The following is a 57,671-nucleotide window of genomic DNA, read 5'->3' on the forward strand; positions in this document are numbered from 1 at the left end:
CGCAACGGTCGAGTCGTACGTGACCACCTTGATCCCGCGTTGCAGAGCCCGCTTGCAGGCCGGTACCAGCGCGTCCGGATCGTTGGCTGAAATCGCGATCGCATCGACATGCTGCGCGATCAGCGCGTTGATCACGTCGATCTGGTTCTCGGCCGCGGTGTTTGTCGGGCCGGTGAAGATGACCTCGATGCCGCCGATGGATTTCGCAGCCTCGTCGCCACCGACATGCACGGCATTGAAGAAGCCGATTCCCAGCGACTTCGCAACGATGGCAATCCGCAAGGGTGCCGCCGCGACGGCCGGCCGCCATAGGCCGGCACCCGAGACGGCGGTGGCTGCACCGAGGCCGGCAAGCAGGGTTCTTCTGTACATGATGGTTTCCTCCGTTGGTGGCCGCTCTTTGGCGGCTTCACAGAAACTGTATCGGATCAGGCGACGGCAGCGACTGGATGGGTGTCCTCCGCACGTGCGACGATCACGGTGATGCTGGCGGCGCGAAGCGGTTCGAGTTCCTCGGTCCGTGCACCGGAATCGGTGACGATCGTCGTGATGCGCGATAGCGGGATCACGATCATCGAGGATTGCTTGCGAAGCTTCGTGCTGTCGGCAAGGAGGATCACCTGCTCGGCGCGTGCCAGCAGCTTGTTCTGCGACTGCACGATGAGCGGGTCGTTCTCCATCATCCCGAACCGGTTCAGGCCGAAACAGGAGGTGAACAGCTTGGCGCCCCAGAAATGGTCGGTCACGTCGCACTCGAACGGCGACAGCACGATCGACTGTTCCCGGTAGATCGTGCCGCCCGGCAGGGTGACCCGGTTCCGGGTGTGATTGACGAGTTGTGCCGCTAGCGGGAACGAGTTCGTCATGATGTCGAGCTCGGCGTTCTCCAGGAACTTCGCCAGGCAGAAGGTCGTGCTGCCGCCACCGATGATGATGCTGTCGCCCGGCTCGATCAGGCCGGCCGCCAGCTGCGCGATCGCCTGCTTCTCGCCGACCTGGACATCCTGGCTGAGTGCCAGCGGCACGCCGACCAGATGCGGCTGGAAGCGCGGGTTGAGGGCCTCGACCCCACCACGCACCCGTCGCACCTCGTCGCGATCGCTCATCGCCACGATGTCGCGCCGGATCGTCGCCTCCGAAGCACCGAGCAGTTCGCATAGATCGATCACGCTGACGACCGCCCGTTCCTCGGCGATTTTCAGGATCAGCCGATGACGCTCACGCTCCAACACTCCATTGCTCCACCCACACGGTGCGATGATCTGGCAGCATAAACCAATCATGGTCAAGCACCGGCCGCCTTATATGAATGTTTATGATCGAACTTGATCCGAGTTGACCGTCATGCGATGACGATATGGCAATGGCCCGAGACGGCCTACGCCGGACCGGGAGGCCATCCATGGATTACGCCGAGACATCGACGGCCCTTCTGGAGGATCGCTGGGACGAGGTGCACGCCGCCGACCTGTCTCCCGAAGCGTTGCTGCTCTACCGGTCGAACCTGCTCGGCTCCGACAAGCGGGTGACCAACTACGGCGGCGGCAACACCTCGTCGAAACTCGCCGAGATCGACCCGCTCACCGGCGAGACGGTCGCCGTGCTGTGGGTGAAGGGATCGGGCGGCGATATCGGCACGATGAAGCTGGACGGCTTCTCGACCCTCTATTCCGACCGGCTCGTCGGCCTGCAGGCGCTGTACAAGGGGCCGGAGCATGAAGACGCGATGGTCGGGCTCTATCCCCACCTCACGTTCAACCTCAATCCCCGCGCCACCTCGATCGACACGCCGCTGCACGGGCTGATCTCGCATCCGCATGTCGATCACGTGCATCCCGACGCGATCATCGCCATTGCTGCGTCCGCCGACAGCGAGCGCCTGACGCGCGAGATATTTGGCGGCGAGATCGGCTGGGTGCCCTGGCGCCGTCCGGGTTTCGAGCTTGGACTATGGCTGAAGCGTTTCGTCGACGAGAACCCGGGCGCGAAAGGCGTCGTGCTCGAGGCGCACGGATTGTTCACCTGGGGCCAGACCCAGCGCGACTGCTACGGGACGACCATCCGAACCATCAACCGCGCCGTCGCCTGGCTCGCCGACCAGTCCCGCGGCCATGCGGCATTCGGTGGCGAAAAAGTCGCCGCACTCCCGGTAGCCGAACGCCGCGCGATTGCCGCGGCGCTGATGCCGCAGATCCGCGGCCTGATCGGCCTGCATGGCGTAGACGGCAAGATCGCCACCAAGATCGGCCATTTCGACGACAGCCCGGTCGTGCTCGAGTTCATCGGCAGCCACGCCCTGTCGACGCTGGCGCCGCTCGGGACGTCGTGCCCGGATCATTTCCTGCGCACCAAGATCGCGCCGCTGGTGATCGACTTCGTGCCCGGCCGCGAGACGCTGTACGACATCCTGCCGCGACTGGAACCGGCGATCGCCGCATATCGCGCCGGCTACGCCGCCTATTACGAGCGCTGCAAGCGTCCGGACTCGCCCGCCATGCGCGACGCCAACGCCGTGGTCTACCTGATCCCGGGCGTCGGCATGATCACCTTCGCCAGCGACAAGGCGACCGCGCGTATCGCAAGCGAATTCTACACCAACGCGATCAACGTGATGCGCGGCGCCTCCTCGGTCTCCACCTATCGCGGTCTGCCCGAGCAGGAGGCGTTCGACATCGAGTACTGGCTGCTCGAGGAAGCCAAGCTCAGCCGGATGCCCAGGCCGAAAACGCTTGCCGGCAAGGTGGTGCTGATTACCGGCGGTGCCGGCGGCATCGGCATGGCAACGGCACGACGGCTGGCCGACGAGGGCGCCTGCGTGGTGATCTGCGACATCGACCGGACCGTGCTGGACCAGTCCCAGACGATGCTCCGCCTGAAATACGGCGCCGACGCAGCCGTCGGCCTGTGGGTGGATGTCACCAGCGAAGACGCGGTCATTGCACTCTATGCCGAGGCGGCAATTGCGTTCGGCGGGGTCGACATCTGTGTGTCGAACGCCGGCATCGCGTCGGCGGCGCCGATCGAGGACACTACACTGGCGCTGTGGGACAGGAACATGTCGATCCTGGCCACCGGCTACTTCCTGGTCACCCGCGAGGCCTTCCGGATGATGAAGACACAGAAATCAGGCGGCTCGATCGTCGTGGTGGCCTCGAAGAACGCCATGGTCGCGTCGCCGGGCGCGTCGGCCTATTGCGTGGCGAAGGCCTCGGAAGTCCATCTCGCCCGCTGCCTGGCGCTCGAAGGGGCGGCACACGGCATCCGCGCCAACGTCGTCAACCCCGATGCCGTCCTGCGCGGCTCGCGTATCTGGGAAGGCGAATGGGGCGCCCAGCGAGCGGCGTCGAACAAGACCAATCGCCAGGATCTCGAGCGCGTCTATATCGAACGCTCGATGCTGAAGCGCGGCGTCTATCCCGAAGACATTGCCGAAGCGATCGCCTTCTTCGCCGCCGAGGACCGGTCTGGCAAGTCGACCGGCAACATCATCAACGTCGATGCCGGCCACGCACCGTCCTTCAGCCGCTAGAACAAACCGGGAGAAGATCAACATGAACGAGATCATCAAGATCCGACCAGCTGATCCCGATTTTCGCGCCGAGCAGAATGCCGCGCTGAACGCCGCTCTGCAGGAGGATTACGAGATCCTCGGCCGACGCATGGCGCGACGCGGCATCGACATCGAGACGGTGACCGAACTCGTGTCCCGCTTCGGGGTCGCGGTGCCATCCTGGGGCACCGGCACCGGCGGAACCCGGTTCGCGCGCTTCCCCGGCGGTGGCGAGCCGGCCAACGTGTTCGACAAGATCGCCGACTGCGCGGTGATCAACAGCCTGACCGGCGCGACGCCCGCGATCTCGCCGCATTTTCCGTGGGACGAGGTGGCCGATTTCGCCGAGCTTCGGCAGTACGCCGCAACCCTCGGCCTGGGCTTCGATGCGGTCAATTCCAACACCTTCCAGGATCACCCGAGCCACGGCGACCACCCGCTCTCCTACAAGTTCGGCAGCCTGAGCCACACCGACCCGGCGGTGCGGGCGCAGGCGATCCGGCACAATATCCGATGCATCGAGGCCGGCGAGCAGCTGGGCAGCAAGGCGCTGACGATCTGGATCGGCGACGGCTCGAATTTTCCGGGGCAGTCGCATTTCGGCCGGTCGTTCGATCGCTATATCGACAGCGTCAAGCAGATCGCGACCGCCCTGCCGCCGGACTGGTCGGTGTTTCTCGAGCACAAGATCTACGAGCCGGCGTTCTACTCGACGGTGATCCAGGATTGGGGTTCGTCGCTGCTGGCAGCGCAGGAGGTCGGACCGCAGGCAAGCTGCCTGGTCGATCTCGGCCACCATGCGCCGAACGTCAATATCGAGATGATCGTGTCGCGCCTGATCCATGCCGGCAAGCTGGCCGGGTTCCACTTCAACGATTCGAAATACGGCGATGACGACCTGGATGCCGGGGCGATCGATCCGTTCCGCCTGTTCCTGGTCTTCAACGAGCTGGTCGATGTCGAGGCCGGAAGCGGTTTTGCAAAGGCGCCGGCCTACATGATCGACCAGTCGCACAACGTGACCGACCCGATCGAGAGCCTGATTTCGTCCGCGATCGAGATCCAGCGCGCCTATGCACAGGCATTGCTGGTCGACCGGGCCGCCCTGGTCGGGTTCCAGGACACCAATGACCCGATGATGGCCAACCAGGAACTCAAGAGGGCCTTCACCACCGATGTCGCGCCGATCCTGGCGATGGCACGCGCACGCGAGGGTGCCGCGATCGAGCCGCTGGCCGCCTACCGTGCGAGTGGCTATCGTCAGGCCTGCATCGCCCGGCGGCCCGTGCGCACGGCCGGCGGCGGCGGTATCGTCTGAGGCCTGTCGCCACCGACGATGCGGCAGACCATGCCGCCGGAGAAGACGCCCATGCGGATCGGCCTGTTCATCCCGTGCTTCATCGACACCTTCTATCCCGATGTCGGCATTGCCACGCTTGAACTGCTGGAGCGGCTGGGTCTGGACGTCGCCTATCCATTCGACCAGACCTGCTGCGGGCAGCCGATGGGCAATAGCGGCTTCACGGCCGAGTGCCATGCGGTCGAGCGGCTGTTCGTCGAGAATTTTGCGGGTTTCGATGCGATCGTTTGTCCCTCGGCATCCTGCACCAACCAGGTGCGGAACAAGTTCAGCGTCGATGACGAGGCCGGACGGCTGGTCCGGGGCAAGACCTACGAGCTGGTCGAGTTCCTGCACGACGTCATCGGCCTGGACCGCCTGCCCCGCGCCGAGTTCCCATACCAGGTGACGCTGCATAATAGCTGCACCGCATTGCGCGCACTCGACCATGAGCCGGCGCCGGAGATGAACCTGCCGTTCCACTCGAAACCGCGCGCCCTGCTGGCAACGGTCGAGGGGCTGACCATCGTGGAGACCGATCGCGCCGGCGAGTGCTGCGGTTTCGGCGGCACCTACTCGGTGACCGAGGAAGCGGTTTCCGCGCGCATGGGGCTGGACAAGGTGACGCGGCAGCAGAACACCGGCGCTGCCTACGTGGTCTCCGCCGACATGTCCTGCCTGATGCACCAGCAGGGCTGCGCAGCCCGCGCAGGGATCGACCTGAACTATCTGCATATCGCGCAGATCCTGAACGGATATCGGCCATGAAGCGGATCGACATCGACCACGCCGAAGGGCGTTCACGCCGGATCGACACACCGGGACACCATCCGGAGCGCGAGGCACAGCCACGCGGGGCGATCAGGCGCGGCAAACGCCCGATCGATCATGCCGAGGCGGCCGAGCGGTTCCTCGCGGCGCCGGACCATCTGGCCTTCCACGATCAGCGCCTTTGGGACCTACGGCAGAAGCGTGACCGCGAGGCGTTCGCCATTCCGGAATGGGAAGAGCTGCGCGACCTCGCCTCGTCGATCAAGGACTACGCCCTCGCCAACCTCGACACGCTGCTGGAGGAGTTCGAGCGAAACGCCCAGGCCAACGGTATCACCGTGCATTGGGCCAGGGACGGCGCCGAGCATAACCGGATCGTGGTCGAGATCATGCGCCGCCACGACGCGCCACTCCTGGTCAAGAGCAAGTCGATGCTCACCGAGGAATGCGGCTTCCGCGACCATATGCAGGAACAGGGGCTGGCGGTCATCGAGACCGACCTCGGGGAACGGATCCAGCAGCTCGACAACGAGGATCCGAGCCATGTGGTGGTGCCCGCCGTGCATAAGCTGCGCGCGGACGTCGCCGCGGTATTTGCCAAGACGCTCGGCACCGACCCGGACAATCACGATCCCGCCTATCTGGCCGAGCAGCAGCGTGAGAGCAACCGGCCGTTGATCCTGGGAGCCGGCGTCGGCATGACCGGCGCCAACTTCCTGGTTGCCGAGACCGGGACGGTCGTGGTCTGCACCAACGAGGGCAATGCCGACCTCTCGGCGAACGTGCCGCCGGTTCATATCGTATCGGCCGGCATCGAGAAGATCATCCCGCGAGCGGGCGACCTCGGCGTCTTCATCAGGCTGTTGTCGCGCTCCGCACTCGGCTCGCCGATCACCCAATACACCTCGCATTTCCGCGGCCCCAGGCTTGGGGCGGAGATGCACGTGATCCTGGTCGATAACGGGCGATCGGCGCGGCTCGGCATGCAGCAGTTCCGCTCGGCGCTGAAATGCATCCGGTGCGGCGCATGCATGAACACCTGCCCGGTCTATCGGCGCTCGGGCGGCCTGTCCTACGGCGCCACCTACGCGGGACCGATCGGGCTGATCATCGATCCGACCATCGACCAGCGGAAATACTCCGCCCTGCCCTACGCCTCGACCCTGAACGGCTCCTGCACCGCCGTCTGCCCGGTCAAGATCGACATCCACCAGCAGATCCATGCCTGGCGCGGCATCATGGCGGAGCAGAAGGAGCCGTCGCGCACCAAACGCACCGCGATGAAGGCGGCGGCACTCCTGCTGGCGCACCCGTCGGCCTACCGCGTCGCGGTGCGCACGGTCGGCACGGTGCTGCCGCACATGCCGCGTTTCGCGGTCTACAACCCGCTCAACGCCTGGGGACGCGGGCGCGAGGTGCCGAACGCGCCGCGCCGGACCTTCCATGACTGGTACAAGGCGAACCGGACGTGAGCGCGCGCGACGCCATCCTGGCAGCCGTCCGTGGCAACAAACCGAGCCAGGCGGTGCCCCGGCCCGACGTGCCGTTCTTCGACCGGTTGGCCGACGACGCGCTGGTCGATGAATTCCGCCGGAGGCTGGAGCAGATGGGCGGACGCTGGCTCGATCCCGGCCCGGCCGAGGAGCCGCTGGCCCCGGCGCGGGCGCGGATCGCCCAGGCCGGGATCGTCTGCTCGAACGTGGCCAGGTTACCCGGCACCCGCACACTTGCAGCCGGGGATGCGCCGGCTTTGCTGCACGATGTCGACCTGGCGGTCGTTCGGGCGGCGTTCGGTATCGCCGAAACGGGTTCGGTCGCGTTCAGCGAGCGCGAACTGGTCGTCAACACGATCGGCTACCTGGCGCAGCACCTGCTGGTGATGCTCGATCCCGCAGATATCGTGGGCAATCTGCATCACGCCTACGCCCGGCCGGAGATGCATGCCGGCCACTACCTGGTGTTCCAGACCGGTCCTTCGGCAACGGCGGATATCGAGGGCGTGCTGATCCACGGTGCGCAAGGCGTGCGTTCGCTCACGGTCATGCTGGTAGCGCGCACGATCGCCTGAACGGAATCGACGAGCTTCACGGCACCTTACGGAACTTCAGCAGAAAATTGTCGGCTTCGCCGATCGCCTGATATTTCGCGTGATCGACATTGCCCAGGCGATAGGTCGGCGGCAACGTCCACACGCCCTGCGGCCAGTGCGTGGTGTCACGCGGGTTTTGTTCGATTTCAGATTCCGCGACCAGCTTGAACCCCGCCTTCTCGATCAGCGCGATCGCGTAGTCCTCGCGGACATAGCCGTCGAGCGCCTGTGGATCCTGCTTGCGGTCGGGCCGGGCACGATGGTCGTCGATCCCGAGGATGCCGCCCGGCTTCAGCGCACGGTAGAACGCCGCGAGCACCGGCTTCACGTCACTATCGCCCATCCAGGTATGGAGGTTCCGGAAGGTCAGCACCATCCCGACGCTGTTCGGCGGCAAAAAATTGAGGTGATGCACCCCCAGTGCGGCAGTCCGCATGTTGCCATATCTCGATGGAGCGGCCGCGAACTTCGCCTGCAGCGCCGGCGGGAACGTCGCGTAGTAGCGTTCGTTGTCGTTTCCGGCCGGGTCGCCCAACACGGCAACATAGCGCCCCTTGTCGTGCAGATAGGGCGCGAGGATCTCGGTCCAGTAGCCGGTCAGCGGGAAGATCTCGGCGACCGACGAGTCCGGCTTCACACCGAGGAACGAAAGGACATCATAGGGGTGGCGGGCACCGTCACGCGCGATCGAAGCCGGGTTTCGGTTGGGCGCCGCGATGGCGCTCCGGAGCGCATCGTCGGCAACGGCGGATGTCGTCGCAAGCATTCCGGCCAGGATAGAGCACGTCATCATCAGGCGCATGGATAGTCTCTCTAGGAACAGGCTGGCGACGGGTTCGGAACCGCTCTCGGGGTCTGCAGGTCGAACTGCAGGCCGAAGCTCGATGGGCAGGAACCTGCGAGGCGATGGACGATCGAGATGCCGAACCGCCATTTTCCATCGTTGGATGATGGGACATGGCACAGCATGATTACGGCCAGTGCCAGGACCGCCAGCACAAGCACGCATCGTGTCTCTCCGGCGTCCATCATCATCGTCGTGGTTCCTTGTCGCAGCGGTTCGGACGACGCGGTGATTGCAGCTTTCGACCGAAGCCGGAACACGGTCTCGACGAACTGCCGACGGTGATCGACGAACCCGATCCGGACGGCTGGTTGCGACGGCGGTCCGGCCATACAATCGCCGGAATGACAGCCGAGCAGAACGATACGGGACCGGGGAATACTCTGACAGCCGGCTGGTCGAGCGCACGGTTCGCCTTCGCAGCGGCCGCGGGCGCGTGGCTTCTGGATCTGTCGCTGATCGGGCTGCGGCTGCTGGAGTTCGGCTACCCGCATTACCGGTCGCTCATGGAGCGTCATCTCGTGACGACCATCGGCGGCATGGCGCTGACGGGCGTGCTTTACTTCGTCCTGCGCCGGATCGAGCCGAGATCGTTCGGGGTCAGGATTACCGCGGCGATCCTGCTCGCGGCGCCGGCGGCCATCCTGGTGTCGCTGTTGAGCTACAACGCCTTGTTCGTATTCGGGTCGTCGCCGTTCCGCAACGACGACGATCCGGCACCTGGACTGCTCGGGCAGATCGCGTTCACCATCCTGGAGAACTACTTCGTCTTCCTGTCCTGGACGATCGTCTACACGGCGTTCTCGTCGGCGATCGAAACACAGCGGGCCCTCCGCCGCGCCGCCTTGTCGGAAAGTTATGCCAGGGTAGCCGAATTGCGCGCACTCCGCTTTCAGCTCGATCCGCATTTCCTGTTCAACGCGCTCAACACCGTTTCAGCCCTGGTGGTCACCGGCGATGCCAAAGGTGCCGACCGGGCGATCGATGCCTTGTCGCGGTTCCTGCGGGCAACGCTGTCGAGCGATACCTCCGGCGACATCACGCTGGCCGACGAGATCGAGCTGCAGGCGCTCTACCTCGAGATCGAGAAAACCCGGTTCGGCAAACGCCTGTTCGTGGAGATCAGCCTGCCGGAGGGACTTTCGGGCGCACTGGTACCGGCGCTGCTGCTGCAACCACTCGTCGAGAACAGCATCAGGCACGGCGTGGCGAAAACCAGCACTCCGGTGCATGTGCGGGTCAGCGCATGGCGGGCCGATGATCGGCTTCACCTTGCGGTCGAGGACGATGCCACCGGTCCAGCCACCGACGCCGGTCATGGAGTCGGGCTGCGCAATGTCGCGACCCGGCTGACGCTGCGGTTCGGCGCGGCGGGTACGTGCGAATACGGGGTTCGACGCGGCGGTGGCTTCCGCACCGAGATCGCCATGCCGTTCTCCTCTACCGGCGCCGTCGGAGCGGCCCGCGTATGACGGAGCAGGCTCTCCGGACGCTGGTCGTCGACGACGAGGAACTCGCGGTGCGCAGGCTCGTCCTGCTGTGCGCCGAGATCCCCGGGATCGACATCGTCGGGACGGAATCCGACGGCAGGCGCGCGATCGAGGCGATCAGGCGGCACCGGCCGGCACTGGTGCTGCTCGACATCTCGATGCCGGAGCTCGATGGTCTCGCAGTTGCGCGCTCGGCCGACCTGTTGCCGATCCGTCCGGCCGTGGTGTTCTGCACCGCGTCCGAGCAGCACGCGCTGGCCGCCTTCGAGCTCGCCGCGGTCGACTACCTGCTCAAGCCAGTGTCGGTGGAGCGGCTATCGCGTGCCGTCGACCGGGCCCGGCTGCTCGGCCCGTCCGGACAAGGCCAGACATCGTCCCCAGGATCGCCCGTCGACTCGATCTGGGTGCCGCATCGGGGCGCGATGCTGCGCATCCGCACCGTCGACATCGACCGGATCGAGGCCGAACGCGACTACATGCGTATCCATGCAGGTGGTGCAAGCTACCTGTTGCTCGAGACGATCACACGCCTGGAAGGTCTCCTCGACCCGGACCGGTTCATCAGGCTGCGCCGGTCGGTCATCGTCCGGCGTGACCAATTGGCCGGGCTGCGGCATGTCGGCGCGGGACTATGGGAGGCCACCCTTCGAGACGGTACCGCGATCCGGATCGGGGGGACCTTTCTACGCAGCGTCAAGGCGATGGTGGAGCAACGGACGTAGAACACCAGCGGCGCCATCGCCTGGTGTCCGATACGGCAAGGTTACCGCCTTCGAAACAAGGACACGGAATGCCGCCCAGGCATCTGCGCCGCTACCGTGCCGAAGCGGCGGCTCCCACACCCACCGTCTGGCCAGACCGGTCATCGACCGCGGTAGCGCCACGCTTTGCCAAATTGCCGTTCCCAGGCGACTTCTCGCCATGGGCGATGGTCGGTGGTGACTGCGGTGCATTACCTGCGTTCCGTCATGGTGCCTGGAGCACGAGAACACCGAAGCTGCCGGGCGCCAGCCGCCGGCCAGCCCCCTGCCCGACGATCGTGCCATGCGGAACATAGAAGCGGCGCGTCGCCGCGTCGTAGCCCACCACCCGGCTCCCGTCATACGTCCGGTATCGCATCGCCAAACGCGGAACGGGCGACAAGCCGATCGCGCCGAGCATGCCGTCCTCGGTCGCGATCCAGGCCTGCCCTGCACCCGCGACGACGGGTCCCGGATGCGGCCCGACGGCGATCGTGCCGAGATCCGCCCCGTCGATATCGTTGAGGACCTTCGCGATACCGTTGCCGCAGGCGACGACCAGCCGGTGCAGGTCCGGAATGTCGGCGAGGCCCGAAGGCCGCTCGCACCCGGTCAGGCGATAATGGTCGGTTACGACGCCCCGCCGCAGGTCGATCGCAGCGACCTCGTCCTGTTCGCGCAGATTGACCCACGCATGTCCGGACGCGTCCGCCTGGACCATTTCCGGTTTCGGCCCGAGCGGGATGCTCCGTACCGTCGTGCCGTGTTGCAGGTCGATCTCGAGCAGCACGCCGCGATCCTCGTCGACGACGAGGGCACGATCGGTACCCGGCTCGAGGATCGCCTCGTCCGGATCGTCGAACCCGCGGAGGGTCGATCGGATCGCACCGCTCGCGGCGTCGATGATGGTGATCGTGCCGGTGTCGCCCCCGGTCGCCAGCAGCGCGCCATCCGGCAGCACCAGCACCGTGTTCACCCGGTGCCCGACCAGCAGGCTCGGGAGCAGGCGCTGGCGATCGAGCGCGATCACCGCGATCCCATCGGTGCGCGCGACGTAGCCGCGACGATGCGCATCATCCAGCGTGACGCCGATCCAGCGCCCGGTACCGTCGCCGCCTGCGATGTCCGCGATTTGCGCCAGGACGGGCTGGGTGGGCGGTTCCGCCGCACGCGCGCCGCCTGCCGTGGCGATCACGCAGGCGGTCAGTAGACTGCGAAGACCGGGCGTCACAGTACGGAGGACACGCTGAAGAATATGCCGCGTCCGGGATTGACCCAGTAGAGCGGCGCGCCGTTGCCGGCTGCAGCACCTGCGTAGCCGATCAGGCTGGTATTGTTGAACAGGTTGGTGACCTGCACACCGAGATCGAGATGACGCGCATTCTGCAGCGGCAGCAGGTAGTGCACCGCCAGATCTGTGGTGTCGTAGGACTTGATCGGCACCTTGTTCACGAGCCCGGTATCGGAGCCCCATTGCGGTCCGACGTCCTTAATCAGCAGCGATGCATCGATCCGATCGTCATGCAGCAGCGCGCTGTGACGGTCGAACAGCACGCCGGCCACCGCCGTCCGTCGTGGCGCCTGCGCGATGGAGGCGCCGTTATGGTAGTTGGCATGGTTCAGCGAGCCGTTCCCATAGAGCGCCAGACCCTGGCCCAACTGCACGGTCGCCTCGACCTCGACACCCTTGAAGGTGGCGTTACCCTGGTTGGTATAGAGCGTATTGCGGCCGATGACGGTGCTGGCGATATAGTTCTGGTATTGCAGATCGTACAGATCGACATCGGCACTCAGCCAGCCGCGCTGATACACCGTGCCGATCTGGTAATTGTTGGTCGTCGACGGCTGCACGCTGTTCACGATCTGCGCGTAGAATATGTTCAGCGGTGGCGTCAGGAAGCCTTTCGCTGCTTGCGCGAATACCGAAAGATGGCTGTTGACCCGATAGTTGGCATCGAACGACGGCAGCGCCTTGTTGTAGGTCGCGTGGTCATCCGCAGGTCCCTTCACGGTTCGCACCAGCGGACCGTGCAGCGAGCGCGTGACGGAGCTGTATTTGACGCCCGAGGTGATCGTCAGCTGCGCCAGCGGGTGCCAGGCAAATTCGATATAGGGCTGAACCGTGGTCAGGCGGTCGAAATACAAATACTGATAGGCGGAACCGGTTCGCGACGTCGTATAGGGGAGCTGGTTTCGGGTGAGCACGATGTTGGTCTTGTAGAGAGTATTGTCCTCGCTCTCGAACCAGAGGCCGGCACGCGCCTGGCCATACGGCGTATCCTTGGCGATCCGCAGGATATTTCCCCACGCCCGGTAGTCGTTCTGGGCGGAGGCACCGGGAACGTCGTTGTTGAGCTTCGTGGGAACACCCTGGAGATAATAGGTCTTGCCTGGGCCGGTGGTCAGGTTCGGCGTGCTCAGCGACGTGTCGCTGGTCTGCAGGCCGCGATGGTAGAAGGCGGTGGTGTAGGGTTGGTCCGAGACGGTCAGCCCATGCGCGAAGCGATGCTCGATCAGCAGGTATTCGAAGTCGGTGGTGTATGCATCCCTGTTGTAGGGGCCGTATGCCTGGGAATGCGGATCGTCGTTCAGCGAGAAGTTGCGGCCATAGGTGTCGATCAACGAGAGCGGCGTGCCGTATGGGGTGTGCGTGATCGCGTTGTCGAGATTGACGGCGGCCGTCAGTGTGGTGTCGTCACCGATCGGCTGGATGTATTTCGCGAACAGGTTGCGGCGCTCGTCCGACGTGCCGCTCAGCGCACCGCGGCTCTCGTTGCGCTGGATGTCGAGCAGGATGCGGCCACCCGATAATGCACCGCCAAGCTGCTGGCCGATCGTGCCGGTATCTACCTCGATGCCGTACAACTTCGTGCCGAAACTGCCGAAGGTCGCGTACGGGTTGATCGACGCCGTTGTCGACGGATCGCGCGAATGGATCTCGACGTCTCCGCCGAACGTCGCCGAACCGATGGTGGAAGCAGGACCGGGACCGCGATTGACCGTGATCGGCCCCAGATCATGGGCCACGAAATAGGCGGCCGGCTGCGGCGAGAGGTTGCCGGGCGAGCCAGGCACCTGGACGCCGTCGAACAGCACGCTGAACTGGGTGTATTGGAGGCCGCGTATGCTCTGGCCGAAATCCTGCTGCAGCCCAGGGCCGTTCGGGTCGATGTCCATGGCACTGGGCGTCAGACGGATAATGTCGTCGTAGTTCGAGGTCGCGGGCGTCTGCTCGGCGATGAAGCGCCCGCTGACCGTCGAGGTAGGCTCGGTTTCCGCCAGCGAGGCGGCCTGCGGCGCCTGCTGGGTCGCGACACCGGGAAAAGCCTGGCCCTTTACCTGGATCTGTTCGGCCTCAGACGTGGTTTGAGCCGCTGCGTGTTCGTAAGATTGCAGTGCCAGCAAAAGACTGATGGTACAACCGGTAAAAAGATGGGAACTGCGCAACTGTTTGTCTTTCTGACATCAAGCTGACGCCGCTTTGCCGGACAAGACATGGTTTGTCGTGTGACGTTCTGATGAAGCTGCGGATCGATGAGAAATTGGAGGGCGGCCCGCGCAAGCCTGGATGATGCTACCGGCGTGCACTGGCCTGGGTCGAAGCGATCCTCGTGGCTGTCGCTGGCCACAGGACCGGTCGTCGTGTGTCGTGCGACACGATGTTGTGTAACGCGGTCTTGGCAATATCGACGTCGATGTTGCGGGTGGGTTGCGCGGCCGAAGCGCTCGATGCGGCGGGCTGCACGGTTTGGCTGCACTCAACCCACAATGTTCAAATACCGGGTTGGCACCCGGTTCGGTCGTAAGGACCGCCGACCCGTGCTTCTTTGCGTAGCCTGAGCCGGCGCTGCTATCGGGCCGAGGCTTTGGGTATCCTGTGGCCGCCGGTCGGATCTGTCCCGACAGCCACGGCGTCGGCCGGCGGGAGCGTCACGATCCGGAACCCGGCTGTTGCCAGCGCCTTGACGACGTCATCGGCGACATCTTCGAAAGTGGCGTCCCGATACTCGAAGTCGGCCAGGGCGGTCGCGATGATGCCCCTTGCGGTTACCAACCCTTGCTTGCCCATGAACAACCTCCCGCCACGCCACATCGACCGTGGAAATTCATACTCGGCCGGTTGCGGCCAAAATGGCTTGATCCAGATCAAGACGGCCCATGCCGGGTGCGACCATGCTGTCCTTGGTTGAAGTGCATGGCTGCTTCGAGCGGTGCAGTTTTCGATCGGCACTCCGGGAGGCATCATGTCCAGCGACAGGAAATTGCAACAGGCGGTTCTTGCGGAACTGATCTGGGAGCCGAGCGTCACCGCCGGCCATATCGGCGTCACCGCGGATGCGGGCGTCGTCACCTTGACCGGTCGTGTCGAGACCTACGCCCAGAAGCACGCCGCCGAGACATCGGCGCGCAGCGTGAGCGGCGTCAAGGCCGTGGCGGACGAGATCGAGGTGAAGCTGCCGTTCGATGCAAGCCGTACCGACGAGGATATCGCGTCGGCGGTGCTCGAGCGCTTCGCGTGGAACGTTTCCGTGCCTCAGGACCGGGTCAAGGCGACGGTCGAGCACGGGTGGCTCACCCTGACCGGCGAGGTCGACTTCTTCTTCCAGAAGAAAGCGGCGGCCGAGGACGTACGCAGTCTGCACGGCGTCGTGGGCGTCAGCAACCAGATCACCATCAAGCCGAGGGTCGACACGTTGAACCTCGGCGACGACATCATGCACGCCCTGCACCGCTCCTGGTTCTTCGATCCGCAGACGGTCCAGGTCAGCGCGGAAGGCGGCAAGGTCAAACTCACCGGAACGGTGCATACGCCGCATGAACGTCAGGTGGCGGCCGCCACGGCATGGGCGGCACCCGGAGCGACCGGGGTAGAGAACAACATCTCCATCCAGTAACGGGTCGGCCAGAGCCGGGACCGCAAGGTCCCGGTCGGTGCTGCTCGCGGCCCCGGTGGCGCTGGTCAGCGATCGGAGAACTCGAGGACCACGCGCGCCGCCACGTCGCCCCGTTCGAGGCGCTCGAAAACCCGGTTGATTGCCGAGAGCGGCTGCAGCTCGACATGCGCCCTGACCTTGCCCTGGGCCGCGAACTGCAATGCCTCGGCCATATCCTGGCGGGTGCCGACGAACGAGCCGCGGACGGTGATGCAGTTCGCCACCACGTCGAACAACGGCAGCGGGAACTCGCCGGGCGGCAACCCGACCAGCACGCAGGTGCCGAGCTTGCGTGTCATGCCGACCCCCTGGCGGATGGCGGTCAGCGACGGGGCGGTGACCAGCACACCATGCGCACCGCCGCCGATATGCTGCCGGAGGATGGAAGCCGGGTCGCCGGTCTTCGCATTGATCGTGAGGTCGGCGCCAAGCCCTGTCGCCTGGTCGAGCTTGCCATCGTCGATGTCGACGGCACACACGTTCAGCCCCATCGCCTTGGCATACTGGATCGCCAGATGGCCCAGGCCGCCGGCGCCGGAAATCACGATCCATTCGCCCGGTTTGGCCTCGGTCTCCTTGATGCCTTTGTAGGTGGTGATGCCGGCACAGATGATCGGCGCAGCATCGATGGCGGATAGCCCGTCCGGAATGTGGGCGACATAGTCCGGATCGGCCAGGATATACTCCGCGAAGCCGCCGTTCCTGGTATAGCCGCCGAACTGCGCCTCGGCACACACGGTCTCCCACGCCTTGAGGCAGTATTCGCAATGGCCGCAGGCCGAATAGAGCCATGGCACGCCAACGCGATCGCCCAGCCTGACATTGGCGACGCCGGAACCGAGCGCCACGACACGACCGATGCCCTCGTGACCCGGGATGAACGGCGGCGTCGGCTTGAGCGGCCAGTCGCCGCGTGCCGCATGCAGGTCAGTGTGGCAAACGCCGCAGGCTTCCGTCTTGACCAGGATCTGCCCCGGCCCGGGTGACGGGATCTCGCACGCCCGGAGCACCAGCGGCTCGCCAAACCGTTCGACGAACGCGGCCTGCATCCTGTTTGTCATGAACCACTCCTGTCTGGATCGACGCGCGCGCGACGCCTGAGGCGTTATCCCTCGACGTCCGTCAGCCTACGTTGATCCAGATCAAGCCACCTGTTCCTCCTGCCGGAACGCGACCGTCGGAACATCTCTAGAAATGGCGCTCGTAGATCTTGATGACGTCGCCGGGCTTCACGTAGCTCTGTGGCAACAGCCGGCCGATCGTCACATGCTCGCCGTCATGGCGTTCGACGTAGGCATAATCCTCGACCGCACGGTAGGTGTAGCCACCGGCCAGTGCGACCGCCATCAGCAGGGTCATCGAGGGCTGGTAGGCGTACTGGCTCGGCTTCACCACCTCGCCGAGGATCGCCAGCGGCCGGTAGGCGGACACCTCGACCGACACGTTCGGATGACGAAGCAGGTGTTTCTTTTCCAGTTCCGCCGCCATCTCGGCCGCGAATTCGGCTGTCGTCAGGCCCTGTGCCTGGAGATCGCCGAGAAGCGGCACAGTGACCGTGCCGTGCTCATTGACCGCGAAATCGGTGCTGAGCTGATCCTGCCCGTAGGTGATGACCCGGATCTGGTCTTCCACGCCCAACTGGTAGTTATGCGGATCGTAGGGCGGAAGCAGCGGCAGACTGGCGCCTTGCGAGCATGCGCCGAGCGTGACGAGGACCAGCGTCGCCAGCGACGCCTGCCTGATCCGAGTGTTCGAGGAACGAGCCATCTGCATCCTTATCGGGAAAATCGGGGTCAGGTCGGTCAAAACGCGAAGTGCAGGCCGACGAGGAACTCATTGGTGGTAAGGCTATCGGTCAACACGCTGTTCTGGGTGGAGAAGTCGTAGTTCGCGGTGATGGACAGCGACCGGTTCAGCAGCCATTTCATGTTGAGGCCGACGCCATAGATCGTCTGGTTGGATTGCTGCTGGTTGAGCGGCGTGTTCTGCAACTCGATCGGCGTCGACGAGTAGTTGGCGTTCTGGATCTGTGTATAGGCGCCGAAGGTCAGGTTGCGGAGATAGGCGTGCTGCAGCGACAGGCGCGCGGAGGTGTAGGTGAAACCACCGACATTCTCGAAACCGCTATCCTCGATGCCGTTCTGGACCGCAAGCGAGATCGTGGTCAGCTGGGTCGGCAGCCAGCTGAGCTCGAGCTGCGCGATCGGCGAGTCTATATTTCCATAGACGTCGGAGCGGTAGCTGCGTCGCTGGTAGCCGACCAGCGCGCGAAGCCGTATCGGTCCGGACAATCCGAAATCGATGCCGGCCATGACCGCGCCGCCTAGCGAATCCCGGCCCGGCAGGCCGGCCAGTTTCTGCTGATAGGCGATGTCAGTGCCCTGTACGACCAGGAGCAGGGTTTCGCCCGGTGCCATTTCGTAACGACCAGCAACCGATCCGGTGAGCAGCGTACGATCGCGATACGCCTGGCTACCGATGCCGGTGTCGGATCCACCGCCGAACCGATACTGGGTGACGAGCAGTTCCGGGATCAGCGTCAGCCGGTTATGCAATGCGGACGAATAGCTGATGCCGGCACTGTCGACCTGGTAATGAACCGGCCTGATGCTCAGGAGTGCTCCGATATCGGTCGAGATCTGGTAGAGATCGAGATGGTTGTAGGACACGCCCAGCTTGTCCCGACCAAGATCGTAGACGCCGCCGGCGGTGGCGGTCCAGCTGGTCTGATCCTGGATACTACGTTCCGGATAATGGACGTCGATGACGGTCATTCCCGCGTGAAGCTGGTTGCGGGCCCAGTCTGATACGATCGACGCAGAACCTGCATCGATGAACACCGCACTTGCATGCCCGTTCGGCACCGCATCCGCGTTGCTGTCATAGCCGCCGGATGCCGAGATTTCCCCGTCGATCCGGGCGGTGCCCAAATGGATACCATAAGGCGCGTATTCGTCGAGGTCATGCGCGCGAACCTGGTCCGCGCCGGTCGTACCATAGGCGGCGCCGAGCGGAGGCAGATAGGTATCGATGACCTGTGCACGGGCTGCATCCGGTCGCAGGAGACCGGTCATGGCGATAACGACCACCATCGCAGGAAACGCGGACATTGATTTGTAAGCATCGGACAAGCAACACCATCCTAACCGCGATGCATTCGGCTTCGATCTCGAGAGTAGAGTTTGTTATCATATCGGATCGTTCATGAATAGCGCTCTATGGATATTCCTGGTCGATAGTTTTGCTCTGGCGCGACCGCACCACGGCTTGATAAACACGCAGGAGATAGTCGCAGCACCGGCCGATCGCCTGGCATGGCAGGGCGGAACATCCTGCAACAGCATGGAGAAAGCACATGTCGGAACCACGGGATGGAAACGGAATGAAATGTCTCCTACCGGGCCGTCTTGGCCTGATGGCCGGCCTCGTCGCGATCGGACTGGCTTCGGCAGCAGCCGCACCCGACGATCCGGTGGATAATCAAGCCGATGCGCCCGCGTCCGCGACGTCCGCGCCGCCGGGACGCGCTCTCTGGTGCGGAGTGACCGATCCGTTCTCCAATCGATACTTTGTCAGCGATGTCGCGATGGGTAGCGGCAGCGCCATGCATGTCTCCGCATATGGGAGCAGGTTCAGCCGGGCTGTCGGCCGGCGTCTCAACAAGGTGCTGCCGAGCCGCGCGTCGATATGCCGGTCCGCCCCCGACGAACATACGGCATCCGCCGCCCGGTCAGCGGCGATCCGGGCCGCCCGGGCCGCGCATGACGAGATCGTCGTTGTCGGCGTGTTCTAGGACGGGGACAATTTGGGGGTCCGGCAGCCGCATCTCTCCAATCGCGACGAACGCCGCATTGAGGACGCGTCTCACTGCCGGCTCCAGAACGTAGGCAATCAGCACCGCCACGATCTCGCACAGGCCGATCGCGGCAACCGCCGCCACGAGGTAGGGGCAGCCAAGCCCGATCAGCACGTCCCGCAAGAGTTCGCCAAGATCCTCATGGATCAGATAGAGCGGATAGGTGGACAGGCCGGCGACCCGGATGCAGCGCAGCAACGGCGCCGGCAGGCGTGCGATTCTGCCGCGCCATGCTGTGGAGGCCACGAGCACGGCGCAGGCGCCAAGCCAGATCAGGATCGGGACCAGCCACACCGTGCCAAGTTGGACCGGGGCCGGCATCAGCGCGACGAGCTCCGCCGACCGGCAGGCGATCTCCAGGGGCGCCATGGCAAGGGCCAGCGCCCAGCCGGCCGCTCCGCGACGGCTGAGTCGTCGCTCCGACCAGAGCCAGAGATAGATCCCGAACGCGAAGTAGATCCCGTGCCGGAGCAGCAGCACGTTGCGCCAGCCATAGCCGAACTCGAGCAGGGGCTGGTTGATGATGCCGGCAACCTGGCACGCATAGAAGCAGAGATAGAGCGCGCTGGCGATGCAGAGCACCGTGGTGAGTTTCTCGATGCGGTCGATTCGCCCGGCAAGCAGGATGCAGAAGACTGCGCCGTAGAACACGATCTCGATCGGCAGGGTCCAGTAGGCGGATGCGATGAATGGCCCGGTCGGTAACAGCATCAGGGACGCGCCGAGCCGTGCGAACAGGCCGATGCTCAATCCCGACAGTCCCCTGACATGAAACACCACGACCAGGAAGCTGATGATCGTGCATACCCAGGCCGCGGGATAGAGGCGGAGGATGCGGGATTTCACGAAGCGCATCGGGGTGGTGTTGCTGGCCGAGCGGGCGATGACAAAGCCGGACAGCACGAAGAATATCTCGACGCCGATCCAGCCGAACCACGAGATCGTCGACGTGCTCTTATTGAGCCAGGTCAGGTGGAACATCGCCACCAACACCGCTGCGGCAAAGCGCAGGATATCCGCGCCATAGATGTAGCCCGACCCGGCCTGGCGCTTTATCCTCATGTCGGAACCGGCCATCATGTGCTGAGGAAGATGCTGTGGCTCAGGTCGCCGGTGTAGTTGGCCAGCGTGACCTCAAGGCTTGTTCCGAAGGACGAGAGATTGATGACCGTCTGACCGCCGGTCTGGGTGTAGTGGCCGCTGAGCGAGGCCGCGCCGGTCAGACCCTTGATATGATCCCAGACCAGCATGTCTCCCTGCGACGGCAGGAAATCCAGGATGCTCACAATTCCGGCGATGGCGCTGATGTCGAACTGGTCGGCGCCGGGGCCGCCGATCAGCGTGTCGTTGCCACCGCCGCCCATCAGCACGTCGTTGCCGGCGCCGCCATTGATGATGTTGTTGCGGGTGTCGCCGATCAGCAGGTCGTTGCCGCTGCCGCCAACGATGTTGACGGTGGCGGACGAGATCGTATTCACGGTTCCGCCGGGCGTCCCGGCCCGGATCGGCTGCTGCGCCAGGATCGCGGCAAAGAAGTTCTGCGCCATCAGGCCGTAGCCGACATCGTTCGGGTGGGTCCCGTCGAAAATCAGGTCATCCGTGGTGATGTTGCTCATGTCGACCAGCACGACCTTGTCGCCGGCGGCCTGCTCCTGCTTCACCATCGTCGCGATCGCGGTGTTGAGTGACGATTCCGTGGTGGTGGAAACCGCGGTCAGGGGCGTCACCGTGCCGATATAGATCTGGGTCGCGGCGTTGGCAGCGCTGATCTTGTCGATCATGCTGGTGAGGTTGGCGATCGTGGTTGCCTGGGCGATACCCTGCAGGAGGTCGTTCGCACCGGCCTCGAGCAGCACGGCCCCGGGTTGCTGGACCGCGAGCAGGTCGGGCAGCTTCGCCAACAGTTGGGCGGTGGTGAAGCCCGGATATCCGGCATTGTCGCCGTCCGGCAGGGTCGCCGGGCCATCGACCTGGTCGCCGACGAAGTTGACCAGCGCCTGGTCCGTCACGAAACTCTGCCATAACGGCCCGCGGTAGCCCTGGTCGGTCGTGATGCCCTGCACCGACCAGTCGGCGGCGATCCAGCCATGCGTGATTGAATCCCCGAATGGCATGATCTTCAGCGGTACGGTCCACTGGCCGGTCGCAAGGTTCGCGACGACGCCGGCCGTGGTCGATTGCAGGTTCAGGGCCGGGCCAGCCTGGCCGGCATCGGTCCCGGTCACGGCGACGTCCAAGGTCGATCCGGGCGTCACCACGCTGCTGGTCGCGCTGGTAATGCTGACCGCGGCGCCGGTGGTGGCGACATAGGCGTCCGGAGTGGCTCCTGGATTGAGTTCTGCGCCCCAGAACTCGAAGCTTCCGGTCGTTGACTGGGTAGCGCTGTGCATGAGCGCCACGTTCGACGCGCCGTTGGCATCGCCGACGATCACCCAGCTCAGGCGTTGCCAGGCGGTCGTCGCGACCGCCGCCTGGGTGTAGCTGAGGTTCGGGGCTGCGCTGTAATAGTTGAAGGCGAAGTTCGCGTTGCCGCTGATCAGCCTGACCCAGACGCTGAAGGTGTATTGGCCCGAAACAATGCTGAGATAGGCGATCCCTGAGCTCGCACTGGTCAGGGTTACGATGTCCGCAGTGGCGGCACCGCCGTTCGGGCCCGGGTCTACATTGGCGGTGATGGAAGGCGTGGTTCCTCCGGACTGAGCAAACCTGGTCCACACTGCATTGTCGAAGGCTTCTGACTGGGTAATGAGGTTCTGGTTGACGACGGTCCCGGTCACGGTGTGTACGCGTCCGTCGGACACCGTATAGACGAAAACATCGTGCTCGATCTCGCCGCCGACCAGGGCCTGCTCCAGCAGCCCGCTGTTCAGCGTGTAGGTGTATTGGCCGTTCGCCTGCACGACCATGGTTCCATAGATGCCGACGATGGTCGTGCTGCCGCTGATGGTCTGGCTGTTGACCGTGGAGACCGACAGGACGATCCCGGTCGCGTCGGTGTCGTTGGAGAGCAGTCCGCCGGTGGCCGGAACCTGGCTTCCGACGGCAATGCTGGCGGTGTCCGGATTGGCGACCGGCACCGTACCGGTGACGGTTACCGAGAGCGTGGAGGTGACCACGATCGGCGTGGTCACGGTTGCGGTGGTGTTGATGGCGGTGCCGGTGGTGGCGACGTAGGTCAGCGGAGCAGCGCCCGCGTTCAACTGCGCGCCCCAGAACTCGAAGGTCCCGGCGGTGCCCTGGCCAGCCCCGAGCATCAGCGCCACGTTGGACCCGGCATTGCCGCCGCCGGTGAAGGTCCAGCTCAGGCGCTGCCAGAGGCTGGTCGCGGTGGCGGTCTGCAGGCCGTCGGCACCGCTGGCGCCGTTATAGTAGTTGAAGCTGAACGCGCCGCTGCCGCTGACCAGGCGGACATAGACGCTGAAGGTGTATTGCCCGGATACATTGGTTGTCGTGTAAAGGCCGGAGCTGGCGCTCGACAGGGTCACCGTGTCGGCGGTGCTGGCCGCACCGGTCGGGCCGGGATCGGTGTTGGCGACGATAACAGGTGCCGTACCGGAACCGCTGAAGCTGCTCCAGTTCGCAGCATTGAACGCTTCGGACTGGGTGATGAAGTTCTGCTGCAGCTGGCTCGATGTCTGGGTATAGGCCTGCCCATCGGAGATCGTGTAGGTGAACTTGTCGACCGCCAGTTGCTGGTTCGCCAGCGCGCGCACGTTCGCCTGGGTGTTGGCCAGCGTGTAGGTGTACTGGCCGTTCGCCTGGATCACCATGGTGCCGTAGACGCCGACGATGGTGGTCGCGCCGCCGATGGTGACGCCGTTGACCGCGGTCACCGACAATGCGAGCCCCGACGGGTCGGTATCGTTGGCCAGCACGTTGCCGGTCGTCGTCAGCGGGCCGTCCTCGGTGACGCCGGCCGCGTCGGCAACTGCAGTCGGCGGTGTGTTGGTCCCGGCCCCGATGACCGTAACGGATAGGGCCGCGCCGAAACCGGTGTCGTCGGTGCTGGTCGTTGTCGTGTTGATCGTGCTGCCCGTGGTTGCATTATAGGCGAGCGCCGTAGCGCCGGAGTTCAACTGCGCGCCCCAGAACTCGAAGGTTCCCGCCGTGCCCTGGCCGGCCGCAAGCATCAGCGCCACGTTGGACGAGGCGTTTCCGCTGCCGGTGAACGTCCAGCTGAGCCGCTGCCAGACACCGGTCGCGGTGGCCGTCTGCAGGCTGCTGACGTTGCTGGCGGCATTATAGTAGTTGAAGCTGAACGCCCCGCTGCCACTGATCAGGCGGGCATAGACGCTGAAGGTATATTGTCCGGAGACGCCGGTAGTTGTGTACAGGCCCGAGTTGGCGCTCGACAACGTCACCTTGTCGGCGGTACTCACAGTGCCGGACGGGCCGGGATCGGTGTTGGCGACAATGACCGGCGCGGTGCCTGAGTTTGCAAAGCTGGTCCAGCTCGAACTATCGAAAGCTTCGGACTGGGTGATCAGGTTCTGCTGAAGCTGGGTGATCGTCTGGGTATGGGTCCGTCCATCCGAGACCGTGTATGTGAATTGATCGGTCGCGGTCTGGCCGCTCGACAGGCCGAGCACGTTGGCCTGGCTGTTCGCCAGCGTGTAGGTGTACTGGCCGTTCGCAAGGATCACCAGCGTGCCGTAGATCCCGACGATGGTAGTCGTTCCGCTGATCGAGATGCCATTGACCGAAAGGATGGAAAGCGGAAGCCCGGCACCGTCGGTGTCGTTTCCCAACACGTTGCCGGTCGATGTCAGCGTGCCGTTCCTGGTGACCGATGCCATATCGGCGACCGCCACCGGCGCGCTGCCGCTGACGGTCACCGAGAGCGCGGAGGTGACCACGACCGGCGTGGTCACGGCTGCGGTGGTGTTGATGGAGGTGCCGGTGGTGGCGACGTAGGTCAGCGGAGCCGCACCCGCGTTCAGCTGCGCACCCCAGAACTCGAAGGTCCCGGCGGTGCCCTGGCCAGCCCCGAGCATCAGCGCCACGTTGGACCCGGCATTGCCGCCGCCGGTGAAGGTCCAGCTCAGGCGCTGCCAGAGGCTGGTCGCGGTGGCGGTCTGCAGGCCGTCGGCACCGCTGGCGCCGTTATAGTAGTTGAAGCTGAACGCGCCGCTGCCGCTGACCAGGCGGACATAGACGCTGAAGGTGTATTGCCCGGATACATTGGTTGTCGTGTAAAGGCCGGAGCTGGCGCTCGACAGGGTCACCGTGTCGGCGGTGCTGGCCGCACCGGTCGGGCCGGGATCGGTGTTGGCGACGATAACAGGTGCCGTACCGGAACCGCTGAAGCTGCTCCAGTTCGCAGCATTGAACGCTTCGGACTGGGTGATGAAGTTCTGCTGCAGCTGGCTCGATGTCTGGGTATAGGCCTGCCCATCGGAGATCGTGTAGGTGAACTTGTCGACCGCCAGTTGCTGGTTCGCCAGCGCGCGCACGTTCGCCTGGGTGTTGGCCAGCGTGTAGGTGTACTGGCCGTTCGCCTGGATCACCATGGTGCCGTAGACGCCGACGATGGTGGTCGCGCCGCCGATGGTGACGCCGTTGACCGCGGTCACCGACAATGCGAGCCCCGACGGGTCGGTATCGTTGGCCAGCACGTTGCCGGTCGTCGTCAGCGGGCCGTCCTCGGTAACGCCTGCGGCGTCGGCAACTGCAGTCGGCGGAGTCGTGCTCGCCATGGTCTAGATTTTAGCCGGCAAGCGCGCGGACTCGAAAACCGGGAGCGGCAAAGCGCGGGCAATAAAGGCCTGGCGCCGCTGCTCGGCGTTGACGGTCACGGCGATGATGGAGAGCCAGAGTACGCAGCCCAGGAAATAGGTCGATGTGCCGATCCGCTCATGGAATACCGTTACGGCCGGGACTACGCCGGTCGGGAACATGACTGGCAGGCTCACCAGCAGCGTCGCAACGAGGCAGGCCACCAGGGAAGCGGGCGATGTGCCGACGCCGGACGACCCCGCGGTGAAGCGACCGCCGATGAAGAAGGCAATCGGGATCAGCATCCAGGCATAGTAATGCGTCCAGGAGAGAGGGCTGGTCAGGAGTGCCAGGCAGATCACCAGCATGAACTCCAGGTCGACGGGATCGGGAGATGCCATCGACGGTTTCTTTCGCGGCGTTTGCATGGTGCGGAGGCAGACCAGCACCGTGGTCAGATAGAGCGCCACGGAAACCAGGGTGCAAACCAGGGTCTCGGCCCGGCTCAGGGGGAGAAGATGCCAGTCGAACAGCGCCGGCGCAGGCGTGCGCAGCCGCAGGACGAAGCTCTGGAGCGACTGCACATTGAACGAAGCCAAGGAATGGCCGCTGAACTGCCTGACCGCGACGTCGAACCACACCGCATGAAGGGCCAGCCCGAATACCACCAGCGACACCGAACCCGCCACCAGCAGGGTCATTCCGAAACCGGCCGCGGCGCTCCACTTCCGCCGGACGACGAAGTACAACCCGAACAGAAGCAGGGGCAGCTTCAACAGCGCGGCCGAGGCAAGCAGCGAGCCGGCGAGGCCATGACGGCCGCGACGAATCAGCACCAGGCCACCGATCAGGCAAGCCAGCACGATGTGGCTCGTGTTGCCTTCCTTCACGCTGTAGAGAAGCGGCCCATTCATGGCGAACAGCAGGATAAACAGGTGGCTGCGCCAACCTGTGAGCCCGGCAATCCGGATCAGCAGCATGCAGGACAGTATGAGTCCGACGATCCCGCACAGCAGAAACACACCTGCGGATAACACGACCGGGAGCAGTGCGAATGGCGTGAACAGCCAGGCGACGATCGGAATATTGACGAACCCCGTAACCCCTTTCTCGATCAGGGGTCGCAGCGACTGGCCATGGATGACCATCGAACCGGCGGGATAATAGGCGATGCGGTAGTCGGCGAACACGAGGTGCGGCTCGCTGACGAACAGGATCGCCATCGACAGCACCAATGCCGCCAGGACGACGACGACCCAGACCGGCTGGACGTCCTCGAGGATGCTCCGGACCGCGCGAAAGCCTGATCCGGACCGCCTCACCACGCGACCGGCCAAGGATAGATCCTCGCACAGAGCCGGATCGCGCAGGTCGGCTCGGACCGGCTTGTGCATGACCGACCTATCATGCGCCGCGCGCGGTCAAAGATAGGCCGCGACGAGAATGGTAAAGCAGGTTCCGAGCGTCAGCAGGCTGACCCGGTCGCGCACAGCGAAGATGATCGGATCCTCGGTGACGAACCTGCGATGGGTCATCAGCATCATCCGTCCGGTCCAGTACATGATCACCGGGCACATCAGCCAGAGAACCCTCGGCTCGCGGTAGAGAACGTGCACCGCCGGCGACGAGATATACAGGGCGAGCACGGTGACCGCGTTGAAGCCGCACACGGTGGCCATGGTCGCCACGATCTGCAGGTCGCCGATCTTGTAGTTCCGGTTGGTCGGATCCGACAGCCCGAGATCCAGGCGAACCGCAAGCTCGGCATAACGCTTGATCAGAGCGAGGGACATAAAGATGAACATCGAGAAGCCGAGCAGCCACTCCGAGAGGACGACGTCGATCGCCACGCCGCCGGCAATCACGCGGATCGAATACAGCGCGGCGAGCGTGACGACATCGACCAGCATCTTGCGCTTCAGCACGAACGAATAGGCCGTGGTCAAAGCGTAGTAGCCGCAGAGCACGGCAAAGAACGCAGGCGAGACGAACCATCCGATCGCCATCGATGTCGCCAGCAGGACCGGCATCAGCGCCACCGCCTGGCCGAGCGGGATCGCGCCACAGGCCAGCGGTCGGAGATGCTTGGTCGTGTGGCTTCGGTCGGAGCGGAGATCGACGAGATCGTTCAGCAGGTAGACGCTCGACGCGCAGAGCGAGAACGCGACAATGCCGAGCAGGGCGTGGACAAGTGCCGTCAGCTGGAACAGGTGCGCAGTCATCAGCGGCACCAGCAACAGGCCGTTCTTGACGTATTGATGGACGCGAAGAAGACGAAGCCATGATTTTAGGGTCGGCGTGCGCTCCGGCAGATGGACGGCGTGCGAATGCATCTTGTCGAGCGCATGCCGCGTGCGCGCCGAGGTCCTGACGGCGATCGCCGAGGCGGCAACCTGCCACACATCGAGATCGGCCTTGTCGTTACCGATATAGTCGAAGCCGTGCGCGCCGAACTTCTCGACCAGCAGGTCCGCCTTGCGACGTCCCGACAGGTTCCGCTCGCTGTCCGATCCCATCCAGCCGTCGAACAGGCCGAGATGATCCGCGACGGACTTCACCAGCTGCTCGTTGGAGGCGGATGCGAGATAGACAGGCCGGCCAGCCTGCCTCGCCTCTTCGATGATCGATATCACAGCGGGATCGTAGGGAAGGAACTCCGGATCGAAGCTGCTGATCGAGGCGAGTCTCGCCTTCAACGCAGCCTTGCCGTGGCCCAGGGCGCCGATCGCGCCGATCGCCTGCAGCGGATGCTGTCCGGCTGCATCGAAGAATGTCTCGAGCAGGAGGTCGGACTTGATGAGCGTGCCATCGAGGTCGACGACCAGCGGTGTTGCAATGACGGATACATCACGAAGTAAAACGGAAGTCGGAGCGCTGGTTACTGAGACCTCCTGGAACGGCATTGCGATCATATTGACACGCTGTTCCGACGGCTCAATCACTCATAAGGATTAACTAAATCTACGAGCAGACATCATTCTGACTTTGCAATATAGTTGGCTCTCAGGAACGAGATTGACATGAAAACTACCACTTTTGGATTAATACTATTCAGCGTGACCTTGTCGGCACTGGCGCAGGTGAGCTTCAAGCTCGGCGTCTCTGGCCGGACGGGGCAAACGGTGCCGGACGGCCAATCGCTGCTGGCATCCTTTCTCGCGATGGCAACGCCGGGCGTGATCGGCGGCCTGGTTCTCTATGGGTTCGGCACGCTGCTGTGGCTGCAGGTTCTCGCACGCACCAGTCTGTCGCAGGCCTATCCGTTCGTCGGTCTCGGCTTCGTGCTGACCTCGCTGTTCGGTGTCTTCCTGTTCGGCGAGACCGTCACGCCGCTGCGCGGCAGCGGGATCCTGCTGGTCACGATGGGGATCTACGCCATCGCGCGAAGCTAAAAGGGACTACGCCGTCCACTCTCCGGTCATAGCGTCGCCTGCCCCGCACCAGTCCTGGAAATAGGCCTCTTTCATGACAGCGACGAAAATGCACAGCCTCGATCTGAACGACCGCGTCGACGCGGATCCCTCCGGAGTCGCTATCCGCCCGGTCGTCGAGCCTCGGAAGATCAAGCCGAAGCCGCCCCGCAACGAAGGTATCGACGCCTTCCGATATGTCTGTGCGGCAGTGGTGATCCTGTTCCACACGTTGCCGTCGAAGCCGCCTGTACCGGTCTGGGCTGCAGATCTTGCGACGATCTGTTTCATCGCCGTCCCGTTCTTTTTCGTCTCGAGCGGCTACTTCCTGCACGCTGCCGATCGATTCAATATCGGGCTTGTCGTCCGGCCTCTGCGTCGTCTCCTCCCGATCTACCTGTTCTGGATGCTGGCGTACGGTCTGCTCCTGAAGCTCTTGCCGGTACATGCCTGGTCCTTTTCCGCGCGGGACCTGCTTTGGGGTGGGCCGGCCTACCATTTATGGTTCATACCGGCACTCGCCCTGGCGCTGGCATTTGTCGGGGTCGGGATGAGCACGGTCGGGCCGAAGCTCACCGGTATCGCCTGTCTGCTGCTCGCATGCATCGCAGTGACCCGCGGCGCCTACCATGATGTGCTTGGCCTTGCCGGAACGGCGTCCACCCATGACGGGCAGCTCGCGGCGCCGCTTTACATCTATATCGGCATGATGATCAGTCGATATCCAGTCGCCATCAGTTGGCGGTGGTGGGCTGGGCTGACTGCACTCGGCGTCACGCTGGCCTTCACGGAGAACAGGCTGATCATCGGGGTATCGGGCACGCCCATGTTCCTGGGGCACGATGTTCTCGTCTCGATGTTTCCCCTCGGGGCGGTCGCGTTCATGCTCGCCAGAACCATCCCGAGATCCTGGTTCATCAGTGTCCTTGCACGCCTCGGTCAGGTCAGCCTCGGCGTCTACTTCGTGCACCTGTTCATCGTCTGGCTGCTTCTGCCCTATATAGGCAACGACAGTCCCTTTCGGGTCATCCTGCTGACCTCCCTGGTAATTGCTCCTTCTACGGGCCTGAGTTTCCTGCTGCAGCGGATCCCGGGACTTCGGCCGTTCGTACTCTAGAGATCTTTTCGATACAGGCGCCGGTTGTCAGCGTGTCTATCGCGCCGCTCGCGGTGCCGCCGGTCTCGAGATCGAGACCAGCACGCCGAGCAACAGCAACGCGCCGATGAACACATAGGATTGCAGGACGTTCAGCCAAGTGGTGCTGAACAGGTTCAGGATCTGCAGGTTGGAGCCCACCAGACACCAGGAGGTGATCAGCATGCCGACAACGATACGGGAATGGGGCACCGAACGCTGTGACAGGATCATGCAGACGGCAACGATATAGATCGGCAGGACGATGCCGTAATGCTGTTCCCAGGCGATCGGCGACGCCATGGTGAAGCACAGGCCGCCGATCGACAGGTCGATCAGTCCCGGACGATGGCGGCGCCCGAGCAGTGCCAGCGTGAACGGAATTGCGGCGAGCAGCAGTCCGCTCAACAGCGTCGGCCAATAGACCGCAGCCAGGAACGGCGGGAAATCGTCGGCATGCCAGTGCAGGTTGTCGCCGTTCGACAGCAGCCGGTTCATCAGACCGTTGACGGACTGGTTGGCACGGAAAGACTCGCCGTGCCGGGACAGGTAGGACAGCACGTCGAGATAATGGATATGGCTGGCAAGGCCGTATCGCGCCACGGACACCATCAGGGCCGCCGCGATCGTCGCGGCAAGGCCGGACGCGAAACGCTGCTCGCGCCAGAGCAGCGCCCAGGGGAGCAACAGCCCGAGCTGCGGCTTGATCGTGCAGGCAAGTCCGATCGCGATGCCGGCGGCGATCTTCCGGTCTTTGCTCCAGAGCAGCAAGGCGCCGGTGAACAGGCAATCGATCCAGAGCTGGATCTGCCCGATCGTGAAGCCATAGATGACCGGCCAGAACACGAAGCAGAGCGCACCGACCAGGACGGCGAGCCGGACGGGCGCCTGCTCGACGAGCGCGGAGGCCGCACCGCGCCGGACGATTTCGCGACACAGCAGGATGCTACCCGCAATGTTGAGCAGGAACACCCCGGCATTCACCCAGTTCAGCGTCGTGGTATCGATCCGGATGAGGTGACGCAGGCCGTCGATCCAGAGCAGGCTGGTCGGCGGATACTGGAATTTCTCGTGCAGATCGAAGAACAACGTCGCATACAACGTGTCGCCGTGCGGACCACGGATGAAGTCGAACGCACGGATCATCGGCGCCCAGGAATCGCTGCGCGTGCTGGGCGAGACGAATCGCACCAGGGCGGCAAGCGCCGTGACCACAGGATTGCCGGTGGAGATACCTCCGAGTGCCAGATTACCGAGCCAGGCGGCGACACCCAGCACGAGCGGCAACCCGAGCATGAGCAGCAGGGCGCGGGCGAGCGCCGCCGCGTGCCGATCCGGCCATGCGACGAGGCGGGACAAGCCCCTTGCCGGCGCGGATACCGCCAGGGCGACGGCGGGGGAGGTTTTCATGGGGACTGCTCCGCAGCGGGGACAATGATCGCGCCGGTCTTGGCTCGAAGCACGACGGTGCGTGACAGATCGATCGGGCCGAGTGCCCGTCTCGCGGCGTCGCGCACCAGGCGGTCGTTGGTATCCGGATCGTGGCCGGGCCAGAGCAGATGCTCGACCCAGAGGATATCGCCGCATGTGCTGGTGGAATTGGGTGGCCGGAAGGTTGCCAGCCCAGCCGCCTGGACAGCGAAGCCGTGGCGGTCGCCGAGATAGCGATAGGCCTGCGACAGGACCGCCGCCTCGTTCGGCAGCGTGCCCGGATACAGGAACTGGAATGCCTCGACCCTGGTGGCCGGGCATCTTGTCACCGCGCCGGCGATCAGTTCGGCCGTGGCATTCCAGCGCGGCTCACGCACCAGCTTCAACCCGGACACGGCGATGAAGGCCGCGGCATTGGCAAGCAGCAGCACGAAGCCCCAGCGTCTGTCGAACAGGATGTCCTTCGCGAGAATGGCCAGGCCGCAGACCATCGCCGCCGAGCAGAGCACCAGATAGCGGTCGATGATGATCGGCGTCTGGAGATTGATGCCGAGCAGGACCAGGGCGGAGCCTGCCGCGAGGCCCGCGAAGATCAGGCCGATCTGCCGATCCCTGCCGATCCCTGCATTTGGGCGGCCTGCCCTGCGTCCGAGCGTCAGGATCGCCGCAACGACGGCGATAAGGCTGCAGCCCACTCCCTTCACGAACGAGCCGGCCACGATCGTGACGGCCTCGCGCACTCCGGTCTCGATCCAGAAATGCCCGCCGGTACGCCCGAGCAGCTGGTGCAACTGGAACATCGTGGTCACGGCCAGCGGGATCGTCGACAGGAACCCGGCCACGCAGAACAGCACGGCGAGCTGCCTCTGCCGGAAGGCCAGCGCGGCCAGCATCAGCCCGGCCAGGCTGATCAGTGCCACGATCGCCGTCACGAAGTGCAGGTTGACGAGCAGCACGCTGGTCACCAGCAGCGCACCGGCCGCCACCCGGCGTGCGGTGGTGCTCAGCTCGAGCTCTCCGCTCAGGAGCGCGTAACCCGAGCCATAGAAGACCAGCCCGAAGCAGAACTGCGCGAAATAGGACCGGTATTCGGCGAGATACGCGGTCATGAAATAGGAGGAGAAGGCCAGCACGGCGTAGGTCGCGAGGAACCGGCGCGCACGCGGCCATTCCATGGCCGCATACACGAACGCACCCAGCAGGCCGAGCAGCGGCAGCAGGTTCTGCAGTCGCCGGATCGTCACCTCCGGCCCGAGCAGACCGGCCAGCAGGCGCGAGAAGGCGGAAAACGCGGGCGGATGAACGTCGGTCAGCCAGCGCTCCTGCAGCGCCTGCTGCCACGGTATCGTCGGGTCGGTGGCCCAGAGGGTCCAGAACTCGTCCAGCCACGGTCCGCGCGTCAGCGCAGCGGCGACGCCGACTGCAATGGACGCGACCACGAGGACGAGGGTCGCGACGATGGCCCAGGCGGGAGGCCCGGCCAGGACGCTCGAACGCGAAGCATTCGACTCTGTCACCGACACTTCGGAGTTACGCCTCAGGCGCTCGGTCAGGATCTGGTCAGACATTGCGCCGGCACTCCCGTGCGAAAAGGAACGCAGCCGCGGCAAGGCCCGCGATCGCTCCGGTCAGTACTGCGGCTGCAGCACCGGGCGCGCCGGCACGGGGGATCAGCGCGAGGGCGGCGATCCCGACGCCGACGCTGCCGACCATGTGCGGCAGATAGGCATCGCGAAAAATGCCGCTGGCCTTCATCGCGCTGGTCAGCATGCCCTCGATGCCGTTGAGCGCGTAGCTCAGCAGGAACACCGGCATCAGCCAGGCGCCGGCATCGAACTTGCCGCGAAACACCAGGTGCATGACCGGACCAGCCACGAACCCGGCGAGCACCACGATCGGCAACGCCGCGGCGGCGTAGAACAAGGCGCGCTGCAGCACGGTCCGGCGCAGCGCGCGCGTACTACCCCGGCCGCGGCGACCGAAATCGACAATCCAGGTCGCCATCAGGGCGCTGTTCAGCTGCACCACCGGCGCGTTGAGCGTGACCACGGCGCGGGTCCCGGCGACGCTGGCCAGCCCCTGGAACAGGGCCAGCACCACATAGATCCCGTCCGAGCGTACCCAGGAAAACCCGGCGGATGCGCTGCCCCAGGGCACGAACGGCGACGTCGCACGGACCAACTCCGCCATCCGGTACGGGCGACCCGGTACGGTCCTCGACAGCAGGATCGCGCAGATGATCGTCGCGCAGACCAGGCTCCAGCCGCTCATCACCACCCAGAGGGCGAACCAGCTGATCGCGCCGGCGAAATACAACACCCAGGCGGTCGCCGTTGCCGCAAAAAGATAGAGCAATCCGACCAGCGCCGAGATCGCCGCGGTCAGGAAGGCCAGGCACAGGCGACGCGCGGTCGCCAGGGTCAGCAGCGCGCAGCCGCAGCCGATCGCGGTGGCGACGCCGAGGCCGAGATCGGGCCGGCCGAGCAGCGTGCCGGTCAGCCAGGCGAGCGCGCCCAGGACCGATGCAACGGCCAGGAGGATGAGATGCGCCCGGACCAGGGTGGTGATGTAGGACCGGAGCCGATCCGGTGCGATCCGTGCGGATTCGACCAGCAGCGGCTCGACGACGACATACCAGTGCAGGACGCTGAGCAGGATGAAGCCGGAGAAGGTGATGCCGAAGCGACCGTACTCGACCGGCGTGAGCCAGTGCGCGAACAGCACGTTGAGAACCAGGTTGGTCAGGGCGAACACTGCCTGGTCGGCCATCAGCCAGCCATACTGGCGCGTCGCCTTCAGCCACAGCTTGGCCGCCGGCCGCTCGGGCGCGACGATGGACTGCATGGACACGAACTCCGACAGGTCTTTCATCGGCATCAGGACCGGCAGAGGCGAAGCGATGTCGCAGCCGAGTTCGAAGCACCACAGCCCTCGACGAGATCGTGGTCGATCCCCCAGCCGCCTTTATATTCCCAGACGGTCCAGCCCATCCCGGCACTTTCCAGCTTGGCGCGCACGATGCCCAGCCATTTCGCACGTGCATCGCGCGGAGTGGCGTTGTTGAACACGCCGAACTCGGTCGAGACCACGACCGCGCTGTTGGTCCGGCTCCATGCGGCGGCGAGGTCGATCTCCCCGGTCATCAGCCCGGCATCGTGGAAATTGTCGCCATACCAGGCAAGTTGGGACCGGAGCGAAGGGTCCGTGCCGGCCGCAACCGCGGCGACGTTACCTGCCTTCGCCGGAAACTCCAGCGACCGGATGGTCCCGTAGCTCGGCACCGACCAGGACGCCGCCTGATGCGTGAAGATCATCGGCGTATAGAAATGGAACGTGTAGGCAACGTTACGGTCGGCAAGTGGCGGAAGGGCAGACAGCGCCGCCGCAGTGCTCCAGGGGCTCGCCGTCGCAATTACCGTGTTTGCCGGCGCGACCGAGCGGATTGCCTGCAGAATATCCGCCTGCATCGCCGCCCACTGTACGCCGTCGGGCAGCTTCGGCTCGTTCAGCATTTCGAAGAAAACATGGTCCGGCGAGGCGGTCGCGTAGCGCGCAGCGAGCTGGCGCCAGACGAGCTTGAGCCGCGTGGCGATCTGCTCGGTCGTCCCGCCTTCGGGCTGCAGGTTCTCGAACGGATGCAGGTCGATGATCACCCCGAGGTCGGCGGCGACCGCGGCACAGACGGTACTGTCGAGGCGCCTCAGCACCGCAGCCTGCCAAGCCGGGGGCACCGGGGCGAACACCAGCGGGGAGACAGGGACGCGGATATGCCTCACCCCGCTGCGCCGGAGACGCGCGAACACGCCCGGCAGATCCGGCTCGCTCCCATCGACGAACAGGTCGGTCATGTTGACGCCCCGGGAGAGACGGTCGCGGCGGGACTTCGGAATGCTGTCGAGCGCCGGCCGGACAGCGGTGGGCGTGTCGGCGAGGCAGGTCAGCGGCGCCGGGATGGTATTCGCCGTGGCAGCCCGGCCCGGTTCGGCCGAAGCGGCAAGACCGAGGACCAGCGTGGCGACGACCGAGGCAAACGCCATTGCGCGTAACCGGACGCACGCTGAACTCACTCGGCTAGGCTCTTGGCGACGACAGGTTCGGCCGCGTCGCCGAGGGCCGGATCGTAGCCCGGCAACACCGGCTGTTCCGAGCAGAACGTTTCGTAGTCGCTGGAGGTGCGGAGCAGCCCCGGCCTGGTCAGGTCCACGCTCGACCGGTAGCGGCGGCTTTCGGGATGGGCAAAGCACAGGTTCGGATCGCCCTTGAGCGCCGACGCATAGCGGCCGTATTCGGAACCGCCATCGAAATGCTGGCCCTGTTCCAGAGCCTTGATGACCCGCCCATGGAAATCGGAAAAGAACTTGTAGTGCAGCAACACGCCGGTGATCGGCGCAAGCCGCAGCGGGGTCGTCTTGTGGTTGCTGATCCAGCGCCGGCCGGGCGCCCCGAGAATGAGCGGCATCTTGGACAGCAGCGGCGGCGACGTGGTTCCGCCGAGCCAGCTTTGCATCGCCAGGGCGCGCCCGATCCGGCTGTCGCGCAGCTTCTTCAGGCCACGCGGCACGGCATAGCCGTAGGCCCCGGACCTGGCGAACCGCGGATAGAACTGCCGGAGGCGGGGACCGCCGACGACCTCGGAGGGCGGAAACGGCGCTGCGCCGAACGGCCGCTTCAACCTGGGGCGGAACCGGTAATCGACATCGAACAGCGGGCACACGTCGTTGAAGCGTTCGCCCCGGAGATAGACGGCCTCCGACACGGGAACAGGCGAATACATGTCCAGCATGAAGGCGAAGACGCCTTCATAGCCGTTGCGTTCGAGATAGTCGCACAGCTTCGGAAGCGGCAGCTTCTCCACGTTCGGATAGACCAGCAGCTCGTCCGCATCCACGAACAGGCACCAATGGCCGGGGCCGTAGGCTTCCAGCAGCGTGTTGATCCAGTCCATTCCGAAGTTGGCGCCGCCGAAATCCGCGCTGGTCGTGAAGACCGAGCAGTCCGGCTGGACACGCAGGTAGTCGGCGCTGGAATCGGTCGAGCGGTCATCGATGATGAAGAACCACTGCACGCCGAGCGAGCGGTAGTACGACAGCAGGTAGGGCAGACGATCGGCCTCGTCCCGCACGCACAGGAAGGCGCGGCATTGCCGCCCCTGCCCGGGAGGCAGCCGATTTGTCAGGGCGCGTAGACCGGTCAGCATCACGTCATCCTATCGAGCGCAGGTTCGTCGCCACCGAGGTTGCTGATGACGATGCCGCCGAACAGCGTCAGCAGACCCAGCGCGTAGGGTGAATAGGCCTCTTCCTGGAAGAAGCCATTGGCCAGGATGACGGCGATCGCGATGAACAGCGTATCGGTCGGCCTGGTCATGATGCCGCGACCACCACCGGCCTGCAGTTTCCTTTTGAACCCGGCGAAGATCGTGATGAAGATCGGCAGGTAGACGACCACCACCGCGACGCCCATCTGGTAGAGCAACACGCCGACGGCACTCTCGAGCGCGAAATCGACGCCGAGCTTCTGCCAGGTCGCCCAGTCCAGCCCTCCGACTCCCAATGCCGAGAGGTTTCCGCCGACGCCGATGCCATGACCTTGCGGCGTCGACATGAAACCATGCAGGCCGCCCAGGAAGCCGATGACATGGAAATCGGAGTTGGCGATGCCGGTGCGGATGCCGAACCCGACATAGGCGACCAGCAGCACGACGGATGCCAGCAGGACCATGAGCCGGTTGCGCGTGACGATCCACAACGTCGCGAGACAGATGGTTGCCAGCAGCATCAGGAGCGGGCCCTTGATGCCCGCCATCACCAGCAGGGCGATCGCGAGGAAGACGATCTCGAACCGGCGAAGAGTCATCGCCACGATCGCGGTGACGCCGACCACATAGGCGTAGCTCACCGCATGCATGTTCGGTCCGAAGCTGCGGATCGAGAGATGATCACCGGATCCGCCGGTAATGTTGAACCAGGTGACGATACGCGCCCGCACCAGTTCGTCGACGCTGCGCATGATGGGGCCGGTTCCGTCGGGCAACGCGTTCTTGAAGTTCCAGAAATCGATCGCGCCGATCGCCTGGTAGTACTCGACGGGAACGACCAGCTCCGCAAGATCGACGGCGACGCCGAACACGATCGAGACCAGGAAGATGATCGCGAACGTCCGGTAGCTCCACCGGCGGCCAAGGTCGAGCCCGACCAGGAGTGCCAGCAGCATCGCCGAACTGTTGCGCAGGTAGGTGATGGCCGAACCCGGGGACGATTTCAGCATTCCGTAGGCGGTGTAGGCGAGCATCACGACGATCGCGATGCAGATCCAGCGTGTCAGGATGGTGGCGGTGCTGCCGGCGCCGCCCGGTCGTGCCATGCGGATGAAGGCCACGGCCGACAGGCAGACGACTGCCGCGAACGCCAGCCCCTGAACCGTCTGGAAGGCGGCATGGTCGAGGCCGAACCGGGAGAATACGGCGAGGAACCAGTTCTGGTAGAGCAGCACCTGCAGGAAGACCGTCGCCCCGGCGAGCGGGCGTTTCGCGAACAGCACCAGCAGCCCGGTCAGGCCGAAAATCAGCGCCACCGAGCCGAACGCGCAGACGAGCAGCATCTGCATGCCGAGCAGCACGAACGAAGCGAGCTGCCACATCACCGCATACCGGAGCGCCTGCCCGGTGGACATCTCCACGACCCGGCCGGTCGAGACCCATTGCGTCGAGACCGGGTAGCCGGCCCAGGCCTCGGCCATGCGCCTGGTTTCCGCGCGGCTGGTCGTCGGGCGCGGGGCCGGCCTTATCAAGGCTTCCCGAGGGAGCGTGCGAAGGCTCATCGCGCGGCGAGTCCAAGGAGCTGATGATACTTCCGGCCATGCCGCAGCATCGCCTGGGACGTGGCATCGCCATATTTGGCATGCTTGGCCAGGTCGACCTGCGAGACCACCACCTGCAGGCCACGTGCCCGGATATCCGAGAGTTGCCGGAGTGCCGCCTTGATCGCCGACGCAGGAGTGTGACCCCAGCGGACCAGCAACAAGGTGGCTTCCACACTGGACGCCAGCAGCCCGGCATCGGAACTGACCAGCATCGGTGGGGAGTCGAGGATCACCAGGTCGTACTCCGCCTCGGCCTGCGCCATGAAGCGGTCGAAGGGCATCTGCGTCAGCAACCGGATCGGCGCCCTGTCCGCACGTCCGGCGGTAATGATGTCGAGGTTTGGAAGATGCTTGATTGCCGCATCGTTCATCGTGACATCGCCGCGGATGATGTCTGCGAGCCCGGCGGCGCCGGCGTGCTGGCCGACCGTCGTGGTGAGCGAGGACCGGTACAGGTCGGCATCGACGATCAACACGCGCTGGCCGCGTTCGGCGGCGGCCATTCCCAGCAGCCGCGAGCAGGTCGTCTTGCCTTCACGCGGCACCGCGGACGTCACCAGAACGCTGCGCGGAAGCTTGCCGTCCTGCGACCCGGCGAGACGCGCCCAGAGCACTGCCGCAGCATCCTGCAGCGTCTCCTGCTGCCGTTGCTCGGAGTGCCGCCGCAGAAAGGGGACGATGCCGAGCGGGCTGAAGCCGAGCAGCCGCTCGAAGCTCTCCGGTGTCCTCAGGCCTTTCGCCAGCATCTCACGCAGGGCGACCGCCGCCGAGGCCATGATGAGCCCGAGCACCAGTCCGGCCAGCACGATCAGGCTGCGATTGGGGGATGACGGACGGTCCGTGGGAACAGCCCAGGACAGCACCCGCACATTGATGCGGGGGAAGTTGAACTGGGGATCGGTCTCTTTGGAGCGCGTCAGGAAGGTCTGGTAGAAGGCGCTGTCCACCGCGGCCTCGCGCTCCTTGGCCTGCAGCCCGGTCTGGAGCGTGTCGGCCTGCTCGACGTGCAGACGGGCCTCGGCCATGCGTGCCGCCGTGGCGGCCCGGCTTGCCGACGCCATTTCATTGGCGCTCTGCAGGCTATGGATCAGCCGGCTCGTCTCGGCGGCGATCTGCGATCGGATGTCGCGGATCCGGGCATCGATCCCGATCTCGATCGGATGCGCATCGCCCAGCTGCGAACTGAGTTCGGCATTCTCCACGGTGAGCCGCGCTTCCTGCGCCCGAAGCTGCTGGATCACCGGGGAGTTCAGGACGGTGGAAACCTGTTGCGGTCCGGCACGGCTCGCATCGGCCAGCGCGACCGCGGCATCGGTCTGCCGGGCTTGGGCCGCGGTGAGCTGGGTGCTGACTTCGCCCACTTCCTGCTCGACGAGCAGCGAGTCTCGGCTGCGAAGCAACCCATGCTGGGTCTTGTACAACCCGACCGCCGCCGATGACGCGTCGGCCTTGTTCTTGAGCACGAGGAGCCGCTGGTCGATCCAGCTGTTTGCCAGGCGGGTCTGCTCGTCACGGATCCGCCCATGCTCGGCCATGTAGAGGTCGGCCATCGTGTTGACGATCGCAGCGGCGGTACGAGGATCGCCCGAGGTGAAGGCGATGCGGATCGCACGAGCCCGGCCGAGCGGGCCGACCACGAGGTGATTCTTGATGGACGCAACCACGTCGTTCATCGCCCGGTGGCCCGGTGCGACGGGACGCGCAGCTGCCCAGGAGGCAGGAAGCCTGTAGCCGAACAGGGCGGTCGGCATCGCCTCGAGCAGGCCGTGGCGAAGGGCCGGATTGAACTCAGGATTATCGACCAGCTTCAGCCGGTTGGCGACCTGCTCGATGAACTCGCGCGAATACAGTATCTCGAGCTCGGTGGCGATCGCTTCCGCGTCCGCTCTGGTGTCGGTCAGCATCTCGTTCAGCGTGACCGCCTCCGGCTGGCTGGTCTCGATCACGACGGTGCTGGAGGATGTATATTGTCCCGGCAGATACTTCGCGACGACGACGCTGCTAGCCGTAACCAGCAGCAGCGTGGCCGCGAACACGTACTTGTGCCGTGCCACGACGCGATAGATGTCGCGCGGGATGCTGGTCTCGGTTGCCAGAAGCGGTGACTCCGCACGCCACGAAAAATCCGAGAGCGGTATGGAGTTCGGCGCGAGCATCTTGGATGGCATCAGGGTATTGCTCCGGTTCCTATTGCGTCCCTCGATGGCAACTCGATTGACTGGGATGGCCTGATCTCCGTGAGGCGATCGGACCTTCTACGCAACGACATTTGACAGGCCGCGAGGACGACAGCCACGACAAAGGGTGGGTAGTCCAGAAGGTAACGGCGCCACAGGCGCCGAGGCTCCTTCGCAAGCCGGTAGGCCCAGCGAAGGTTCAGCCTGTCGATCCAGGCCGGATAATAGTCCATTCCGCCGTTCAGCTGGTCGAGATATCCGCCACAGGTAAAGCCGCAGCCCGTCCAACCCGCGCCCTTGAGAGCGAGCAGCATCTTCTCCTGGTGATCCGACCCCATCCCGCAGATGACGATGTCCGGATCGAGCGCGACCAGCTTCCGCGTCCTGACATCGGTGTCGCCGTAGCCGTGGAATGCACCGACGAACCGGAGCATTGGAAACGCGTCGGCGAGCCGCTGCATCGCCTGTTCCGCCGAACCCGGCTCTCCGCCGACGAGCGCTACGGTATAGCCGTACTGCTCGGCCAGACCGAGCAGCTTCGGAGCGAGGGACGTCGTGTCGAAGCTTATCCTGGCCGCCGGGATATGGTGGATCAGCCGGACGGCAAGGCTCAGCCCTGATCCGTCGGGAAGGACCGCATCGAACGCGGCAAGCCGGTCGGCATAACCTGGCCGGCTGGTTGCGACTGCGCACGAGGACGGATTGACGAACGTGACCAGATACGGCGTTCGCGAAGCGAGATTGCGCGCGACGGCATCGAGAACGCCTGTTGTATCAAAGGTCGCGTCGACCGGTAAACCGAGGGTCCGCGTTCGACGCAGGCCGGACACGGAACCCGATGCGGTCTGCGTTGTTATGATGTCCAACATCGTCGTCCCTGGCTTGAAAAGAACCGGCGTCCGCTCATCGCGATGGACGCACAGGCCGACTGCACAGAGACCACACATCAGTTCGGAATCGTCGGGCGATAAAGGCGCATAATCCTATGCACTTTATGTCGCGTGGCATCCCTATGGATTAGGCCACACGCGCTTCCTGACGGCTGCGCGCGCCGGAACCATGGTCCGTCTATTATTTTCCGGACATCGATACCGAATCACGATTGTCATTTCGATGAGTCAACTGCTACGGAATGCGTCGATATGACCCCATGTAAAGCGGCGTCTTCTTCGTCGCGCCGGATGGCGTAGCAAAACGCATCCGGCCAGGAACAGGACACCTCGATCCATGAAGATCGTCGCAGGCAACGGAAATATCCCTCTTGCCCAGGCCGTGGCTTCCGCGCTGGAGCTTCCACTGACCAAGGCGATCGTCCGGCGGTTCGCCGACATGGAGATATTCGTCGAGATCCAGGAAAACGTCCGTGGCCAGGATGTCTTCGTGATCCAGAGCACGTCCTATCCGGCGAACGACAACCTGATGGAACTGCTGATCATGCTGGACGCGCTCAGGCGTGGCTCGGCGCGCAGGATCACGGCGGTCATTCCGTATTTCGGATATGCCAGGCAGGACAGGAAGTCGTCGCCGCGCAGTCCGATCAGCGCGAAGCTGGTCGCGAACCTGCTGACCGAGGCAGGCGCAAACCGGATCCTGACGCTGGACCTGCATGCCAGCCAGATCCAGGGCTTCTTCGATATCCCGGTCGACAACCTCTATGCGGCGCCGCTGTTTGCCGAAGACGCCAAGAAACGCTTTCTCACGCGCGAGATGATGATCGTGTCGCCCGATGTCGGCGGTGTGATTCGGGCCCGGGAGCTCGCGCGACGACTGGAAACCGATCTCGCGATCATCGACAAGCGTCGGGAGCGGGCGGGAGTGTCCGAGGTGATGAACGTCATCGGCGACGTTTACGGCCGGGACTGCATCCTGGTCGACGATATCTGCGACAGCGGCGGAACACTCTGCAACGCGGCGGCGGCATTGCAACGCAACGGTGCAAGATCCATCAATGCCTATATCACCCACGGCGTCCTGTCCGCGGGTGCTGTCGAACGGGTGGCGTCCTCGGTGTTCAGCATGATGACCATCACCGACAGCATCGTCGCGACGGAAGCCACCCGGACGGCGTCGAACATCAGGCAGGCAACGATCGCGCCACTGCTTGCAGAGGCCATGCGTCGCATCGCCGACGAGAGCTCGGTCAGTTCGCTGTTCGACTAGCCGGCTGCTCCAAGAATATACGGCCAAGGTCGGGATAAGGAAGATCATGGATTTCGCTGCAGCAGGATCCTCGTCGGTGCTCGAGCGTCTCTACGCGCGAACCCTTGCTCTCGCAGCCACGAGACGAGCGCCTCTGTGGCTGGCGTTGATCGCGGTGGCCGAGGGCAGCTTCTTTCCGGTCCCGCCGGACGTCCTGCTGATCCCGATGGTGCTGGCGCGACGGGATCTGGCCTGGCGCCTTGCAGGATTATGCACGCTGGCCAGCCTGTGCGGCGGAACCATCGGCTGGCTCATCGGCGCGGAGGCAATCCGACTGGCGGCTGGCGTCATCCATTTCTATCATGCGGAGGCCGCACTCGCGCTCTACGTGCACCGCTTTGCCCAGTACGGGTTCAGCGTCATTCTCCTGAAGGGTCTCACTCCAATACCCTACAAGATCATCGCGATTGCTGCCGGGGCTGCCCACTACAGCCTGCCCCTGTTCCTGCTGGCCAGCCTGATCACCCGTGGGTTCCGCTTCTTCCTGCTTGCCGGGCTGCTCCATCGCTTCGGCGCACCGATCCAGACATTCATCGAGCGCCGGCTGACGATCCTCGCACTCGGGTTCGCAATCCTGATCGTGGCCGGCATCCTGGTAGCTGTGCGTGTGTAGGGCGTGGCCGACGGGGGTGTTTACGACGGCGTGCCCGTCACATCGGCAGGGAACTGATCGCGGCGGCCATCGAAGGCAGGACCGCGACGATCTCGGACGGGATGGACTGCTGCATGAGCAGGCCGTCTTCGACCGAAAGGTCCGTCCGCAGGGACAGCGCAGCAAGCGCCGGGTCGGCAACTCCTTGGCGAGCGGTCATGGTCTGGTTGAGACCCCAGATCGCGGCCTGGGTGCGATTGCTTACGTTGATCTTCCGGAGCAGCCCCTTGATGTGGACCTTGACCGTCGCTTCCGCGATGTCGAGCCTGCGGGCGATCATCTTGTTCGCGCAGCCCTCGACGAGACACTGCAGGATCTGCGTCTCCCGGTCCGAAAGGCCGAGGTTGCGCGCAACGACCGGGCGGGTCCGGTCGAGGAGCGACGCTGCATCGGCGGCCGCGAACACGCCGGCACAGACGATGGTTTCCTCGCTGCCAGGCAGGGGTGCCGTCGGTTGGACAAACCGCGTATGAGTTGCCACGACGGCTCGACGATCCGGCATGGCTTGCGCGTCCCACACCGTCATATCGCCGAATTCGCGACAGGCCGCGAACACCTCGGACGCCACCGCGAGCGGCAGAACATGCTGGCCAAGCATGACCAGGATCAAAGCGGCCCGGAATGCCTCGCCGGAGATATCCTTCAGGATAATCCCATCCACTCCGCACAGCACGGCCGCGACCAGGTCGGCCGGGGTGCACGCCGGCATCAGGAGGACGATCTTGGTCCTGGGATCGCGTTTCCGGGTGGCGCGGATCGTGGCGAGCTGCGGCTCGACGCTGCGTTGCGGATCGAGGCTGCAGATCACCATGTCGACCGGATCGTCCTCAGCCCGGTTGGCCGTGACGAACGCCTCGTCGATGTCGGCGGTCGCGGCAACGACATGGAACGAAGAGCCGTGAAGGATACCGGTCAGTCCCTCCCTGAACAGACGGGTGTTGTCGACCAGGATCACCTCGTAACGATCGGTACGTCGTGGGGTGGGGAGCATGATCGCGGTTGCACCTCCAACGAGGGTCTTCATAAGCGGCTTCTCCAGATGGTGTCGGGCATGCGTCCGGCAGATGCATGTACCGACGGTCGGCTTCAGGCAGTGTCGGTTTTCAGATGATAGTTTTACGATCGAATCGTAATAACATGGTCTATTCGGATGCTTTGATTGAAAGCCGACTAAGCAAGTCAACGGGATGTGACCGTCTGTGGAAGTCTATCGCGAGGTATAGATCCGCTTTGCGTTTCGATTCTTCAATGACGTTCTTTTCTGTAACCTAGAATTTCTTAAGGTCCGCAACTTGTTACGAGATCGCTTCATCAACTAGGATGTCGTCAGTCATTCTGACAAGAACTAATTCAAAGTTGATGGTTTATTAGCGAATAAGCTACTCGACGCTTAGGTGGGGCGTGCTTTGCCTTTAAAGGCTCGCTCGGCGGCCACAGCCGGTCGCTCAGTGAGCCGGAACCGCCCGGCAGACTGGTGCGCCTAGTACGCCTGACGGTGGAACAGGACGCCGAAGGCGGTCTGGATGATGATCCTGAGGTCGAACATCAAGGACCAGCGCTGGATATAGGCAAGGTCGAACTCGATACGTTTCTGCATCTTTTCCAGCGTATCGGTCTCGCCGCGTAGCCCGTTCACCTGGGCCCAGCCGGTGATCCCCGGCTGCACGCGATGCCGGCCGAGGTAGTCGTCGATCAGGGCCGCATACTGGGCATTGTGGGCGATCGCATGCGGACGCGGCCCAACCAGCGACATCTCCCCACGCAGCACGTTGAAGAGCTGCGGCAATTCGTCGAGGCTGGATTTCCGCAGATACCGGCCCAGCCGGGTCACGCGCTGGTCGTTTCGGGACGCCTGGATCACTTCCGCATCGTCCGGGATCGGCCGGTGCACCATGCTTCGGAATTTGTAGACGGTAATGGGGTTGTTGTTGAAGCCGAGGCGCTTCTGCCGGAACAAGGCCGGACCCGGGCTGTCGAGCCTGACGGACGCGGCGATCAGCAGCATCACCGGCGAGAGTGCCGCCAGCATCAGGCATCCGAGTATCAGATCCTCGAGCCGCTTGAAGACGACGTCCCAGCCCGGCAGCGGCCTCCGGCAGACCACGAGCGTCGGATTGCCCATCATCAGTTCGGCCTGGCAATGTGGGCCCACGAATGCCGGCGGCAGCAACGGGCACAGGCGTACCGTGGTCGGGATGCTCGACAGTTTCCGCAAGGTCTCCTGGAGCATCGGACTGCCGGGCCAGGAGGTCGTCACCACCACATCGTCGATACGGAACAACTGGGACAGCGCGATCAGGTCATCGACCGAGGACACGCGGGTACCCGGCGTCGGCGGGACCGCCGAGGCGGAAAAGACCCCGAGCAGCCGGGCCTCCCGGGTGGAATCGTGCTGGAGCTGCTGGGCGAGAACATGCCCGGTGCCGTCCAGGTCGACGACCGCCACCATCCTGGCGAACCGCCCCTGCCGGCGCCAGCGTCCGAGCTCGCGCACCGCGAAGATTCGCACCAGGCTCAACCCGGTCAGGCCGATCGCGAACCACAACGCGACCCATAGGCGGGGGTAGGTCGCGGAAATCCGCAGCAGGTAGGCTGCGACCAGCAGCATGACGATGGTCAGCGTCCAGCTCCGGAGCACCTCGATCAGCTGGGACGACAGCCGCGCCGTGGTTTCCCGCGCATCGACCGTGCCTCCGTGCATCAGCTTGAACATGATGAGGATGGCGAGACTGGCGGCGGTGCCGACATGCAGCATCGGGAACACGAGACCGAAGCGGATGAGCGACGCCACCGCGCAGGCAAGCCCGATGACGATCGCGTCGCCGACGACGACAATCCCCTTGAAGAACCTGACCGGATCGAGCGACGAGGTCAGCGCGCGTGCATCCGCCTGCGCATCGTGCCATTCCGCACCATCGTGCAGCCGGTGCTGCGGCGCCCGGTGGGCCATGTTGACGACCATGGAGTCGGCCGGCATCGAATTGAGATGAGTGCGCATGGACCGGATCAGCCGAGCTTAGTGACCGGTGGTGCCGCGAAGATATTCGGCTCGGCACGGCCGGGCGATTTGCGGGCCTCGATGACCATCTCGATTGTCCGCACCAAGCGTGTATCGAAACGATGCCGTTCCAGCCGGCGGATCCGCGCGCGCGCCTCATGACGCATATCGTCCAGCGTTTCGGTCGAGCGGGTCATGATATGGGTGAGCGCGGCAAGCAGGCCAGTCGGCTGCTGGCTGTCGAACGCGATGCCGCTGACCCCGTGCTCGAGCACTGCGCTGTCGACGCAGCGATGCTGGTCGAAGATCACGATCAGGCCGCTTGCCATCGCTTCCGCAAACAGGCCGCTGGAGAATTCGTCGTGCGAAAGGCCGTCGATCAGGATGCCGGATCGACCGAACTCCCGGGCAGCCTCGACATTCGTCATCGGGCCCGGAAAGGACTGGAGCAGATTAGGCGGCAGCGACTGGGCGGCCAGCACGCCCTGGAGGTCGCCGCTGCCAATCCAGCAAACGTCGATACGGCGATCCGGATGATGCTCGGCCCACAGCGCGGCACTCTGCAGGATATGGAGCGCGTTGCCCGCGGGGCGCAACTCGCCACGGACCACGATCCGGTAGGCGTCGCCGGCATCGCGTCGCGGCGACTGGCCGAGGAACGCATCGAATTCGTAAGGGCCCGGCATGTTGAACACGGCAGCACTCGAGCCACGTGCAACGGCAATGGCTGCCGCCGTCGACTCGTCGGTGGTGAACACCGCATCGGCAAGCCGCAGCGCCGCACGCTGGACGAGTTGCCAGGGTCTCGGTGCACCCGTCGACCAGACCAGCAGCGTTGCCCGCTGGTTCAGGAAGCGGTGGAGGATGGCGGCGGATGCCGACAGCTTCGGCTTCCCGACAAGCAGCACGGGCCGGCGCAGGCGCATCGAAACCAGCAGCGGAATCGTTATGGTGTCATAACTTCCAGGAGCCGCCTCGAAGCGCAGGTTCCGGACAGGCGTGGCCGCGGTTTGTAGCATGACGCACTCCTTCGTGGCCCGGCGTATCGAGGTTCGACACGTTCTGTGCAGAGTTCCCTAGCATGGAGAAACTCCGAAACCTGTCGTTCCATCGGCGTTAGTCCGGTTGATACGGCGATGGAGTCCGTGGTGCGCAACCAAGGCTGCAGGGCTTCTATCCTTGTGGATTAGCCCCCGTCGGTCGCCGACGCTGGTGACACCTCCGGATGCGGCGTGCCACCCTGTCCGGCATGCAGGGGATGAACCGCCGATGTTGATCCTGAGCTGGAACCTGCTGATGCGCGCAGGGGCGGGAACCGAAGATATTTGCCGGCTGGTCGACACCCATCGCCCCGATCTCGTGCTGCTTCAGGAGGCCACGACCGCGATCGATCGTCTTCCCGAACTGCTCGGCGGACAGTACGTCCGCCGGGCCATGCCGGGACGCAGCCATGGGCTGGCAGCCTGGAGCGAGAGCCCGTTCACGACCGAGACGGTCTCACTGCCGGCGGCCGGACGGCTCGATATCCCGGTCCCGATCTTCCGGTCGATCGCGCCCCGGATCGCACTGGTGGTCCGTATCCCCGGAGTGGACATCGCAAACGTGCATCTCGATCACGGCCAGTGGGCCAACCGGCGTCAGCTCCGGCATCTCCTGGTATCCTGCCCGGGGATCGGCATGGTGATCGGTGACTACAACGCGCTCGGGACCACCACCCTTCCCGGCTTCTCCGATGTCGGACCGCGACGCCCGACCCATACCGCCTACGGCGTCATACCGGTCAGGCTCGACCGATGCCTCTCTCGTGGCGGGCAGGTCGCGCGTTCGACCGCGCTGGCACGCGGCAACTCCGACCATCGCCCGATCCTGGTCGGGTTCGCCGCCTGAGCTCGTCCGGCAGTGCGGTTTGACACGGGATTGCACTCAGGCAGCATTGCAGGGACGCCGGTAGCGACCTCATCCCCGAAATGGGGGTGGACCCGAAATCCGGCCGAGGACGGCAGGCATGAGCGACGAACAGCAGTATGACGACGATGACGGCCCGACCGCGAGCCTGATCGAGACGACGGCGCTCGAACTGAGCGACAAGGCCGACTGGCGCCGAAAGAAGGCGCAGCAATACCCGGACGACGAGCGCAACCTCGATGCTGCCGAGCTGCTGGATCGGCTGGCCGGCGAGGTGCTGGCGCTCGAGGGATTGCCGGCTGCCGGGACCTTCGAGACGGAGTACGAGGCGATCTTCGCCGACGATGACGACCACCGGCCCCGGGAGATCATGCGGCTGTGGGCCGAGTACCGGGCGGGCATCGGGTTCCGGATCTTCCCGGACACCGGCGAGGGCATCCTCCGGGATCTGATCGAGCTGGCCAGGTCCGCGCCATAGAGGGTCGGGGCCTCCCCCTAGCGACTTACGGGTCTTAAATTTGGTGCCGGATCCGGTCAAACCGGATGGCACGTCCATGAGTTCTGGATCGGTAACATACCGGGAGGCTGCCATGGCTCCGTCCATGAAGAAGGGCGACAAGGTCAAGTGGACGTCGGCGCAGGGCGAGATCGAGGGGACGGTCGAGAAGACCGTGACCAGCACCACCAAGATCAAGGGTCATACTGCCAAGGCGACCAAAAAAAAGCCGGAGATCTTGGTCAAGAGCGACAAGAGCGGCAAGCAGGCGGTGCACAAGCCGGACGAGCTAAAGAAGCGTTGATCGGCGATCGGGCGACCATCGTTGAGCGGGCAACTTACCCTCGATGACCTCCGGGCCCTCGACGAGCGCGATCCGCTCGCGTCGCGGCGCGCGCGGTTTCGGCTGCCTGCCGACGGCGTGTATCTCGACGGGAACTCACTCGGGGCGCTGCCGCGAAGGACGCCTGCCGCGGTAGCGGACCTTGTCGAGAACCAGTGGGGCCGCGATCTCATCTCGAGCTGGAACGGCCACGACTGGATCGGCATGCCGCAGCGGCTCGGCGGGCTGATCGCGCCGTTGATCGGCGCACGGGCCAGCGAGGTCATCGCCTGCGACACCACCTCGACCAACCTGTTCAAATTGATCTGCGCCGCGATGACGGCACAGCCGGGCCGGCCTGTCGTCCTGTCCGAGCCGGGGAATTTTCCGACCAACCTCTATATGGCGCAGGGCGCGGTCGGACTGCTCGGCGACCGGGTGCTCCGAACCGTGCCGGTCGACGAGATCGCAGGCGCCATCGACGAGAGCACGGCGCTCGTGATGCTGACGCACGTGCATTACAAAAGCGGACGAAAGCTCGACATGAAAGCCTTTACCGCAGCAGCACATGCGAAGGGCGCGCTCATCCTCTGGGATCTCAGCCATAGTGCGGGAGCGGTGCCGCTCTGGCTCGACCGCAACGACGTCGATCTGGCGGTGGGCTGCGGCTACAAATATCTCAACGGCGGCCCCGGTGCGCCGGCCTTCCTGTTCGTGGCCGACCGGTTGCAGGAGCGGCTCCACTCCCCCCTGCCCGGCTGGATGGGACACGACGCGCCGTTCGCGTTCGAGGACGAGTTCCGGCCGAGCGCCGGGATCCTCCGGTTCCTGTGCGGCACCCCGTCGGTGATCGGCATGGCCGCGCTGGAAAGCGGGCTGAAGGAGTTCGACGACGTGGATCTCGATGCGCTGCATGCCAAGGCGACGGCACTGGGCGGCCTGTTCATCCGGCTGATGGATCAGCGATGCGATGGCTTCGGGTTCGAACTTGCGTCGCCACGTCGAGGCGAGAGCCGTGGAAGCCATGTCTCCTACGCGCATCCCGAGGCCTACCCGATCTGCCAGGCGCTGATCGCACGTGGCGTGGTGGGTGACTTTCGTGCGCCGGATCTGCTTCGGATGGGGTTTGCGCCGCTCTATACGAGTTATGCGGACGTCTGGGTCGCGGTCGAGACCCTGCATGCGGTGATGCACGAGCGGGCCTGGGACAGCGACATGTTCCGCACCAGGGCGCGGGTAACCTGAATAGCCCGCGGACGGCGTTCTCTCAGTTTGAAAACGCCGTCCGGGCGGGATCAGCCGCCATGCGAGCGGGCAACGATACCGTCGATGTCCGAACGGCTCATGCCCATGTCGGCCAGCTCGCGGTTCGAATACTGGTTGAGCTCCCAACGAAGGCGGCTGCGTGCGCGGCGACCGTCGATGCTGGTGCGGACGCGGGCCATCGCATCGCGAACGATCATCGGCAGGTTGGTGTCGGTGCGGGTCTCGGTAAAGGTTGTGGTGTGAGCCATCGAAGTGGTCCCTCGGTTATGGTGCAGTGCAATATAACTCAACCAGCCAGCGGTGCAAGCTGTTTTTGTGCGCCGCACAATAATTCCAGGACGCAGGGTCGATCGACATGAATGCGAGATACGCTGCCCTCGGGTTGGTCGCCGCCCTGGTGCCGATCGGTCCCGCATGCTCTGCGCTGGCCCAGTCCGCGGCTGCGGCATCCGGCCAGGTCCTAACCGGCCAGGCTGCCTACAGCGACTGGCGCCACGACGCCCCCGGCACGCGCCGCCGACTGACACCGGCCGACATGCCGGCCCCTTATGCAAGCCGCTCCGCCAGCAACACGCCGTCGTTGGTCGATCCGCCGGCCGGCGCCCTGCCGAAGGTACCAGCCGGGTATACGGTCGCCCCGTTCGTCACCGGCCTCGAGAACCCGCGCATGGTCCGGGTTGCCCCGAACGGCGACATCTTCGTCGCCGAAACCACGCCGGGCCGCATCCGCATCCTGCGCGCGGCCGATGGCGCCACACGGCCGGACCGGAACGAGGTGTTCGCGCGCGGCCTCGACGAGCCGTTCGGCATCGCCTTCTATCCGCAGGGGCCGGCTCCGAAATGGGTCTACGTGGCCACGATCAACTCGGTGGTGCGATTTGCCTACAACTCCGGCGACCTGAAAGCGGCTGGCCCGCCAGAGACCGTCGTGGACCGGATCTCGTCCACGGTCGGCTACCACACCACGCGTGACGTCCAGTTCAGCCGGGACGGAACCCAGATGCTGGTGTCGGTCGGGTCGGGCTCGAACGTCGCCCAGGGCATGCCGGCCCATGATCAGGACTGGGTGCGCCAATGGGACGCAAGGACCCTGCCCGGCGCCGCATGGGGTGGCGAGACCGACCGGGCGGACGTGCTGGCATTCGATCCGGACGGGCACAACCGTCACGTCTTTGCCGCCGGACTGCGCAACTGCGTCGCCCTGGCGGTTCATCCCCGGACCGGCGACCTGTGGTGCGCCACCAACGAGCGCGACGGACTGGGTGACAACCTGGTCCCGGACTATGTGACCAGGGTCCGTGCCGGGGCATTCTATGGATGGCCGTGGTTCTATATCGGCGCCAACCAGGATCCGCGGCATGCCGGCGAACGGGCGGACCTGGCATCGCGCACGACCATCCCGGACGTGCTGATCCAGCCGCATTCCGCGCCGCTCGGGATGACCTTCTACCGGTCGGTGCCGGGTGGCGCGGCCACCTTCCCGTCGGATGCGGACGGGGATGCGTTCGTCGCCCTGCACGGCTCCTGGAACAGGTCCAGGCGCACCGGCTACAAGCTCGTCCGCCTGCGGCTGCATGACGGGGTTCCGGACGGCGAGTACGAGGATTTCATGACCGGTTTCGTGGCCGACGACGACACTGTCTGGGGTCGGCCGGTTGGCGTGGCCGAGGCCCATGACGGCGCGCTGCTGGTGACCGAGGACGGCAACGGAACGATCTGGCGCGTCGGACATGCCAGCGAACACCAGCCGGCAGGGTCGGGCAAATTGCCCTGACGGTCAGCTCCGCAGCGGGCGACTCAGGAACCGGGAACCGGCCAGCCCGAAACGCCACTCGGTCGCGATCCCTTTGGTGATCCCGATCCGCGGCCCGCAGGCGACGTCCACCTCCTCCGCAGCCGGCAGCAACGTGAACGGCGGCGCTGCCAGCGACCGACCATCGAGTGTTCCCGTCACGTCCAGGGCCTGGCACAGGCGGCCCGGCCCCCGGCACAGGTCGCGCACGGCAACCGCTCCCCGACGCGCCTGCATCACCGCGATCCCGGTCTCCGGTTCCAGCGCCCGGATCAGCACGGCACTCCCGGGCTCCGGTCCGCACACCAGGTTCAGGCACCAGTGCAGCCCGTACGACCGATAGACGTACGCATGCGCCGGCGGCCCGAACATCGCCGCGTTGCGGGCGGTCGGGCCCTTGCAGCTATGCGATGCCGGGTCGGCCCGATCATAGGCCTCGGTCTCGACCACCAGCCCGCCGACACCGTCCACGAACAGCCGCATCCCGATCAGGGCCCGCGCCACCACGGGGGCCGGCCGGTCGAACAGCCGCATGTCGGGCCTGAGGTCCGTCATCGAGCGCGCAGGTGGTGGCGGCTGTCGAACCGTGCCACAGAGGATTGGCGCATTCGGCGACCTAAGGAAAACATGCAACACGGCTCGACAACGTTCGACAGGCTGATGCTCGCCGGGCTTGCGCTTCTTGGTTTCCTGCTCCTGGGACCTGTCCTGACAATCCCATTGCACATTCCGATCAATTACAACGAGGGCTGGAACGCCGGCTTCGACACGCGTGCGGTCATTCCCGGTTCCGGCCCGCTCTATCCCGGCGCCGGCAGTTTCGTGTTCAACAACTATCCGCCGCTGGGGTTCTTCATCGTCGGTGCCGCCGGACGCTTCCTGTTCGGTGACATGATCATCGCCGGCCGGGTCGTATCGCTTCTGGCCTTGCTAGCCGCTGCCGGGTGCATGGGCCTCTCGATACGCCGGCTCGGTGGAACCACACGATCGGCGATAGCAGCCTCGTTGCTGCTGATGCTGTTCGCCTGCAGTTTCTACCGGACCTACGTCGCCATGGACGATCCGCAGTGGCTCGCACATGCGATGATGCTCGCCAGCCTGGCGGTTCTGTTGCGTGGCGGAACCCTCACCGGAGCCGAGCCTGGAGCCCTTTCGCTCAGCCGAACCAGCCAGGTGGCGGCGGCAGCGCTGCTGATGGTCGCCGGCGGCTTCGTCAAGCACAACCTCGTGGCGCTTCCCTTGTCGGTGACCCTGTGGCTGATCTGGCTGAACCGCCCGATTGCGATCGTCTGGGTAATCGCCGCCGCAACCGGCATCGGTCTTGGGCTCGGTCTCATGCACGGGCTGTTCGGTTCGGCCGCCTTCACCGACATCGTGCATCATCGCCGGATCTTCCGGGTGCATCTGCTGACGCATTCGATCAGCCGGCTGGCACCATTGCTACCGGCAGCCGCGATCATCTGCATCATGTTGCGCCGATGCCGTGCCGGACACGGAGCGGTGCTGATCGCATTGTTCGCCGCCATCGCCCTGGTGACCGGAGTCGTGCAGCGAATGGGCGAAGGCGTTTATTACAACGCGCATTTCGAGACCGTCATCGCCGTGTGCCTCGGCTTCGGCGTGGTGCTGGCTCCGGCTTTCGACAGGCCGCTGCAGTGGCGCCGCTGGCGGTTCGGACCCGGAGCCCTGCTCGTCGTTGCGGCTCTCCCGATCATCGGCGCAACACCCTGGCACCTCCCCCTCGCCTGGCACGACATTTCCGATCGATCCGCGCGGCAGGCGGCTTGGCAGCCGCTCGTCACCCGGATCGCCGGCACCGACGGCGTTGTCGGCTGCGAGATGTTGTCGCTCTGCTACTGGGCCGGCAAAGCATTCACGGTCGATGTCTTCAACCTGACCCAGGACGCGATCAGCGGCGGATCGGCCCACAACTTCCAGGCAATGGTCGCGCGGCGCGGGTTCGCGCTCTTCCAGTATGATCCGAAAGCCTTTCTCCACACCGATGCAGTGCGCAAGCTGGGCTACGATCCGATCATGGGAGCGTTCGCCGGCCTCTATACCCGCGTCGGAACCGGCCCGATGGGCGTAGCGCTCCTGGCACCAGCGGATGCGGCCCGATGACCGACGAAGCTGCCTTAGCAGGACGCTTGAAGGCTTCCCCAACAACAGATGATGTTGTGTGGGAAGGATACCATGAAGCTACGGTCCGATCCGCCTTATTCGAGGCATGCTTTTGATCGCTTGCGCAGTCATATGACCGGTTCATGACCGCGGGCGCGGTCATTTTGTTGATTTCTACAATGGCCATGCTATATGGCCGCGTCCACGGTCATAAACCCTTTTCATGACCGTGATTGCAGTCAAAGAGAGACAGCCGTGTCGCCTCGCCCCTACTCTCGACTGACAACAGACGCGCTGAAACTGCTGAGCGCCCAAGTGCGTCTGGCGCGCAAGCAGCGCGGCATGACGGAACTGGAGCTCGCCGAGCGGGCGGGCATCGCCCGCAGCACGCTCCAGCTGATCGAGAAGGGCGATCCAAGGGTGGATATCGGCTTGGTTTTTGAAGCAGCCACCCTGGCGGGCGTCACACTGTTCATAGCGGAGGCCTCAAGCTTTGGGCCGCAGATCGAACGGCTGGAGGACAAGCTAGCGCTTTTGCCACGCTCAATCAGGCGGCCCAAAGGGGCAGTGAACGATGAATTCTGATCAGGCACCCTCGCCTGACGAAGTGTTCGTCTGGATCTGGTTGCCGGATGCGGTGGCGCCCATCGTAGCGGGACGGGTGGTCCGGGACGGCCAGTTCTACAGCTTCAACTACGGCCAGTCCTACCTGGCGCGTCGGGATGCGATAGCGATTCATCTTCCCGAGCTGCCACTCCGGCGAGGCGCCATCGTGCCTGGGCCACCCCTGGCCATGGCCGGGTGCCTGCGCGATGGCGCGCCTGATGCCTGGGGACGGCGGGTGATCATCAACCGGCTGACCGGCCTCATGGGTAATGCCGCGCGCGATGTCGATTTCGACGAGCTGACCTTCCTGCTGAACTCGGGGTCAGACCGGTCAGGGGCGCTGGATTTCCAGGCCTCAGCCGAGATCTACTCCCCGCGAGAGCAGGCCAGCGCCACACTCGAGGAACTGCTTGAGGCTGCGGGCTGCGTCGAGCGGGGTGAGCCGATCCCAGCCGGGTTGGATCGGGCCCTGTTTCACGGGAGCTCGATTGGCGGGGCCCGGCCGAAGGCGCTGATCGAAAATGGTCAGGACAAGTTCATCGCCAAGTTTTCGGCGACCAACGACACTTATGCCGTCGTGAAGGCCGAGTTCGCGGCCATGCGGCTGGCCGCCCGGGTCAACCTGAACGTGGCTGCGGTTCAGTTGGTCCAAGCCGCCGGCAGGGATGTGCTTCTGGTGAAGCGGTTCGACCGCGCACTTAGCCACGGGGGCTGGACACGTAGCGCGGTCGTTTCGGCCCTGACCTTGTTCGGACTGGACGAGATACAGGCGCGATGGGCCAGCTATGGCGACCTGGCCGACCTCATCCGCGCCAGGTTCTCAAATCCCCAGGACACCCTGCACGAACTGTTCGCGCGCATGGTGTTCAACGTGCTGGTCGGCAACAACGACGACCATGCGCGGAACCATGCGGCCTTCTGGGATGGAAGGTGGCTGGCCTTGACGCCGGCCTATGACATCTGTCCGCAGGCGCGCACGGGAAGAGAGGCCAACCAGGCAATGTCGATCGACGGAGATGACCGGCGCAGCCGGCTGGAGACATGCCGCAAAGCGGCGGCGCGATTCCTTCTCAGCGATGCCCAGGCGCGCGGCGTCATCGACAACCAGATCACTGGAATTCGCGACGGATGGGACGCGGTCTGCGAGGAGGCGGACATGAGTGCGGTGGACCGGGCGTTCCTGTGGGAGCGGCAGTTCTTGAACCCCTACGCGCTCGAGGGCTACTCGATCGTCTGAGATATCTTGATGCTTGAGCTGCCGAGCGGTCGATTGGAAGTCGGTAAGCCACGACTGGGATTGTGCGGCCCCGCCACGTTTGTTCGCAGGGGAGAAACCAGCAGTCGGCGCTGGCCCACGACGCACACGCCAAGGAGTCAGAAGCAGGCCAGATCGCGATACTGAGTTGGCCGAAGCTCCAGTAGATCGGAACGATTGGCGTCGAAGCTGGGCAGCTTCAGCGTCAGGTGCTTCGCCTCGTCCCGGTTCGCCTCCAGCCGGATCGCAGCGCGCTCAACGGTCCGGGGGAAGCAGCGCCCCGGACCATAACGATAAGTCTGTTACTGCGCCTTCTTGAACAAATCCTGGAAGATCAGCTGGCCCCAAACGCCGTCGCGTGCCTGCACCAGTGCGCCACCCTCGTTGAGCTTTCCCAGCTTGACGGGTGCGAACCCGAGTTGTTTGGCCAGGGCCGCCACGGGAGCGATCGCGTCCTCATCGTCGCTCGACAGAAAGACCACCCTGTGCCCGCCCCCGGCGGCCGGATCGGTAGCCAGGGTGGCTGCAATCAGGTGGTTGAAGCCTTTCACCAGCCTGGCGCCGGCGAACGCCTTCGCGACGAACGCGGAGGACGGGAGACCGTCCAGCTCCTCCGGAGAAACTAGCGTGTTCATCGCATCGATGAGCGTCTTGCCTTTCCAGCTTGGCAAGGCTTTCGCAACCTCGGGATGCTCCCCGAACGGGACCGCAAGGATGATAGTGTCGGCCTCGAGGGCATCCCGCAGTGACCTGGCGACGACCGTGGGTCCGATCGCTTGTGCCTGGACCTGTAGTGCCTCGGGCGGTCGGCGTCCGGCGACGGTCACGTCGATGTTTTTGCGGGCGAAGGCGTGGGCCAGGGCCTGACCTATCTTGCCGAAACCTATAATCGCGTAGCTCATAATACTTCTCCGTTCGATGTTGATATTGTTTTCCCCGCCCATAGCGGCGCTGGGTTATTCGTTTTGCTGCACAGCGACTTCTCGGGATCTTCAGACCGCAAGCTTGAGCGATGCGGGTCATCCGTTCGCGCGGCGATCCGGCGCGACCTAGATGGCCGAGGTGCCGCCATCGACATACAATTCCACCCCGTTCACGAAGCTCGAATCGTCCGAGGCGAGAAACAGCGCGACCGTCGCGATTTCCTCGGGTCCACCCATTTTCCCGCGCGGGACCAGCGATTCGAAATATCGCATCGTCGCCTCGTCGAAGAGTTGCTCCTGAATGGGTGTGGCGATCTGCCCCGGGCTCAGCACGTTCACCCGGATATTCCTGCCCTTCAGTTCGTTCAGCCACCCGCGTGCAAATGCGAGCAACGTCGCCTTGCTCGCCGCATAAACACTGAAACCGGGAAAGCCTTTAATCGAGGCAATCGACCCGGTCATCAGGATCGATCCGCCATCGTTGAACAGCGGCAGCGCCTTCTGAACCGTGAACAGCGTGCCGCGCGCATTCAGGTTGAAAGCCGCATCGAAATGCTGCTCGGTAATCTCGCCCAGTGGGACCGATTCGCCCATGCCGGCGCTGGCGTACAGGATGTCGATCTTGCCCTTCTCCCGCTTCACCGTATCGAACAGGCGGTCGAGGTCGTCGAGATTGGACGCGTCGCCACGCACGCCGGTCACGTTCCGGCCGATCAGCGTGACGGCCTCGTCCAGCGCCTCCTGTCTCCGGCCCGTGATGAAAACGTAGGCGCCTTCTTCAACGAACCGCCTGG

49 protein-coding genes (2 of these 49 cut by a window edge) are annotated in these 57,671 nt (G+C 64.6%); 21 read left to right on the plus strand and 28 right to left on the minus strand.

What is annotated here, in order from left to right; all coding sequences use genetic code 11:
- On the minus strand, positions 1 to 372 hold the beginning of the coding sequence (gene rhaS, locus HN018_RS18170) for a rhamnose ABC transporter substrate-binding protein (protein WP_171835319.1). 624 nt of this gene lie to the left of the window's left edge; only the first 372 of its 996 coding nucleotides appear in the window; the start codon lies at positions 370 to 372; its stop codon lies off the left edge, out of view.
- A 56-nt stretch (positions 373 to 428) separates the two neighbouring features.
- Complete coding sequence (locus HN018_RS18175; protein ID WP_171835320.1) at positions 429 to 1,232, minus strand: DeoR/GlpR family DNA-binding transcription regulator; 804 nt, start codon at positions 1,230 to 1,232, stop codon at positions 429 to 431.
- Positions 1,233 to 1,402: 170 nt separating this feature from the next.
- Here HN018_RS18175 and HN018_RS18180 point away from each other — a divergent pair, with 170 nt between their 5' ends.
- From HN018_RS18180 to HN018_RS18200, 5 genes are read left to right on the plus strand one after another with little or no spacing between them, the layout of a single operon-like run.
- Positions 1,403 to 3,529, plus strand: coding sequence for a bifunctional rhamnulose-1-phosphate aldolase/short-chain dehydrogenase (locus tag HN018_RS18180; protein WP_171835321.1), 2,127 nt, complete (start codon positions 1,403 to 1,405; stop codon positions 3,527 to 3,529).
- Between the two features lie 22 nt (positions 3,530 to 3,551).
- Positions 3,552 to 4,868, plus strand: a complete 1,317-nt coding sequence (rhaI, locus tag HN018_RS18185) for an L-rhamnose catabolism isomerase (protein ID WP_171835322.1) — start codon at positions 3,552 to 3,554, stop codon at positions 4,866 to 4,868.
- Positions 4,869 to 4,919: 51 nt separating this feature from the next.
- A complete protein-coding gene (locus HN018_RS18190) occupies positions 4,920 to 5,657 on the plus strand; it encodes a (Fe-S)-binding protein (protein WP_171835323.1) in 738 nt (245 codons plus the stop codon).
- Positions 5,654 to 7,132: a lactate utilization protein B gene (locus tag HN018_RS18195; protein WP_171835324.1), complete on the plus strand. Its 1,479-nt coding sequence runs from the start codon at positions 5,654 to 5,656 to the stop codon at positions 7,130 to 7,132. Before HN018_RS18190 ends, HN018_RS18195 begins: the two co-directional genes overlap by 4 nt.
- Positions 7,129 to 7,728, plus strand: a complete 600-nt coding sequence (locus HN018_RS18200) for a LutC/YkgG family protein (RefSeq protein WP_171835325.1) — start codon at positions 7,129 to 7,131, stop codon at positions 7,726 to 7,728. The genes HN018_RS18195 and HN018_RS18200 overlap by 4 nt, the downstream gene beginning before the upstream one ends.
- 16 nt (positions 7,729 to 7,744) lie before the next feature.
- Here HN018_RS18200 and HN018_RS18205 read toward each other — a convergent pair whose 3' ends face one another.
- The gene (locus HN018_RS18205) at positions 7,745 to 8,542 is read right to left on the minus strand and encodes a class I SAM-dependent methyltransferase (protein ID WP_171835355.1); all 798 of its coding nucleotides are present in this window, start codon (positions 8,540 to 8,542) and stop codon (positions 7,745 to 7,747) included.
- Between the two features lie 164 nt (positions 8,543 to 8,706).
- On the opposite strand from HN018_RS18205, the gene HN018_RS18210 reads away from it, so the two are divergent.
- On the plus strand, positions 8,707 to 10,065 hold the full coding sequence (locus tag HN018_RS18210) for a sensor histidine kinase (protein ID WP_171835326.1): 1,359 nt from the start codon (positions 8,707 to 8,709) through the stop codon (positions 10,063 to 10,065).
- Entirely contained in the window at positions 10,062 to 10,805 is a 744-nt protein-coding gene (locus HN018_RS18215) for a LytR/AlgR family response regulator transcription factor (protein WP_171835327.1), read from the plus strand. Before HN018_RS18210 ends, HN018_RS18215 begins: the two co-directional genes overlap by 4 nt.
- A 244-nt stretch (positions 10,806 to 11,049) precedes the next feature.
- On the opposite strand, the gene HN018_RS18220 is transcribed toward HN018_RS18215, so the two are convergent.
- The 3 genes from HN018_RS18220 to HN018_RS18230 all read right to left on the minus strand — a co-directional run bounded on the left by HN018_RS18220 (position 11,050) and on the right by HN018_RS18230 (position 14,892).
- A complete protein-coding gene (locus tag HN018_RS18220; protein ID WP_171835328.1) occupies positions 11,050 to 12,018 on the minus strand; it encodes a YncE family protein in 969 nt (322 codons plus the stop codon).
- A 32-nt stretch (positions 12,019 to 12,050) separates the two neighbouring features.
- Complete coding sequence (locus HN018_RS18225; RefSeq protein ID WP_171835329.1) at positions 12,051 to 14,270, minus strand: TonB-dependent receptor; 2,220 nt, start codon at positions 14,268 to 14,270, stop codon at positions 12,051 to 12,053.
- 403 nt (positions 14,271 to 14,673) lie between these two features.
- A complete protein-coding gene (locus tag HN018_RS18230) occupies positions 14,674 to 14,892 on the minus strand; it encodes a hypothetical protein (protein WP_171835330.1) in 219 nt (72 codons plus the stop codon).
- Between the two features lie 175 nt (positions 14,893 to 15,067).
- On the opposite strand from HN018_RS18230, the gene HN018_RS18235 reads away from it, so the two are divergent.
- A complete protein-coding gene (locus tag HN018_RS18235) occupies positions 15,068 to 15,718 on the plus strand; it encodes a BON domain-containing protein (protein ID WP_171835331.1) in 651 nt (216 codons plus the stop codon).
- 65 nt (positions 15,719 to 15,783) lie between these two features.
- On the opposite strand, the gene HN018_RS18240 is transcribed toward HN018_RS18235, so the two are convergent.
- From HN018_RS18240 to HN018_RS18250, 3 genes are all read right to left on the minus strand, one after another.
- The gene (locus tag HN018_RS18240; protein ID WP_171835332.1) at positions 15,784 to 16,818 is read right to left on the minus strand and encodes a zinc-dependent alcohol dehydrogenase; all 1,035 of its coding nucleotides are present in this window, start codon (positions 16,816 to 16,818) and stop codon (positions 15,784 to 15,786) included.
- Positions 16,819 to 16,945: 127 nt separating this feature from the next.
- Positions 16,946 to 17,524 carry a polysaccharide biosynthesis/export family protein gene (locus HN018_RS18245; protein ID WP_171835333.1) on the minus strand — a complete coding sequence of 193 codons (579 nt, stop codon included), beginning with the start codon at positions 17,522 to 17,524 and terminating at the stop codon, positions 16,946 to 16,948.
- Between the two features lie 35 nt (positions 17,525 to 17,559).
- Positions 17,560 to 18,831: an outer membrane beta-barrel protein gene (locus tag HN018_RS18250; protein WP_239478806.1), complete on the minus strand. Its 1,272-nt coding sequence runs from the start codon at positions 18,829 to 18,831 to the stop codon at positions 17,560 to 17,562.
- 308 nt (positions 18,832 to 19,139) lie between these two features.
- Here HN018_RS18250 and HN018_RS18255 point away from each other — a divergent pair, with 308 nt between their 5' ends.
- Positions 19,140 to 19,550, plus strand: a complete 411-nt coding sequence (locus HN018_RS18255) for a hypothetical protein (RefSeq protein WP_171835335.1) — start codon at positions 19,140 to 19,142, stop codon at positions 19,548 to 19,550.
- On the opposite strand, the gene HN018_RS18260 is transcribed toward HN018_RS18255, so the two are convergent.
- Genes HN018_RS18260 through HN018_RS18275 form a run of 4 tightly spaced genes read right to left on the minus strand, consistent with a single transcriptional unit; the run spans position 19,488 to position 28,240 of the window.
- The gene (locus tag HN018_RS18260) at positions 19,488 to 20,693 is read right to left on the minus strand and encodes an acyltransferase family protein (RefSeq protein WP_171835336.1); all 1,206 of its coding nucleotides are present in this window, start codon (positions 20,691 to 20,693) and stop codon (positions 19,488 to 19,490) included. The genes HN018_RS18255 and HN018_RS18260 overlap by 63 nt on opposite strands.
- Complete coding sequence (locus HN018_RS18265; RefSeq protein WP_172443492.1) at positions 20,690 to 25,309, minus strand: phage head spike fiber domain-containing protein; 4,620 nt, start codon at positions 25,307 to 25,309, stop codon at positions 20,690 to 20,692. The genes HN018_RS18260 and HN018_RS18265 overlap by 4 nt, the downstream gene beginning before the upstream one ends.
- Before the next feature lie 3 nt (positions 25,310 to 25,312).
- On the minus strand, positions 25,313 to 26,722 hold the full coding sequence (locus HN018_RS18270) for a glycosyltransferase family 87 protein (protein WP_171835184.1): 1,410 nt from the start codon (positions 26,720 to 26,722) through the stop codon (positions 25,313 to 25,315).
- 27 nt (positions 26,723 to 26,749) lie between these two features.
- The gene (locus HN018_RS18275; RefSeq protein WP_239478810.1) at positions 26,750 to 28,240 is read right to left on the minus strand and encodes a UbiA family prenyltransferase; all 1,491 of its coding nucleotides are present in this window, start codon (positions 28,238 to 28,240) and stop codon (positions 26,750 to 26,752) included.
- Positions 28,241 to 28,348: 108 nt separating this feature from the next.
- Here HN018_RS18275 and HN018_RS18280 point away from each other — a divergent pair, with 108 nt between their 5' ends.
- Together HN018_RS18280 and HN018_RS18285 are read left to right on the plus strand one after the other, a co-directional pair.
- Positions 28,349 to 28,720 carry a DMT family transporter gene (locus tag HN018_RS18280; protein ID WP_171835183.1) on the plus strand — a complete coding sequence of 124 codons (372 nt, stop codon included), beginning with the start codon at positions 28,349 to 28,351 and terminating at the stop codon, positions 28,718 to 28,720.
- A gap of 73 nt (positions 28,721 to 28,793) precedes the next feature.
- Complete coding sequence (locus HN018_RS18285) at positions 28,794 to 29,855, plus strand: acyltransferase (protein ID WP_171835182.1); 1,062 nt, start codon at positions 28,794 to 28,796, stop codon at positions 29,853 to 29,855.
- 36 nt (positions 29,856 to 29,891) lie between these two features.
- Here HN018_RS18285 and HN018_RS18290 read toward each other — a convergent pair whose 3' ends face one another.
- The 8 genes from HN018_RS18290 to HN018_RS18325 all read right to left on the minus strand — a co-directional run bounded on the left by HN018_RS18290 (position 29,892) and on the right by HN018_RS18325 (position 41,211).
- Positions 29,892 to 31,283: a glycosyltransferase family 87 protein gene (locus tag HN018_RS18290; protein ID WP_171835181.1), complete on the minus strand. Its 1,392-nt coding sequence runs from the start codon at positions 31,281 to 31,283 to the stop codon at positions 29,892 to 29,894.
- Complete coding sequence (locus HN018_RS18295; RefSeq protein ID WP_171835180.1) at positions 31,280 to 32,872, minus strand: hypothetical protein; 1,593 nt, start codon at positions 32,870 to 32,872, stop codon at positions 31,280 to 31,282. Before HN018_RS18295 ends, HN018_RS18290 begins: the two co-directional genes overlap by 4 nt.
- Positions 32,865 to 34,148: a lipopolysaccharide biosynthesis protein gene (locus HN018_RS18300; protein WP_171835179.1), complete on the minus strand. Its 1,284-nt coding sequence runs from the start codon at positions 34,146 to 34,148 to the stop codon at positions 32,865 to 32,867. The genes HN018_RS18295 and HN018_RS18300 overlap by 8 nt, the downstream gene beginning before the upstream one ends.
- A gap of 32 nt (positions 34,149 to 34,180) precedes the next feature.
- Positions 34,181 to 35,341 carry a glycoside hydrolase family 5 protein gene (locus HN018_RS18305; RefSeq protein WP_171835178.1) on the minus strand — a complete coding sequence of 387 codons (1,161 nt, stop codon included), beginning with the start codon at positions 35,339 to 35,341 and terminating at the stop codon, positions 34,181 to 34,183.
- 26 nt (positions 35,342 to 35,367) lie between these two features.
- Positions 35,368 to 36,501 (minus strand): glycosyltransferase family 2 protein, encoded by a 1,134-nt coding sequence (locus tag HN018_RS18310; protein WP_171835177.1) that lies wholly within the window; start codon positions 36,499 to 36,501, stop codon positions 35,368 to 35,370.
- Entirely contained in the window at positions 36,501 to 38,042 is a 1,542-nt protein-coding gene (locus HN018_RS18315) for a hypothetical protein (RefSeq protein ID WP_171835176.1), read from the minus strand. Before HN018_RS18315 ends, HN018_RS18310 begins: the two co-directional genes overlap by 1 nt.
- 77 nt (positions 38,043 to 38,119) lie before the next feature.
- Positions 38,120 to 40,333, minus strand: coding sequence for a GumC family protein (locus HN018_RS18320; RefSeq protein WP_171835175.1), 2,214 nt, complete (start codon positions 40,331 to 40,333; stop codon positions 38,120 to 38,122).
- On the minus strand, positions 40,333 to 41,211 hold the full coding sequence (locus HN018_RS18325) for a WecB/TagA/CpsF family glycosyltransferase (protein WP_171835174.1): 879 nt from the start codon (positions 41,209 to 41,211) through the stop codon (positions 40,333 to 40,335). The genes HN018_RS18320 and HN018_RS18325 overlap by 1 nt, the downstream gene beginning before the upstream one ends.
- Before the next feature lie 358 nt (positions 41,212 to 41,569).
- Here HN018_RS18325 and HN018_RS18330 point away from each other — a divergent pair, with 358 nt between their 5' ends.
- Positions 41,570 to 42,502: a ribose-phosphate pyrophosphokinase gene (locus HN018_RS18330; RefSeq protein WP_171835173.1), complete on the plus strand. Its 933-nt coding sequence runs from the start codon at positions 41,570 to 41,572 to the stop codon at positions 42,500 to 42,502.
- A gap of 76 nt (positions 42,503 to 42,578) precedes the next feature.
- A complete protein-coding gene (locus HN018_RS18335; protein ID WP_171835197.1) occupies positions 42,579 to 43,154 on the plus strand; it encodes a YqaA family protein in 576 nt (191 codons plus the stop codon).
- Between the two features lie 37 nt (positions 43,155 to 43,191).
- Here the strand turns inward: HN018_RS18335 and HN018_RS29430 are convergent, their stop codons facing one another.
- The 3 genes from HN018_RS29430 to HN018_RS18350 all read right to left on the minus strand — a co-directional run bounded on the left by HN018_RS29430 (position 43,192) and on the right by HN018_RS18350 (position 47,210).
- Positions 43,192 to 44,217 carry a LuxR C-terminal-related transcriptional regulator gene (locus HN018_RS29430; protein ID WP_408886726.1) on the minus strand — a complete coding sequence of 342 codons (1,026 nt, stop codon included), beginning with the start codon at positions 44,215 to 44,217 and terminating at the stop codon, positions 43,192 to 43,194.
- Positions 44,218 to 44,673: 456 nt separating this feature from the next.
- Positions 44,674 to 46,191 (minus strand): undecaprenyl-phosphate glucose phosphotransferase, encoded by a 1,518-nt coding sequence (locus HN018_RS18345; protein ID WP_171835172.1) that lies wholly within the window; start codon positions 46,189 to 46,191, stop codon positions 44,674 to 44,676.
- Positions 46,192 to 46,199: 8 nt separating this feature from the next.
- Entirely contained in the window at positions 46,200 to 47,210 is a 1,011-nt protein-coding gene (locus tag HN018_RS18350; protein ID WP_171835171.1) for a glycosyltransferase family protein, read from the minus strand.
- A gap of 250 nt (positions 47,211 to 47,460) precedes the next feature.
- Between HN018_RS18350 and HN018_RS18355 the strand changes: the two genes are divergently transcribed.
- The 4 genes from HN018_RS18355 (at position 47,461) to kynU (ending at position 50,159) form a co-directional block, all read left to right on the plus strand.
- Complete coding sequence (locus HN018_RS18355; RefSeq protein WP_171835170.1) at positions 47,461 to 48,078, plus strand: endonuclease/exonuclease/phosphatase family protein; 618 nt, start codon at positions 47,461 to 47,463, stop codon at positions 48,076 to 48,078.
- A gap of 118 nt (positions 48,079 to 48,196) precedes the next feature.
- Positions 48,197 to 48,574, plus strand: a complete 378-nt coding sequence (locus tag HN018_RS18360) for a hypothetical protein (RefSeq protein WP_171835169.1) — start codon at positions 48,197 to 48,199, stop codon at positions 48,572 to 48,574.
- A 124-nt stretch (positions 48,575 to 48,698) separates the two neighbouring features.
- Positions 48,699 to 48,896, plus strand: coding sequence for a hypervirulence associated TUDOR domain-containing protein (locus HN018_RS18365; RefSeq protein WP_239478812.1), 198 nt, complete (start codon positions 48,699 to 48,701; stop codon positions 48,894 to 48,896).
- Between the two features lie 21 nt (positions 48,897 to 48,917).
- The gene (kynU, locus tag HN018_RS18370) at positions 48,918 to 50,159 is read left to right on the plus strand and encodes a kynureninase (protein WP_171835167.1); all 1,242 of its coding nucleotides are present in this window, start codon (positions 48,918 to 48,920) and stop codon (positions 50,157 to 50,159) included.
- A gap of 50 nt (positions 50,160 to 50,209) precedes the next feature.
- On the opposite strand, the gene HN018_RS18375 is transcribed toward kynU, so the two are convergent.
- Positions 50,210 to 50,428 (minus strand): DUF1127 domain-containing protein, encoded by a 219-nt coding sequence (locus HN018_RS18375; protein WP_171835166.1) that lies wholly within the window; start codon positions 50,426 to 50,428, stop codon positions 50,210 to 50,212.
- 107 nt (positions 50,429 to 50,535) lie between these two features.
- On the opposite strand from HN018_RS18375, the gene HN018_RS18380 reads away from it, so the two are divergent.
- Complete coding sequence (locus HN018_RS18380; protein ID WP_171835165.1) at positions 50,536 to 51,954, plus strand: PQQ-dependent sugar dehydrogenase; 1,419 nt, start codon at positions 50,536 to 50,538, stop codon at positions 51,952 to 51,954.
- 3 nt (positions 51,955 to 51,957) lie between these two features.
- On the opposite strand, the gene HN018_RS18385 is transcribed toward HN018_RS18380, so the two are convergent.
- Positions 51,958 to 52,527, minus strand: coding sequence for a DNA-3-methyladenine glycosylase (locus HN018_RS18385; RefSeq protein WP_171835164.1), 570 nt, complete (start codon positions 52,525 to 52,527; stop codon positions 51,958 to 51,960).
- 72 nt (positions 52,528 to 52,599) lie between these two features.
- Here HN018_RS18385 and HN018_RS18390 point away from each other — a divergent pair, with 72 nt between their 5' ends.
- From HN018_RS18390 to HN018_RS18400, 3 genes are all read left to right on the plus strand, one after another.
- Positions 52,600 to 54,093, plus strand: coding sequence for a hypothetical protein (locus HN018_RS18390; RefSeq protein WP_171835163.1), 1,494 nt, complete (start codon positions 52,600 to 52,602; stop codon positions 54,091 to 54,093).
- Between the two features lie 255 nt (positions 54,094 to 54,348).
- The gene (locus HN018_RS18395; RefSeq protein WP_239478813.1) at positions 54,349 to 54,678 is read left to right on the plus strand and encodes a helix-turn-helix transcriptional regulator; all 330 of its coding nucleotides are present in this window, start codon (positions 54,349 to 54,351) and stop codon (positions 54,676 to 54,678) included.
- Positions 54,668 to 55,936, plus strand: coding sequence for a type II toxin-antitoxin system HipA family toxin (locus HN018_RS18400; protein WP_171835161.1), 1,269 nt, complete (start codon positions 54,668 to 54,670; stop codon positions 55,934 to 55,936). Before HN018_RS18395 ends, HN018_RS18400 begins: the two co-directional genes overlap by 11 nt.
- A 320-nt stretch (positions 55,937 to 56,256) precedes the next feature.
- Here the strand turns inward: HN018_RS18400 and HN018_RS18405 are convergent, their stop codons facing one another.
- Both HN018_RS18405 and HN018_RS18410 read right to left on the minus strand, forming a co-directional pair.
- Complete coding sequence (locus HN018_RS18405; protein WP_171835160.1) at positions 56,257 to 56,856, minus strand: NADPH-dependent F420 reductase; 600 nt, start codon at positions 56,854 to 56,856, stop codon at positions 56,257 to 56,259.
- Between the two features lie 147 nt (positions 56,857 to 57,003).
- A protein-coding gene (locus tag HN018_RS18410; protein WP_171835195.1) for an SDR family NAD(P)-dependent oxidoreductase crosses the window boundary here: on the minus strand, positions 57,004 to 57,671 show its 3' portion. Its footprint extends 67 nt past the window's final position; only the last 668 of its 735 coding nucleotides appear in the window; its start codon lies beyond the right edge, outside the window — the gene reads right to left on this strand; it ends in the stop codon at positions 57,004 to 57,006.

Source organism: Lichenicola cladoniae, assembly GCF_013201075.1.
GTDB lineage: Bacteria > Pseudomonadota > Alphaproteobacteria > Acetobacterales > Acetobacteraceae > Lichenicola > Lichenicola cladoniae.

Coding starts and splice junctions, on each gene's coding strand:
- HN018_RS18355 (WP_171835170.1), top strand. CDS start 47,461: ATGTTGATCCTGAGCTGGAACCTGCTGATGCGCGCAGGGGCGGGAACC.
- rhaI (WP_171835322.1), top strand. CDS start 3,552: ATGAACGAGATCATCAAGATCCGACCAGCTGATCCCGATTTTCGCGCC.
- HN018_RS18275 (WP_239478810.1), bottom strand. CDS start 28,240: ATGATCGCAATGCCGTTCCAGGAGGTCTCAGTAACCAGCGCTCCGACT.
- HN018_RS18375 (WP_171835166.1), bottom strand. CDS start 50,428: ATGGCTCACACCACAACCTTTACCGAGACCCGCACCGACACCAACCTG.
- HN018_RS18210 (WP_171835326.1), top strand. CDS start 8,707: ATGGCACAGCATGATTACGGCCAGTGCCAGGACCGCCAGCACAAGCAC.
- HN018_RS18195 (WP_171835324.1), top strand. CDS start 5,654: ATGAAGCGGATCGACATCGACCACGCCGAAGGGCGTTCACGCCGGATC.
- HN018_RS18270 (WP_171835184.1), bottom strand. CDS start 26,722: ATGCACAAGCCGGTCCGAGCCGACCTGCGCGATCCGGCTCTGTGCGAG.
- HN018_RS18295 (WP_171835180.1), bottom strand. CDS start 32,872: ATGTCTGACCAGATCCTGACCGAGCGCCTGAGGCGTAACTCCGAAGTG.
- HN018_RS18235 (WP_171835331.1), top strand. CDS start 15,068: ATGTCCAGCGACAGGAAATTGCAACAGGCGGTTCTTGCGGAACTGATC.
- HN018_RS18280 (WP_171835183.1), top strand. CDS start 28,349: ATGAAAACTACCACTTTTGGATTAATACTATTCAGCGTGACCTTGTCG.
- HN018_RS18285 (WP_171835182.1), top strand. CDS start 28,794: ATGACAGCGACGAAAATGCACAGCCTCGATCTGAACGACCGCGTCGAC.
- HN018_RS18385 (WP_171835164.1), bottom strand. CDS start 52,527: ATGACGGACCTCAGGCCCGACATGCGGCTGTTCGACCGGCCGGCCCCC.
- HN018_RS18315 (WP_171835176.1), bottom strand. CDS start 38,042: ATGGCCGAGGCCTGGGCCGGCTACCCGGTCTCGACGCAATGGGTCTCG.
- HN018_RS18265 (WP_172443492.1), bottom strand. CDS start 25,309: ATGGCGAGCACGACTCCGCCGACTGCAGTTGCCGACGCCGCAGGCGTT.
- HN018_RS18330 (WP_171835173.1), top strand. CDS start 41,570: ATGAAGATCGTCGCAGGCAACGGAAATATCCCTCTTGCCCAGGCCGTG.
- HN018_RS18260 (WP_171835336.1), bottom strand. CDS start 20,693: ATGATGGCCGGTTCCGACATGAGGATAAAGCGCCAGGCCGGGTCGGGC.
- HN018_RS18255 (WP_171835335.1), top strand. CDS start 19,140: ATGAAATGTCTCCTACCGGGCCGTCTTGGCCTGATGGCCGGCCTCGTC.
- HN018_RS18180 (WP_171835321.1), top strand. CDS start 1,403: ATGGATTACGCCGAGACATCGACGGCCCTTCTGGAGGATCGCTGGGAC.
- HN018_RS18190 (WP_171835323.1), top strand. CDS start 4,920: ATGCGGATCGGCCTGTTCATCCCGTGCTTCATCGACACCTTCTATCCC.
- HN018_RS18310 (WP_171835177.1), bottom strand. CDS start 36,501: ATGCTGACCGGTCTACGCGCCCTGACAAATCGGCTGCCTCCCGGGCAG.
- HN018_RS18360 (WP_171835169.1), top strand. CDS start 48,197: ATGAGCGACGAACAGCAGTATGACGACGATGACGGCCCGACCGCGAGC.
- HN018_RS18365 (WP_239478812.1), top strand. CDS start 48,699: ATGAAGAAGGGCGACAAGGTCAAGTGGACGTCGGCGCAGGGCGAGATC.
- HN018_RS18405 (WP_171835160.1), bottom strand. CDS start 56,856: ATGAGCTACGCGATTATAGGTTTCGGCAAGATAGGTCAGGCCCTGGCC.
- HN018_RS18380 (WP_171835165.1), top strand. CDS start 50,536: ATGAATGCGAGATACGCTGCCCTCGGGTTGGTCGCCGCCCTGGTGCCG.
- HN018_RS18245 (WP_171835333.1), bottom strand. CDS start 17,524: ATGGCTCGTTCCTCGAACACTCGGATCAGGCAGGCGTCGCTGGCGACG.
- HN018_RS18300 (WP_171835179.1), bottom strand. CDS start 34,148: ATGCAGTCCATCGTCGCGCCCGAGCGGCCGGCGGCCAAGCTGTGGCTG.
- HN018_RS18320 (WP_171835175.1), bottom strand. CDS start 40,333: ATGCCATCCAAGATGCTCGCGCCGAACTCCATACCGCTCTCGGATTTT.
- HN018_RS18325 (WP_171835174.1), bottom strand. CDS start 41,211: ATGTTGGACATCATAACAACGCAGACCGCATCGGGTTCCGTGTCCGGC.
- HN018_RS18305 (WP_171835178.1), bottom strand. CDS start 35,341: ATGGCGTTTGCCTCGGTCGTCGCCACGCTGGTCCTCGGTCTTGCCGCT.
- HN018_RS18215 (WP_171835327.1), top strand. CDS start 10,062: ATGACGGAGCAGGCTCTCCGGACGCTGGTCGTCGACGACGAGGAACTC.
- HN018_RS18250 (WP_239478806.1), bottom strand. CDS start 18,831: ATGACCGGTCTCCTGCGACCGGATGCAGCCCGTGCACAGGTCATCGAT.
- HN018_RS18230 (WP_171835330.1), bottom strand. CDS start 14,892: ATGGGCAAGCAAGGGTTGGTAACCGCAAGGGGCATCATCGCGACCGCC.
- HN018_RS18350 (WP_171835171.1), bottom strand. CDS start 47,210: ATGCTACAAACCGCGGCCACGCCTGTCCGGAACCTGCGCTTCGAGGCG.
- HN018_RS18390 (WP_171835163.1), top strand. CDS start 52,600: ATGCAACACGGCTCGACAACGTTCGACAGGCTGATGCTCGCCGGGCTT.
- HN018_RS18205 (WP_171835355.1), bottom strand. CDS start 8,542: ATGATGACGTGCTCTATCCTGGCCGGAATGCTTGCGACGACATCCGCC.
- HN018_RS18290 (WP_171835181.1), bottom strand. CDS start 31,283: ATGAAAACCTCCCCCGCCGTCGCCCTGGCGGTATCCGCGCCGGCAAGG.
- HN018_RS29430 (WP_408886726.1), bottom strand. CDS start 44,217: ATGAAGACCCTCGTTGGAGGTGCAACCGCGATCATGCTCCCCACCCCA.
- HN018_RS18400 (WP_171835161.1), top strand. CDS start 54,668: ATGAATTCTGATCAGGCACCCTCGCCTGACGAAGTGTTCGTCTGGATC.
- HN018_RS18345 (WP_171835172.1), bottom strand. CDS start 46,191: ATGCGCACTCATCTCAATTCGATGCCGGCCGACTCCATGGTCGTCAAC.
- HN018_RS18240 (WP_171835332.1), bottom strand. CDS start 16,818: ATGACAAACAGGATGCAGGCCGCGTTCGTCGAACGGTTTGGCGAGCCG.